This window comes from Lactococcus cremoris subsp. cremoris KW2, from assembly GCF_000468955.1.
Classification (GTDB): domain Bacteria; phylum Bacillota; class Bacilli; order Lactobacillales; family Streptococcaceae; genus Lactococcus; species Lactococcus cremoris.
Genome location: NC_022369.1, coordinates 576,715 through 634,385 on the forward strand (window position 1 = coordinate 576,715; position 57,671 = coordinate 634,385).

Sequence of the window (57,671 nt, forward strand, 5' to 3'; positions counted from 1 at the left end):
AATATTTACACTATCAATTACACTAATATAATTAAGAATAGAGTCATGCATCATAGTTTACTGAGGTTAGAGTTTATTTCATCTTGTTTATAAATGGTATAAGCTAATTCAAAAGGAGCTTACGTTGCATTCATGAAGAGCTTCAAATATTTGTAGTTTCCTTTATTCTTTCAAATATTTTCCGAAGAGAGAAATGACTGCTTTGAAGATGATTTAATTCATGAGAAAGTCCAAAAGGGGGTGCTGAAAGTAGTTTAAAACCCTTCCTGATATAGTTTATTTCCTTACTTATCTTCCAAACGTTTTCCGAGAATAAGCTTCATAGCTATCTTTACATCGTCACTTAGAGGTTTTCCTTCGAATGACACCCATTTATCCCAATCCACTTTGCTGTCATCAACTAATTGTGCTAGATCAATTGGTTCGTTTATAATTTCTAATCCTTCACGTCCTAATAAAAAATCAACAGTAACATGAAAATAATCGGCTACTTTTGCCAAGTCATCAGCTTTAGGTTTTGTTTTCTTCCATCCATAAATTGCGTTTTCACTTAATCCAATATCAAGAGCAACTGTTTTTATATTTTTTCCTTGCTTATCAGCAAGGCCTTTTATTCTATCGAATAGAGTCATGGTGAGCTTTCTAAAAATAATTTCAACTTAAGTATTATGTTGAATACTTAACCCGCAATAAAAAGTATGAATTCTTGTGAAATGTTACTTTTTATGTTAAGTCAAAAAGAGTTAATGTAAATGATTTGAAAATAGTATCCTTTTATTAAAAGGTTTATTCTGTACTAATTAGATTACTTTAATTGTACGAAATCTAATATTTTTTGTCAATGCTCTTGAAGAAAAAGTTATAGGATTATGGAAAAAAACACGATTGAGAATATAAATAGAGAAATCTGAAGTATTTAAGTCTATTATTTCTATAGAAAGAAGGGGAGAGATAAGGCTAAACAAGCTTTTTAAGTAGTTTGAATATTCGTGAGTCAACCAAAGAATTCAAATTTACATGTGGTCAGGCTTTATTTTTTGTTTGAAAATAATAATTTTATTAGTTAGAAATCAGGGGAAAAGGCCTAGTAGACAAGAATTTGAATAAAAAAATAGAAAAATTACAGTTGAGACTAGAAATTTGCGGAAGTCTGTGTTATAATATATTTCGTTGTGAAAATGACGCCTTAAGTATGACTCGTTAGCTCAGTTGGTAGAGCATTTGACTTTTAATCAAAGGGTCGCTGGTTCGAGCCCAGCACGGGTCACTAAATTTATTGAAGAAAAGATTGTGGGGATGGCTCACAATTTTTTCTTATTTTTGAAAAATATTTCTCAAAGTTTAGAGAAAATAATGGTAAAAGCTAATGATTCTAAAGCTTATGTTATGGAGGGTCAATGGAAATCCAATTTTTAGGAACTGGGGCAGGTCAGCCCTCGAAATCAAGAAATACTCAAGCGATTGCTTTAAAAATGCTTGATGAACGTAATGAAATTTGGCTTTTTGATTGTGGTGAAGCTAGTCAACATCAAATTTTAAATACAGCAATTAAACCTCGAAAAATTACAAAGATTTTTATTACTCATTTGCATGGCGACCATATTTTTGGTCTCCCTGGTTTTTTGTCTAGCCGAAGTTTTCAAAGCTCAGATGAGCAGACTGATTTGGACCTCTATGGTCCTGTAGGGATTAAAGAGTTTGTTTTAGCGGGGCTTAGAATTTCAGGTTCACATTTAGGTTATCGGATTAATTTTCATGAGATTGATTCAGCAGGAAAAATCTTTGAAGATGATTCTTTTGAAGTTTATACGGATTTGCTTGACCATACCATTTTCTGCTTGGGTTATCGCGTAGTAGAGAAAAATCGGGTAGGTGAACTTGATGCCAATGCTTTAAAAGAAGCTGGACTTCCTTTTGGACCTCTTTTTGGTAAAATTAAAAAAGGAGAAGTCGTCGACTATGACGGAAAAACCTTTGACCCTAAGGACTATATCGGAGCTGATAAAGTAGGGAAAATCGTGACGATTTTAGGAGACACGCGAAAAACAAACACAGCGGTGCGTTTGGCTTGGCAAGCAGATTTACTGGTGCATGAGGCAACTTATGAGGCCGCTGAGAGTAAAATGGCCAGAGCTCATGGGCATTCAACGACTAAGCAAGCGGCTGATGTTGCTAAGGAAGCAGGCGTCAATCGTTTGTTATTGACCCATATTAGTGCACGTTATGTTGGTCCTTTGGTAGGGCAATTGGTTCGTGAAGCGCAAGATGTTCACGCGAATACCTTTGTGGCCAAAGATTTATACGAGGAAAAAATTGGTTAAAAATATTGTAATTACAGGTGCAACTGGTGATATTGCAAAAGAAATTGTCAGCTTATTATCTAAGACAAATGACCATTTGATTTTGGTATCACGAAGTCGTACGGCTTTAGAGAAATTGTATGGGCAGTTAGCAAATGTCACTTTACTGACCAATGATGAACTTTTAACTGCTGAGCAATCTTATGATGTGGATATTTTAATTAATAATGCTGGCTTTGGTATTTTTAAAGATTTTACTGAACTGACAGACTCTGAGATTACTGAGCAATTTGTTATTAATACATTGATGCCCATTCAGCTGACAAGACAGTTAAAACCAAGACTTCAGCTGATTAACATTGCTTCTATTGCTGGGAAATTACCGACAAGAAAATCAAGTATTTATGCTGCCAGTAAAGCAGCATTAATTACTTTTTCGGATGCCCTACGCATGGAAAATCCACAATTGATTGTGACTACTGTGAATACTGGTCCAGTTCGGACAAAATTTCATAAGGATAATGGAGATTATCTTAATAAAGTGGGGAAAAGTGCTATTTCTGCCGCTAAAGTTGCTGACAAAATTGTGAATAACCTCGGGAAAAGAAAAAGAGAACTAAATTTACCGTGGACTTTATCCACAGCTGCCAAACTTCGCAGTCTTTTTCCCTCACTGGTTGATTTTTTATCAACAAGATTTTTTAATTTTAAATAGTATTCTACTGACAGTTTTTTATAGAAGCGGTTCATTCTTCTGTCAGTAAAAAAATAGCAGTCATTTGCGATAAAGAAGACTAAAACTTATCTTGCTTTGCAGCCATTTTTCTTTTAAGGAATTTGTGCTAAAATAATTGAGTTGAAGACAGAAAAAGATAAAGAGAACGAAAATGATAAAAGCGAAATATGATTGGAAATTGGACGAGACAGTCCTTTCGGAAGATTTTCTAAAAATAAGCAAAAAACATAAATTAGACGAATTAACAAGTCGAGTGCTTTATCAAAGAGGGATTCATGATGAATCTGAAATTGAAAAATTTTTAAAGCCGAATTTGGAAGATTTGCATGACCCATTTTTGCTTCACGACATGGAAAAAGCAACACAAAGAATTTTATCAGCTATTGAACAAGGCGAAAATATTCTGATTTATGGGGATTATGATGCTGATGGGATGACAGCTGCTTCTGTCATGAAATCTGCTCTTGACGAATTAGGCGCCGAAGCTCAGGTTTACTTACCAAATCGATTTACTGACGGTTATGGTCCAAACCTTGATGTTTATCAATATTATATTAACAATGAAAATATCAATCTTATTATCACTGTGGATAATGGGGTAGCAGGGGTGGAGGCAATCGCTTGGGCTCAAGAAAATGGAGTGGATGTCATTATTACTGACCACCATTCAATGCCTGACCAACTGCCTAATGCCTATGCTATTATTCATCCAGAGCATCCAGAAAGTCAATATCCTTTTAAATATTTGGCCGGTGTTGGAGTTGCTTTTAAAGTCGCCTGTGCCCTCTTAGAATATGCACCCCGCGAAATGCTAGATTTGGTGGCCATTGGGACGATTGCTGATATGGTTAGTTTAACTGACGAAAATCGAATTTTAGTCGCTCATGGTCTTAAAGTTCTTGCCCAAACAGAACGTGCGGGTTTGCAAGAATTAATGAAATACGCCGGCGTCGACTTTGACAAGGTCACCGAGGAAACTGTCGGTTTTCAAATCGCGCCACGGTTAAATGCTTTAGGACGGCTTGATGACCCTAATCCAGCAATTGAGTTATTAACAGGTTGGGACGAAGATGAAGCTCATGAAATTGCTAAAATGATTGACCAAAAAAATTCTGAGCGAAAAGATATCGTGGAAAAAATCCACAATGAAGCTCTAGCAATGTTGACAGATGAGCCTGTCCAAATTTTATATCACAAAGATTGGCATAAGGGGGTTTTAGGAATTGTGGCTGGGCGTTTATTGGAACAAATCCATAAACCAGTAATTATGCTCGCCGAAGAAGAGGGGATTTTGCGCGGATCTGCTCGCTCAATTGATAGTTTTGATATTTTTAAAGCACTAAATGCCCACCGCGAACTTTTTATTGCCTTTGGAGGGCATAAACAGGCGGCGGGTATGACTCTAGCTCTGGAAAATGTTGAAGCGGTTAAAAAAGCAATGAGTGATTTTGTTGTGGATAATCATTTAGATCTTTCTAAAAAGAGTCCACTTGAAGTTGCGGATCGCTGTCATTTGGATGAAATTTCACTTGCTACTATTAATAATTTAGCAAAATTAGCCCCTTTTGGTATGGATAATCCCAAACCGCGATTCTTAGTAGAAGATTATAAAGTCATTCAAAGTCGTAGCATGGGCAAAGATAATGCACATCTTAAATTAAAAATTCAAGAAGAAAAGCAACAAATTGATGCCGTTTATTTTCAACATGGCTCAGAAGAGCTAGAATTTGAACAAGCCGAAACTAAACTTGTGGTGACACTTTCAAGTAATAGTTGGAATGGGAACACCAGTCTTCAACTGATGATTGAAGATGCCGATTCAATAGGTGTGGAACTCCTTGATATACGGAGCAGACAAATTTCTATCCCCAAAGAGGCTAATATTTTTTCTCAAAATCAGCTAAAACATGGTATAATGGAAGATGTGCTTGTCATCGAAGAGACACCTGTAGATTTAGCAGGTTTGTCAGTATTAGAAGAAGCTGTCAGTAAAGCAGCATCGGATGATTTTAAAATAATCTATTTTAAAAATAAAATCACTGATAGCTATTATTTAACAGGAAGTGGAACACGTGAACAATTTGCAAAGCTCTATAAGGCGATTTATCAATTTCCAGAATTTGATGTTCGTTATAAGCTTGAGTCTCTTGCAGATTATTTGAATATTCCTCATCTCTTGCTTGTCAAGATGATAAAAATCTTTGAAGAACTTGAATTTGTCAACATTGACAATGGCCTAATGACCGTTAATAAAGCGGCTCAAAAACGTGAAATTTCTGAAAGTACAATTTACCAAGAATTAGAAAAAATTGTAAAAATGCAAGAACTCTTTGCCTTAGCGCCAGTTAAAGAAATTTATCAAAAATTATTAGAAAAATAATTTCGTTTTTATATAAAATTTACTGACAGAAAATGGTTAGACTGTTAATGTTAATTCTGTCAGTAAAAACAACGAACTTATGTTAGAAAAAGGAGCACTGACAATTCTGTCAGTAACAAAAACATGGAATTAAAAGACTATATTGCAACCATCGAAAACTATCCTAAAGAAGGCGTAGTTTTTCGCGACATCAGCCCTTTGATGGCAGATGGGAATGCCTATAACTATGCTGCTACCGAAATTGTTCAGTATGCCAGAGATAAAGAAATTGATATGGTTGTAGGACCTGAAGCACGTGGCTTCATCATTGGTTGCCCAGTCGCATTTGCACTTGGTGTAGGTTTTGCGCCAGTTCGTAAACCTGGAAAATTACCTCGTGAAGTTATTGAAGCAACTTACGAAAAAGAGTATGGTACAGATACACTTACAATGCACTCAGATAGTATCAAACCAGGACAACGCGTCTTGATTGTTGATGATTTGCTTGCAACAGGTGGAACCATTGCTGCAACAATTGAACTTGTTGAAAAAATGGGTGGAGTTGTTGTCGGTTGTGCCTTCCTTATCGAACTTGACGAGCTTAAAGGTCGCGAAAAAATCGGAAATTACGACTATAAAGTTTTAATGCATTATTAATTTCTGTCAGCCAGTCACCCAATAATTTCTGTCAGTATTCTTTTAGTAAAAGCTAAAAGGATACATTCGAGCTAATGGCAAGAGGACAGAGGTTTTTTGGTGTAAAATATTGACAGCAAGCCAATTTTGATATACACTATAAAAAGAAAATCTACAGAGGCGTTCGCTTTCTAGGAAACGAGCCCATATTATATTAGGAAAAGAGAGAGTAAAAACTTGAAAATTACAGCCTTAGAAGGACAAAAAATCTCAGAACTTTCAATGATTGAAGTTGCCCATGCTTTACTAGAGCAAAATGGCAAAGAAATGCAATTTTCTGAAATCATCAGAGCGATTCAAGATTATTTGGAAAAATCAGATGATGAAATTAAAGCTAGTATTTCTCGTTTTTATACAGAAATCAATACAGACGGAAGTTTCATTCCATTAGGAAATAACGTTTGGGCGCTTCGTTCATGGTACGCCATTGATGAAATTGATGAAGAAGTCATCGCTCTTGACGAAATTGAAGACGAAGAAGAAGAAAAACCAGCTAAAAAACGCAAAAAAGTTAACGCTTTTGGTATCGAAGACGAAATCGACCCAGAAGATGAAGAAGGCACAAAAGAAACAACAGAAGAAGATATGTCTTATGATACTCAAGCAGAAGATGAGGATAAAGATGACGTAGCTGCTTATGATGCTGAACTTGCTGAGGTAGAACTTGATAATGTAGATGAAGAAGTTGACATCGAAGTGGAAGACGATGAAGACGATTCAGACGATACTGATGAAGACTAAAACACATAAAAGTGAGGCATCAGCCTCACTTTTATGAATATTTTCTTTTTATTTGTAAAAGTTTAAAAGAACGGTTACAATTATAAAAAGAAAAATTTAATTATTGAGCGAGAGCTAATCATAAGGAGAACAAATTTGGTGGACAAAGAAACAACTGAATTTTCTCGAGGAAGTTTTAAAGAAAAAATACTTCGTCAACTTGAAGAAAATGCAGCGAAACAAGCAGAAACTAAGTTCCCAGACCCTGAAGATTTCGAACGTCCCAAAGGGAGTGAGCCAGTAACTTCTGAGCGAAAAATTGAACCACGGAAAGTTGAACTTGAACCGTTCAAGCTTCCAGTTTTCAAATTTCCAGAAGCAGATGAAGAAGAAGATTTTCAAGCGCAAGTAGATGAAAACACTTCTCAAGAAACGGGTTCACTGCGTCAAAAATTAGAAGAAATAGTTTCTGATGAAAACCAAGAACAAACTTTCCCACCTCCTTTTTCAAGAAGTGAATCAGCAGTTCAAGAAGAACCGATTGAACAGGAAAATATTTCAGAAAAAAGAGAATCAGAAAAAATGGTGAAACACCAACCTTCAAGAAGAACGACTGCGCCATCTAAGAAAAATTCTTCTGGAAAGAAAAACAAAAATAAGAAAAAGAAAAAAGTTACGGCAGGAAAAATTATCACTGTAATTGTTGTTCTTTTAATTTTGGTAGTTGGTGGAACAGGCTGGTATGGTTATAATTTTGTAAAATCAGGAATTCAACCTCTTGATTCTAAAAATACAACAGTTAAATCAATCAGTATTCCAGCGGGGTCAAGTAGTAAACAAATTGGTGAAATTTTGCAAAGACAGTCCATTATTAAAAATGGAATGATATTTCAGTATTACACAAAATTTAAAAATTACTCAGAGTTTAAGAGTGGTTATTATAACCTTTCGCCAAACATGAGTTTATCTACTATTGCTTCCAAACTGGAAGAAGGGGGAACCGAAAAACCTGTTGCCCCTACCTTGGGTAAAATTTTAATTCCTGAAGGCTATACATTGACACAAATAGCGAAGGCAGTTACAGTCAATAGTAACAGTCAAGAAAAAAATGCTAAAACGCCATTCTCAGAAGCTGACTTTATGAAGACTGTTCAAGATCCTACTTTTATTGCAAAAATGGTAAAAGCTTATCCTAAACTTTTTGCAAGTTTACCTACAAAAGATTCAGGGATCAAATATCAGTTAGAAGGCTATTTATTCCCTGCAACCTATGATTATACAAAATCATCAACTGTTGAGTCTGTGATTGAAAATATGATTGAAGCGATGAATGCTCAACTCACGCCTTACTACGACACGATGACGCAAAAAAATCTGACTGTTAATGATGTTTTGAGTTTAGCTGCGCTGGTTGAAAAAGAAGCCAATAATGACGATGATCGTCGAAATGTAGCGGCTACTTTCTATAACCGTATGAATCAAGGAATGACTTTGGGTTCTAATTTATCAATTCTTTATGCTGAAGGTAAGTTAGGTGAAAAAACAAGCTTAGCAGAAGATGCTAATATTGATACTAACCTAGATTCGCCTTATAACTTGTATGCCAATACTGGATTTGGCCCTGGTCCTGTGGATAGTCCTAGTCTGTCATCAATTAAGGCGGTGCTTAATCCTGCGCAAAATGATTATCTTTACTTTGTTGCTGATGTAACAACTGGTAAAGTTTATTTTGCGAAAACCTTAGAAGAACAAAATGCAAATGTTCAAAAATATGTGAATGATAAATTAAGTAAATAGAGTATGATTGATTTTGATTTAACTAAAAAGAAAAGTTTATAATAAAAGGAAAGAAATAAAATGGAAAAAACATTCCCAATGACCAAAGAAGGTCTTGATAAATTAAAAGCAGAACTTGAAAATTTAAAACTCGTTAAACGTCCAGAAGTTATTGACCGTATCAAAGTTGCGCGTAGCTATGGTGACCTTTCAGAAAACTCAGAATATGAAGCAGCTAAAGATGAACAAGCCTTTATTGAAGGACGTATTTCAACTGTTGAAACAATGATTCGTTACGCTGAAATTGTTGACAATGCTAAAATTGCTAAAGATGAAGTGGCACTTGGTAAAAACGTTACTTTTGTGGAAGTCGGAGAAACTGACGAAGAATCATATCAAATCGTTGGTACTGCTGAAGCAGACCCGTTTACAGGTAAAATTTCAAATGAATCACCAATTGCTCGTGTTTTGATTGGTAAAAAAGTTGGAGATATCGTTGATGTCCCATTGCCAGTTGGCGAAATGACAGTAAAAATTGTTAAAGTTGATTAATTGAATGAGAACTTAATAATAAGAAAGCCGTGAGTAACGGTTTTTTTATTTTTTTCTATCAAAAAAACTTCTCTCTAACCAAATGCTAAGTTGCTGAAAAACGCTATTTTTGGTAAAAAAAGTATTTTTTAGGTATAATAGTCAGTAATAGTCAAAGATTATTTAGAAAATGGATAAAAGAAAGGATGGATCGATGGCAGGTCAAAAAAACACATCAGATATTATTGAAGCTTATCTGAGACAACTCCTAGAAGAAGCACAGGTTATTGAAATAAAACGGGCTGATTTAGCTAATCAATTTGACGTAGTTCCAAGTCAGATTAATTATGTTATTAAAACTCGTTTTACAGCCTCTAAAGGTTTTGATGTAGAATCAAAACGTGGTGGCGGTGGTTACATCAAAATTGTAAAATATCAATATTCCGCTCGTCATGAATTTTTAACGGCCCTTTATCAAAAGGTTCCAGCAAATCTCTCAAGTAAGGCTGCTCATGACATCGTTCAACTTCTTTTTGATGAAAAAGTACTGACAGAACGTGAAGGGAATTTACTATTGCTCGTAATCACTGACGGAGCCATCAGTCCCTTTACTCGTGGTATAATGATGAAAAGTATAATAAACAGATTGGATCGTGACGATGAAATTTGAAAATGTAAAATATACACCAACGCTGGACCGAATTTTCGAGAAAGCAGCAGAATATGCCCACCAATATCAATACGGTACGATTGAAAGTGCTCATTTATTGGCAGCAATGGCTACTACTTCAGGCTCAATTGCTTACAGTATTCTTGCTGGAATGAATGTTGATTCTTCAGACTTACTGATTGATTTGGAAGATTTATCTAGCCATGTCAAAGTGAAACGTTCTGAATTGCGTTTCTCTCCTCGCGCAGAAGAAGTGGTTACTGTAGCTAGCTTTTTAGCTGTTCATAATAATGCAGAAGCAGTAGGAACAGAGCATTTGCTTTATGCATTACTTCAAGTCGAAGATGGTTTTGGTCTTCAACTTTTGAAGTTACAAAAAATCAACATTGTTTCTTTGCGAAAAGAAATTGAAAAAAGAACAGGACTTAAAGTTCCAGAAAACAAAAAAGCTGTAACACCAATGTCCAAACGTAAGATGGCAAAAGGGGTAGCAGAGAATTCAAGTACACCAACTTTGGATTCAGTTTCTTCAGATTTAACTGAAGCTGCTCGTTCAGGAAAGCTTGACCCAATGATTGGTCGGGAAGCAGAAGTTGACCGTTTGATTCATATTCTTAGTCGTAGAACAAAAAATAACCCTGTTTTAGTTGGCGAACCTGGTGTTGGTAAATCAGCAATAATCGAGGGATTGGCTCAAAGAATTGTCAACGGCCAAGTACCTATCGGTTTGATGAATAGCCGGATTATGGCCCTAAATATGGCAACTGTTGTTGCTGGTACAAAATTTAGAGGTGAATTTGAAGACCGCTTGACAGCAATTGTTGAAGAAGTAAGTGCTGACCCAGATGTCATCATTTTCATTGATGAATTGCATACAATTATTGGTGCTGGCGGGGGCATGGACTCGGTCAATGATGCAGCAAATATTTTAAAACCAGCCCTTGCACGTGGTGATTTTCAAATGGTTGGGGCAACGACTTATCATGAATACCAAAAATACATTGAAAAAGATGAAGCGTTAGAACGTCGTTTGGCAAGAATCAATGTTGATGAGCCAAGTTCAGATGAAGCCATTGCTATCCTACAAGGGTTACGTGAGAAATTTGAAGATTATCATCAAGTAAAATTTACTGACCAAGCGATTAAAAGCGCTGTGACACTTAGTGTTCGGTACATGACCAGTCGCAAATTGCCTGATAAAGCCATCGACTTGCTTGATGAAGCAGCGGCAGCAGTTAAAATTTCTGTTAAAAACCAAGAAACAAAACGTCTTGAATTAGAGAAAGACTTAGTTAAAGCTCAAGAAGAACTAGCGGAAGCTGTCATTAAACTTGATGTTAAAGCCTCTCGCATCAAAGAAAAAGCTGTTGAAAAAATTTCTGACAAGATTTATAAATTCTCAATAAAAGAGGAAAAACGTCAAGAAGTTACTGACCAAGCTGTTATTGCTGTTGCCTCAACGCTGACAGGTGTTCCAATTACTCAAATGACTAAATCTGAAAGCGACCGTTTGATTAATCTTGAAAAAGAATTGCACAAACGGGTCGTTGGTCAAGAAGAAGCAATTTCTGCGGTTTCAAGAGCCATTCGTCGGGCACGTTCTGGTGTGGCTGATAGTCGCCGTCCAATGGGTTCATTTATGTTTCTTGGACCAACTGGTGTTGGGAAAACTGAGTTAGCTAAGGCCTTGGCCGATAGTGTTTTTGGTAGCGAAGACAACATGATTCGAGTGGACATGAGTGAATTCATGGAAAAACATTCAACTTCACGCTTGATTGGGGCCCCTCCAGGATATGTTGGTTATGATGAAGGTGGTCAATTGACTGAACGCGTTCGTAATAAACCCTATTCTGTGGTTCTTTTAGATGAAGTTGAGAAAGCTCATCCTGACGTTTTCAATATCATGCTCCAAATTTTAGACGATGGATTTGTGACAGATACAAAGGGCCGCAAAGTTGATTTTAGAAACACAATTATTATCATGACTTCAAACTTGGGTGCAACGGCTCTTCGTGATGATAAAACAGTTGGTTTTGGTGCAAAAAATATCACGGCTGACTACTCAGCTATGCAATCAAGAATTTTGGAAGAACTTAAACGTCATTATCGTCCAGAGTTTCTCAATCGTATTGATGAAAACATTGTTTTCCATTCATTGGAAAGTCAAGAAATTGAACAAATTGTTAAGATTATGAGCAAATCTTTGATTAAACGTTTGGCGGAACAAGATATTCATGTGAAACTTACGCCATCAGCAATAAAACTAATCGCTGAAGTAGGATTTGACCCAGAATATGGGGCACGTCCATTGCGTAAAGCACTCCAAAAAGAAGTTGAAGATCTTTTAAGTGAACAATTGCTCTCGGGTGAGATTAAAGCAGGAAATCATATTTCCATTGGTGCTTCTAATAAAAAAATTAAAATCGCTCAAATTGTTTGAGATGAAAGCTGTTTCATGTTATAATTAAATTAGAAATAAAGGAAAGGACAGTTCGAAAAGATTCAGAAGTCCTGAAAATTCCAAAAGTTTAAGGGCTTCATTGAAACAAAAAGAACTGTTGAAGAGGTACTCTTATGATCAAATTTAATATCCGTGGCGAAAACGTCGAAGTGACCGATGCAATCCGCGCTTATGTTGAAGACAAAATCGGAAAACTCGATAAATATTTCAACGATGGTCATGAAGTAACAGCCTATGTTAATCTTAAAGTTTACACTGAAAAACGAGCTAAAGTTGAAGTAACTCTTCCAGCCAAAAATGTAACTCTCCGTGCAGAAGACACTTCACAAGATATGTACTCATCAATTGATTTTGTTGAAGAAAAACTCGAACGTCAAATTCGTAAATACAAGACACGTATGAACCGTAAACCACGTAATGCTGTCCCAACTGGACAAGTTTTTGGTGATGAATTTGCTCCATTAGATACAACTGATGAAGTTGCTGAGGATCACGTAGATATTGTACGGACTAAACATGTTGCTTTAAAACCGATGGATGCTGAAGAAGCAGTACTTCAAATGGACATGTTAGGTCATGATTTCTACGTCTTTACAGATGCTGACAGTAATGGAACACATGTCGTTTACCGTCGTACAGATGGTCGTTATGGCTTAATTGAAACAGAATAAAAATTAAGGATAGATTTTTTCTATCCTTTTTCATTATTACTCAAATGATAAAATTTCAAAATGTAAGCGCAAAACCTTTTGAAGTTTAGGTTTGCGAAGATTTTCACTTGAAAAATCTTTCAAAAAATAGTAAAATCAAAGATGTATTAAGAGTGCAGACGCACTTAAAAATAATAAGGAGACTAAAATGTCAATTATTACTGATATTTATGCTCGCGAAGTCCTTGACTCACGCGGTAACCCAACACTTGAAGTTGAAGTTTACACTGAAGACGGTGCATTCGGTCGCGGTATGGTACCTTCAGGTGCTTCTACTGGTGAACACGAAGCGGTTGAACTTCGTGATGGCGACAAATCTCGCTACAACGGACTTGGTACTCAAAAAGCTGTTGACAACGTAAACAACATCATCGCTGAAGCTATCATCGGTTATGAAGTTACTGACCAACAAGCTATTGACCGTGCAATGATTGCTCTTGACGGTACTGAAAACAAAGGTAAATTGGGAGCTAACGCTATTCTTGGTGTTTCTATCGCTGCTGCTCGTGCTGCTGCTGATGAACTTGGTGTTCCACTTTACAACTACCTTGGCGGATTCAACGCTAAAGTATTGCCAACTCCAATGATGAACATCATCAATGGTGGTTCTCACTCAGACGCTCCAATCGCTTTCCAAGAATTCATGATCGTACCAGTTGGTGCACCTACATTCAAAGAAGCGCTTCGTTGGGGTGCTGAAATCTTCCACGCTCTTAAGAAAATTCTTAAAGCTCGTGGACTTGAAACAGCTGTCGGTGACGAAGGTGGATTCGCTCCTAAATTCGACGGAACTGAAGACGGTGTAGAAACTATCCTTAAAGCAATCGAAGCAGCTGGTTATAAAGCTGGTGAAGATGGCGTTATGATCGGTTTCGACTGTGCATCATCAGAATTCTACGAAAACGGTGTTTACGACTACACTAAATTCGAAGGTGAAGGCGGTAAAAAACTTTCAGCTTCTGAACAAGTTGACTACCTTGAAGAACTCGTTTCTAAATACCCAATCATCACTATTGAAGATGGTATGGACGAAAACGACTGGGATGGATGGAAAATCCTTACTGAACGTCTTGGTAAAAAAGTTCAACTCGTTGGTGACGACTTCTTCGTTACAAACACTAAATACCTTGAACGTGGTATCCGTGAAAATGCTTCAAACGCTATCTTGATCAAAGTTAACCAAATCGGTACTTTGACAGAAACTTTCGAAGCTATTGAAATGGCTAAAGAAGCTGGTTTCACAGCAATCGTATCTCACCGTTCAGGTGAAACTGAAGATTCAACAATCTCAGACATCGCTGTTGCAACTAACGCTGGTCAAATCAAAACTGGTTCACTTTCACGTACTGACCGTATGGCTAAATACAACCAATTGCTTCGTATCGAAGACCAATTGGCTGAAGTTGCTCAATACAAAGGTCTTAAAGCATTCTACAACCTTAAAAAATAAGGTTTATCAATGAATGATTTAACAATAGCTCTTCTCTTTAGTTAGAGAGGAGCTATTTTTATGAAAATAATTAATAAAAAAACTACTAGTTTACTAGTAGTTTTTTATATTTTTGATAAGAGTCCATCTTCAATCTGATAGACGCTGTCACTATTTTTAATCATTCTTTGGTCATGGGTTACCATAATTGTCGCTTTATTCTTTAGATGAGCTTCTTGTCTTAATAATTCAACAACTTGATAAGCGTGTTCAGTATCCAAACTTGCTGTCGGTTCATCAGCTAATATTAGATTTGGTTCATTAAATAATGCACGGGCAATGGCCGCTCTTTGTCGTTCACCGCCAGAAAGGTCACTAGGATACTTATTTTTTAAATCCAAAATATCAAGTGAGTCGAGAAGTTCAAGCCCTTTTTTAGAAGCTAACTTTTCATGATTAATTTTATCAATTAAAAGAAATTGTTCCTCAAGCGTCAAATATGGAATTAAGTTTGAACTTTGTAAGATAAATCCTATTTCTTTAAATCTGAGTTTAGAACGTTTTTTCTCTGAAAGTGGTGTAAAATCTAACCCATTAATCGTTATATTCCCAGAAGTAGGACTCTGTAATCCTCCTGCTATTGTAAGGAAAGTGCTTTTCCCAGAACCAGAAGGACCAATAATTGAAACAAATTCTCCTTGGTTCACTTCTAAGTTGATTCCTTTTAGAGCTTGAATCTTATTATGACCACTCCCAAAGGATTTTGTAATATTATCCATTTTAAGTATTGCTTTCATTTTAACCTCCAATTGCTTTTGTTGGGTCAATCTTGCGAATTGTAATGATTGAAAAAAGTGACCCAATAATTGATACGATGATGAGAATGAGAGAGTAAAGTAACCAGTTTGTTATGCTAACTTCAAAAGGCATCGCTTCGGGTAGGATAAAGCTGGTACCATAGCTCGCAACAAAGGCAACTAAAACACCCAATAAGCTAAGAATGAAAGTTTGACCAAGTAAGGAGTTCATGATTGTAGTATTTGAAATCCCTTGTGCTTTCATGATTCCAAAAATTGGTACTTTTTGTAAGGTAATCACATACATAAATACTCCGATGATTAGTAGAACGATGAGGAATAAGAAATAAATCATAGCGCTTAGCGTCATATTTTGCGCAGAGTATCCAGGAATGTCGTTTATTAATTCAGGAATAGAAATTACTTTATATTGATTTGAAATTGCTGAATTGATATCAATTTTTCCTGATTTGACAACTAGAGCGTTCACAGAAAAAGGAGTCTTACTATTCTTGCCATATTTTATTTGATTGAGAGCAGAGAAAGAGGTGTAAACGGTTGGGCTTGCAGAATAAGAAGATGCTTTAGAAATACCGACAATTTTTAGCTTAATATTGTTATTACCAATGGAAACTTCTTGACCAATCTTATATCCTTGATTAGCCAATTTTTTCGAGATAATAATATCTAAACTATTGTCAGCAAATTTTTTCCCATCAAGGACTTTTGGCATGATATTTGAATCGCTTGGTAAAGCCATCACTGTGATATTGCTTCGTTCACTATTTGTCTTACGCATTGAAGTGGAAAACAATGATAATTCTGAGCCATTTTCCACCTTAATTTTTTCTAAATCACTAGAAGAAATTTGCGAAGCAGAAATAATATTGTTTGAACTGGTTGATAGAATTATTTTCTCGGCATTCCAATCAATAACCGACTGTTTAAATTGATTGGCAAGTCCAACGGAAAGGCCAGACAGTATAAAAACTACATAAGCGATTAAAAAAATAATGGCTCCGATTAAAGTGTAGCGAGCCTTATTATAACGAATTTCTCTAAGTGCTAAAAACATAAAATTCCTTTCTATTTTTTGCTTTCAGTAACATAATTAAGCAAGCCCTCTGTGAGCAATTTGATTTCTTTATCGTAAGTTTCAATAAACTTTTGTTCATCCCAATTTTCACTAAACATGCGATAAACTAGATTGTGAATGACTGATTTTAATACTTGGGAAATAGGATTATCAAGTTCACGAGTGGGAACAGTTACCTCGCCTTTAGGCTTCCAATCTCTTTCTAATTCATAAGTCCAATCTAAAAATCGATATTTATAAAGATTATATTGGGGCGAATTTACTAAATTTTCAAGAAGAAGATACTTGTATTTATTAAGAGAAACTTCTAGAGGATATTCTTTTAGTAAATTAAAAAATAAATCATGAATCTCGACAGTTTCCTGTGACAAGATATAATAATATGAATCCTTCAAATCTTCAAAGTATTGATAAAAACTTCCTCTTGGGATATCAAGTGCTTTTACGATGTGCATGATTTTAGCTTCATGGAAAGAGTGCGTTTGAAATTCTAGTAAACAGGCATCATAAACACGTTTTCGTTTTTCGTCAGAAAGACTAAAATAGGTTGATTTTGGCATTTTTTCTCCAATCATTCAATTTATGACACTGTGTCATTTATTTAATTCTAACAAATAAAATTCTTAACTTCAATAATTTGAATTTATATTGAAAAAAACTACTGACAGACCTGTCAGTAGTTTTACTTTTAAGTTTTTTGATAAATTAATTTACTGACAGATATTAATCAGCAAAATATTTAGGATAATTTATTTGGCTAAGTCTCTTTCAAGAGCTAATCTTTGAACTTTCATTGTTGCAGTACGTGGAATTTCATCATAAGCCATGAGAATAGGTTCATTTAAAAATGGTAAGTCAACAATTGAAGCCCACCAAGCTGACCAATCCATTTCAGCATTGTCAGCCAAGGCCAAGATAGGTTGTGGTTTTCCAGATTTATCGCGAATAATCACAACTTCATCTAAAAAATCATGTTGATCTAAAAGGATGTCTTCAATTGCTAAATTTGATTCAATTTTATCAATTAAATCGACTTGACGGTCATGGAGAAAAAGATTTCCTTCTTCATTCATTAGGCCCCAATCGCCAGTATCCCACCAGTCGCCATAGACTTCTTTGTTGAAACGATCCTCTTCTTTGTAGTAAGTCAAAGCACGTCCTTTAGAAAGGAAATGAATTCTTCCAGGAATGCCTACAGGGCATTCATTTCCATTTTCGTCAGCAATACGTGCCTTAGAAAGACCAGGCATACCAATTCCCATTTCACGAGCATCAGTATCTGCTAGGGTTGATAAACGGTGCTTTTTCCAAATCATTGGACCGCATTCTGACTGACCATAGATTTGTAAAAACACTGGATTGTCGTGTTTAGAGGCTGATAAGAAAGTATGCATTGTTTCTTTATTAATCGCATCAAAAGTTGAATGAAGATAGCGAATCGAAGAAAAAATTTCAGGTTCCTGCTTCGCAAGATTCGCCAAGCGAACAAAGTCATTAGGGTGAGTTTCAAAAGCATAAGGCTGATGTTTAGAAAATAGATTGACAAGATTAATTCTTGATAAATCATTAAGTGGCATTAGGCCAAAACCAAAGGTCATGGCAGATGAAACGCCAATATTGAAACGAGAATGAACGGGCGAAATGTGGAAAGCCAAAATTTCTTCTTTATCAGGCATCCAATCCATGACCGTTCTTTGAAGCACCCAACGCCAGCCCATAGAATTGGCAGAGTGGGCAATCAATTTCGGAACACCAGTTGTTCCAGAAGTATGAGTGAGATAAGCAATCTCGTCATTATCCAGTTGCTGACTATCAACAAGATGACTTGGTTTTTGCGAAGCAAATTTGCTGACAGAAAGTTTTTTAGAATTCTTAAGATTTTTCATCTCTGTCACAGTCTGGTCAGTCACTTGGTCATAAATGAGCCAAGGGTCATCTAAACGACCAGCCAAAATATCCATTGTTTCAGCAGGGAGGTGGTAAGAAATCATCGCTGGAACTGCACCAAGATAAGAAACAGCTACGGCAAGAAGATAGGTATCAAAAGCACTTGATTTAAAAATAATGACTTTGTCAGATTTTTTGATTCCTAGTTCCGATAAAAGACTTGCCTTATCAACAATTGCTTGATGGGTCTTTTGGTAAGTTGTTTCCAGAGCTAATTCAGGGAAGGCACCAACAGTTTGGTCAAAAATAATTGGGCTATCAGGAAATTGTTCCGCTGATTTTTTAAAGTTTAGATACAGGTTTAGGGGTTCATGTTTGAATTTCAAAAATAGTCTCCTCAAGTTAATAAGTTTATTATATCACAAAGTATTATTTAGACCAACTTCCTTCAAAAAACTTTTCGTTAAGGCTTTGAAATAAAATAATGAGAAAAAAATAGGAAAATCTGCTACAATTAGAAGGAGAAGAAGAGGATTTAAATCCTTTTTTATTAGGAAAAGAAGGGATAGATAGGCTGATATGATAAAAAATTATGAACTATCCAATGAAAAAAAATTGATCTCAACTTCTGAGATGAAGAATTTCACTTATGTCCTCAATCCAACACGTGAAGAAATTGGGAATATCTCAGAACACTATGATTTTCCTTTTGACTATCTATCTGGAATTTTAGATGACTATGAAAATGCCCGTTTTGAAACAGATGATAATGACAACAATCTGATTCTTTTGCAATATCCCGCCTTGTCCAACTATGGAGAAGTGGCTACTTTTCCATATTCTTTGGTTTGGACTAAGAATGAATCGGTTATTTTGGCCCTTAACCATGAAATTGATAATGGTCTCATTTTTGAACGAGAATATGATTATAAACGCTATAAACACCAACTGATTTTTCAAGTGATGTACCAAATGACTCATACTTTTCATGATTATTTGAGAGACTTTAGAACAAGGCGCCGCCGGCTTGAAGTTGGTATCAAAAATTCAACAAAAAATGACCAAATTGTTGACTTAATTGCCATTCAAGCAAGTTTGATTTATTTTGAAGATGCGCTGCACAATAATATGCAAGTTCTTCAAAATTTTATTGATTACTTACGAGAAGATGATGAAGATGGTTTTGCCGAAAAAATCTATGATATTTTTGTCGAAACAGACCAAGCTTATACAGAAACCAAGATTCAGCTCAAGTTACTAGAAAATCTCCGAGATTTGTTCTCAAACATTGTCTCTAATAATTTGAATATCGTCATGAAAATTATGACCTCAGCAACATTTGTTCTAGGTATTCCGGCGGTTATTGTCGGCTTTTATGGAATGAATGTTCCGATTCCTGGTCAAAATTTTAATTGGATGGTCTGGCTCATTTTGGTGCTTGGAATTTTATTATGTGTTTGGGTTACTTGGTGGCTACACAAAAAAGATATGTTATGAATGGAGAAAATTTCTCCATTTTTTTCATCTTTGTGAAAAAATTAATTAGTGATAATAAATCATGAAGCTAGCAATGTTTGTCAAAGTTATTTTGTGAATTAATTATGAAAACGTTTTAAAAAAGTATAACAGATATTAAAATAATTGAAACTGTATTAGTAAAGAATCTGTAATTTCTCTTGAATTCTGTTTGCTATTATCAAACTGTATGATATAATGAAGTTGTAATTTGAAACAGAAAGAACAAAGGAGATTTCAAAATGAAAACCGAAGTTACGGAAAATATCTTTGAACAAGCTTGGGATGGTTTTAAAGGAACCAACTGGCGCGATAAAGCAAGCGTTACTCGCTTTGTACAAGAAAACTACAAACCATATGATGGTGACGAAAGCTTTCTTGCTGGGCCAACAGAACGTACACTTAAAGTAAAGAAAATTATTGAAGATACAAAAAATCACTACGAAGAAGTAGGATTTCCCTTTGATACTGACCGCGTAACCTCTATTGATAAAATTCCTGCTGGATATATTGATGCTAATGATAAAGAACTTGAACTCATCTATGGGATGCAAAATAGCGAACTTTTCCGCTTAAACTTCATGCCAAGAGGTGGACTTCGTGTTGCTGAAAAGATTTTGACAGAACACGGTCTTTCAGTTGACCCAGGTTTGCATGATGTTTTGTCACAAACAATGACTTCTGTAAATGATGGAATCTTCCGTGCTTATACTTCAGCAATTCGTAAAGCACGTCACGCTCACACTGTAACAGGTTTGCCTGATGCATACTCTCGTGGTCGTATCATCGGGGTATATGCACGTCTTGCTCTTTATGGAGCTGACTACCTTATGAAGGAAAAAGCAAAAGAATGGGATGCAATCACTGAAATTAATGATGATAACATTCGTCTTAAAGAAGAAATTAACATGCAATACCAAGCTTTGCAAGAAGTTGTAAACTTTGGTGCTTTGTATGGTCTTGACGTTTCTCGTCCAGCGATGAACGTAAAAGAAGCAATCCAATGGGTTAATATTGCATACATGGCAGTTTGTCGTGTTATCAATGGTGCTGCAACTTCACTTGGACGTGTGCCAATCGTTCTTGACATCTTTGCAGAACGTGACCTTGCTCGTGGAACATTTACTGAACAAGAAATCCAAGAATTTGTTGATGATTTCGTTTTGAAACTTCGTACAATGAAATTTGCTCGTGCTGCTGCATATGATGAACTTTATTCTGGTGACCCAACATTCATCACAACATCTATGGCTGGTATGGGTAATGACGGACGCCACCGTGTCACTAAAATGGACTACCGTTTCTTGAACACACTTGATACAATCGGAAATGCTCCAGAACCAAACTTGACAGTTCTTTGGGACTCTAAACTTCCATATTCATTCAAACGTTATTCAATGTCTATGAGTCACAAACACTCATCTATCCAATATGAAGGTGTTGAAACAATGGCTAAAGATGGATATGGCGAAATGTCATGTATCTCTTGTTGTGTCTCACCACTTGACCCAGAAAATGAAGAAGGACGTCATAATCTCCAATACTTTGGTGCGCGTGTAAACGTCTTGAAAGCAATGTTGACTGGTTTGAACGGTGGTTACGATGACGTTCATAAAGATTATAAAGTATTCGATATTGAACCTGTTCGTGATGAAATTCTTGACTATGATACAGTTATGGAAAACTTCGACAAATCACTCAACTGGTTAACTGATACTTATGTTGATGCAATGAATATCATTCACTACATGACTGACAAATATAACTATGAAGCAGTTCAAATGGCCTTCTTGCCTACTAAAGTTCGTGCTAACATGGGATTTGGTATCTGTGGTTTTGCAAATACAGTTGATTCACTTTCAGCAATTAAATATGCTAAAGTTAAAACTTTACGTGATGAAAATGGCTACATCTACGATTATGAAGTAGAAGGTGACTTCCCACGTTATGGTGAAGATGATGACCGTGCTGATGATATCGCTAAACTTGTCATGAAAATGTATCATGAAAAATTAGCTTCACACAAACTTTACAAAAATGCTGAAGCTACTGTTTCACTTTTGACAATCACATCTAACGTTGCTTACTCTAAACAAACTGGTAACTCTCCAGTTCATAAAGGAGTATTCCTCAATGAAGATGGTACAGTAAACAAATCTAAACTTGAATTCTTCTCACCAGGTGCTAACCCATCTAACAAAGCTAAAGGTGGATGGTTGCAAAATCTTCGTTCATTAGCTAAATTGGAATTCAAAGATGCAAATGACGGTATTTCATTAACTACTCAAGTTTCTCCTCGTGCACTTGGTAAAACTCGTGATGAACAAGTAGATAACTTGGTTCAAATTCTTGATGGATACTTCACACCAGGAGCTTTGATTAACGGTACTGAATTTGCAGGTCAACACGTTAACTTGAACGTTATGGACCTTAAAGATGTTTACGATAAAATCATGCGTGGTGAAGATGTTATCGTTCGTATCTCTGGATACTGTGTTAACACTAAATACCTCACACCTGAACAAAAACAAGAATTAACTGAACGTGTCTTCCATGAAGTACTTTCAAATGATGATGAAGAAGTAATGCACACTTCAAATATTTAATTCTTAGTATTAAAAAATATAAAGTCTGTCAGTTCTACTGACAGACTTTTTTTCTATAAATTAATTATAATAGTTAAAAACTATTATTTTTAGTTTAAGAAAAATAAAATTTGTGCTAAAATAGATGAATGATAAAGGTAATCGGATTAACAGGCGGAATTGCGAGTGGGAAATCAACGGTGGTTGATTTTTTGATTTCTGAAGGTTATCAAGTGATTGATGCTGACAAAGTTGTCCGTCAGCTGCAAGAACCTGATGGGAAACTTTTTAATGCAATAATGGAAACTTTCGGTTCAGATTTTACTGACAAAAATGGGAAATTAAACCGAGCAAAATTGAGTGCTTTAGTTTTTTCTGACCCAAATCAACGTCAAAAATTGTCGAATTTACAAGACGAGATTATTCGTAAAGAATTATATGCTAGACGTGACCAGCTGATAAAAGAGCTCAGTGAAAAGTCTGTCAGTAACAGCTTTGATACAGAAGCGCAACCAAAAAATTCGTCAGTAAATCAAATCATATTTATGGATATTCCATTATTATTAGAATATCATTATGAAGGTTTTGATGAAATTTGGTTAGTTGCGATACCTGAAAATTTACAAATTGAAAGATTAATGGCAAGAAATAGCTTTACAGAAGAAGAAGCTAAAAAACGAATTTCTTCACAAATGTCATTGTCAGAAAAGAAAAAATATGCAGATATAATTTTAGATAATTCTGGAACCATTGATGCACTAAAGAAACAAATCCAGCAAGAATTGGCTAGGATAATCAAAGAGAAATAGGGGTGAATCACACGAAAACAGTTAATTGGAAAAGGAATTTATTTATAACATGGATTGGCTGCTTTTTTGTAGGCTCTTCATTTTCATTAGTGATGCCCTTTTTGCCTTTGTACATACAAGGATTGGGCGTAAGTGGTGGGAATGTTGAACTTTACTCAGGGTTAGCTTTTTCTTTGCCAGCATTAGCTTCTGGTCTTGTTGCCCCGATTTGGGGACGTTTAGCTGATGAACATGGTCGTAAAGTGATGATGGTAAGAGCTAGTATCGTCATGACTTTGACCATGGGAGGAATCGCATTTGTTCCCAATGTTTGGTGGTTACTTGGCCTTCGCCTACTGATGGGATTTTTCTCAGGCTATATTCCTAACTCGACTGCCATGATTGCCTCACAAGCTCCAAAAGATAAATCAGGCTATGCACTTGGAACCTTAGCTACTGCAATGGTTTCTGGAACATTGATTGGGCCATCACTTGGTGGATTATTAGCCGAGTGGTTTGGAATGGCAAATGTCTTTTTGATTGTAGGGGCTTTATTAGCACTAGCAACTTTACTGACTATCTTTTTTGTTCATGAAAACTTTGAGCCGATTGCAAAAGGTGAAATGTTGTCTAGCAGGGAAATTATTAATAAAGTAAGTAATAAACAAATTCTTTTTGGTTTATTGGTTACAACATTTATTATTCAAATCACCTCACAATCTATTGAACCATTTGTCACTTTATATATTAAAACGCTGACAACAAGCACTAATAATCTGATGTTTATTTCAGGTCTAATTGTCTCTGCAGTTGGCTTATCAGCAATGATGTCCTCAAGTTTTTTGGGTCGTTTAGGTGATAAATATGGATCACATCGATTGATCTTGATTGGTTTGGTTTTCACATTTGTTATTTACTTGCCAATGGCTTTTGTGCAAAGTCCATTACAACTTGGAATTTTAAGATTCCTTCTTGGTTTTGGTACGGGGGCTTTGATGCCGTCAGTAAATTCTCTACTTTCAAAAATTACGCCAAAAGAAGGAGTTAGTCGAATTTTTGCTTATGCACAAATGTGCTCAAATCTCGGAATGGTCACCGGTCCCTTGGTTGGTTCAGCCATTGCTGGGTACATTAGTTATCGAGCAGCCATTGTCGGGACAAGCCTATTTGTCATTGTCAATATCATCTGGTCATTTATTAACTTCCGAAAATATTTACGGAAACGGAGTATTATGGAATGAGAGTTAAAATTACATTAATTTGTAGTTCTTGTGGAAATAAAAACTATATTAGCAGCAAAAATAAGGCCACACATCCAGAAAAAGTGGAAACTATGAAATTTTGTCCGAAAGAACGAATTGTTACACTTCATCGAGAAGGCTAAAAAGCAAGATATTTCTTGCTTTTTTTGTTTAAAATAAGTTTTAAGTATATACAGTCATTAAGAATTGTGATAATATTATATAATAAACTAAACAATATTTCATTAGAGGTATTTTATGCAAAAAAAGACATCTCTCCTTTTTATTCCTTTTAATAGTAGCTAAAAAGATTACCAGTAAATATATTTATTATAATTTTGTGACACTATCCAACAGAGTCACTGACAGAGCTGTAAATTAATAAATTTCCTCATACAAAAAAATAGAGTAAATGATAATAAAAATTTCTCTTGCTGGTCATTAACTTATGGTCGCTTTGAATATCTTTATAAATTATTCAACTCATGCTATAATAATATGAATGAGGAAAAAAAGATAATGAATTTGAATAAGAATAATTTTTTAAACTACTCTATATTAATTCCATACCTAATTCTTGCAGGAATTGGGATAGTAATGGTATTTTCAACTACGGTTCCTGACCAATTGCAAAAAGGCTTAAATCCTTATAAATTGGTAATTAACCAAACGGCATTTGTACTGTTGAGTATTATTATGATTGCAGTGATTTACCGTCTGAAACTTAGAGCGCTCAAAAATAGAAAAATGATAGGAATAATTATGGTTATTTTAATTCTGTCATTAGTTTTCTGTAGAATAATGCCCTCGAGTTTTGCACTGACAGCTCCCGTTAATGGAGCCAGAGGCTGGATTCATATTCCAGGAATTGGGACGGTACAGCCGGCAGAATTTGCCAAGGTTTTCATTATTTGGTATTTAGCGTCAGTTTTTTCAACAAAGCAAGAAGAAATTGAAAAAAATGATATTAATGAAATTTTTAAAGGAAAAACTCTAACTCAAAAGCTTTTTGGGGGTTGGAGATTACCAGTTGTTGCAATATTGCTAGTCGACCTTATTATGCCTGACCTCGGGAATACTATGATTATTGGTGCGGTTGCATTGATAATGATCGGTGCAAGTGGGATTTCTTGGCGTTGGTATTCTGGCTATTCCAGATTAATTTTATCTCTGATGGTCATTTTCCTAGGTTTTCTTTTTATTGTAGGTGGGGATATTATTCCTAGTTTTTTACCAATTGCCTATATCAATAAACGATTTGAAGCCTTTGTTAATCCCTTTACTGATTTGGCCAATTCAGGTCACCAGTTAGCTAATTCCTACTACGCTGTTGTAAATGGCGGTTGGACAGGACGTGGCCTAGGAAATTCGATTCAAAAAAATGGATTTTTACCAGAAGCTCAAACCGACTTTATTTTTCCAATTGTAGTAGAAGAATTGGGAATTATTGGTGGAATAATTATATTAGCAATTCTATTTTTCTTGATAAGCCGAATGTTAATCGTTGGAATCAAAGCCAAAAGTGCCTTTAATTCACTGATTATGATTGGCGTTTCTGGATTATTGCTAATTCAAGTTTTTGTCAATGTTGGTGGTGCGATTGGGATTATTCCAGAAACAGGGGTAACTTTCCCCTTCTTATCACAGGGAGGCTCCTCCTTCTTGGTCCTCTCGCTTGGGATTGCTTTTGCCTTGAATATCTCAGCTGATGAGAAACGTCGAGAAGTTTCTGAGCTTTCTAATCACTATAGTAGCAGTGTCCCAAATTATGAAAACGATTGACAAATGTCAGTCGTTTAAAAGTGTATAAAAGATTTTTATAATATATGGAAGAGTGAAAGGAATTAATAATTACCTTTCCAAACAAGCCTCATTAAGGAGTCAAAATGAAAAAACTACTCGTCGCCAATCGTGGAGAAATCGCCGTTCGTGTCTTTCGTGCCTGTAATGAACTCGGACTTTCTACAGTAGCCGTCTATGCAAGAGAAGATGAATATTCTGTTCATCGCTTTAAAGCAGATGAATCTTACCTTATCGGTCAAGGTAAAAAACCAATTGATGCTTATTTGGATATTGATGATATTATTCGTGTTGCTCTTGAATCAGGAGCAGATGCCATTCACCCAGGTTATGGTCTCTTATCTGAAAATCTTGAATTTGCCACAAAAGTTCGGGCAGCAGGCTTAGTTTTTGTTGGTCCCGAACTTCATCACTTGGATATATTTGGTGATAAAATCAAAGCAAAAGCCGCGGCTGATGAAGCTCAAGTTCCAGGAATTCCTGGAACAAATGGTGCAGTAGATATTGACGGAGCTCTTGAATTTGCTCAAACTTACGGATATCCAGTCATGATTAAGGCAGCATTGGGCGGCGGCGGTCGTGGAATGCGTGTTGCGCGTAATGACGCTGAAATGCACGACGGATATGCTCGTGCGAAATCAGAAGCTATCGGTGCCTTTGGTTCTGGAGAAATCTATGTTGAAAAATACATTGAAAATCCTAAGCATATTGAAGTTCAAATTCTTGGGGATAGTCATGGAAATATTGTCCATTTGCACGAACGTGATTGCTCTGTCCAACGCCGAAATCAAAAAGTCATTGAAATTGCCCCAGCCGTAGGACTCTCACCAGAGTTCCGTAATGAAATTTGTGAAGCAGCAGTTAAACTTTGTAAAAATGTTGGTTATGTTAATGCTGGGACGGTTGAATTTTTAGTCAAAGATGATAAGTTCTACTTTATCGAAGTCAACCCACGTGTTCAAGTTGAACACACAATTACAGAGCTCATTACAGGTGTAGATATTGTTCAAGCACAAATTTTGATTGCTCAAGGCAAAGATTTACATACAGAAATTGGTCTCCTAGCGCAAGCTGAAATACCACTTTTGGGCTCAGCCATTCAATGTCGAATTACTACAGAAGACCCGCAAAATGGCTTTTTACCAGATACAGGTAAAATCGATACCTACCGTTCACCAGGTGGTTTCGGCATTCGTTTGGACGTTGGAAATGCCTATGCTGGTTATGAAGTGACTCCCTATTTTGACTCGCTTTTAGTAAAAGTTTGTACCTTTGCTAATGAATTTAGCGATAGTGTACGTAAAATGGATCGTGTGCTTCATGAATTCCGTATTCGTGGGGTGAAAACTAATATTCCATTTTTGATTAATGTTATTGCCAATGAAAACTTTACGAGCGGACAAGCAACAACAACCTTTATTGACAATACTCCAAGTCTTTTCAATTTCCCACGCTTACGTGACCGTGGAACAAAGACCTTGCACTACTTATCAATGATTACAGTCAATGGTTTCCCAGGGATTGAAAATACAGAAAAACGCCATTTTGAAGAACCTCGTCAACCTCTACTTAACATTGAAAAGAAAAAGACAGCTAAAAATATCTTAGATGAACAAGGGGCTGATGCGGTAGTTGAATATGTGAAAAATACAAAAGAAGTATTATTGACAGATACAACTTTACGTGATGCTCACCAGTCTCTTCTTGCCACTCGTTTGCGTTTGCAAGATATGAAAGGAATTGCTCAAGCCATTGATCAAGGACTTCCAGAACTTTTCTCAGCTGAAATGTGGGGTGGGGCAACCTTTGATGTCGCTTATCGTTTCTTGAATGAGTCGCCATGGTATCGTCTACGTAAATTACGTAAACTCATGCCAAATACCATGTTCCAAATGCTTTTCCGTGGTTCAAATGCAGTTGGATATCAAAACTATCCTGATAATGTTATTGAAGAATTTATCCGTGTAGCAGCACATGAAGGAATCGATGTCTTCCGTATCTTTGATAGCCTCAACTGGTTACCACAAATGGAAAAATCAATCCAAGCAGTGCGTGACAATGGAAAAATTGCCGAAGCAACCATTTGTTATACAGGAGATATCCTTGACCCAAGTCGACCAAAATATAATATCCAATATTACAAAGATTTGGCAAAAGAGTTAGAAGCTACTGGGGCTCATATACTTGCCGTTAAAGATATGGCGGGCTTGTTGAAACCTCAAGCGGCATATCGCTTGATTTCAGAATTAAAAGATACGGTTGACTTACCAATTCACTTGCATACACATGATACTTCAGGAAATGGTATTATTACCTATTCTGGTGCAACTCAAGCAGGAGTAGATATTATTGATGTGGCAACTGCCAGTCTTGCTGGTGGAACTTCTCAACCTTCAATGCAATCAATTTATTATGCCCTTGAACATGGTCCCCGTCATGCTTCAATTAATGTGAAAAATGCAGAGCAAATTGACCATTATTGGGAAGATGTGCGTAAATATTATGCACCTTTTGAGGCAGGAATTACGAGCCCACAAACTGAAGTTTACATGCATGAAATGCCTGGCGGACAATATACTAACTTGAAATCTCAAGCAGCAGCTGTTGGACTTGGACATCGTTTTGATGAAATCAAACAAATGTATCGTAAAGTAAACATGATGTTTGGCGATATCATTAAAGTAACTCCTTCATCAAAAGTAGTTGGTGATATGGCACTCTTTATGATTCAAAACGAATTGACTGAAGAAGATGTCTATGCGCGAGGAAATGAGCTCAACTTCCCTGAATCAGTAGTTTCATTCTTCCGTGGTGATTTAGGTCAGCCTGTTGGCGGCTTTCCAGAAGAATTACAAAAAATTATTGTAAAAGACAAATCAGTCATTACGGATCGTCCAGGATTACATGCCGAAAAAGTTGATTTTGCAACTGTAAAAGCTGACTTGGAACAAAAAATTGGTTATGAACCAGGTGATCATGAAGTTATCTCTTACATTATGTATCCACAAGTTTTCCTTGATTATCAAAAAATGCAAAGAGAATTTGGAGCTGTCACACTACTTGATACGCCAACTTTCTTACACGGAATGCGTCTCAACGAAAAAATTGAAGTCCAAATTGAAAAAGGTAAAACGCTCAGCATTCGTTTAGATGAAATAGGAGAACCTGACCTCGCTGGAAATCGTGTGCTCTTCTTTAACTTGAACGGTCAGCGTCGTGAAGTTGTGATTAATGACCAATCCGTTCAAACTCAAATTGTAGCTAAACGTAAGGCAGAAACAGGTAATCCAAATCAAATTGGAGCAACTATGCCAGGCTCTGTTCTTGAAATTTTAGTTAAAGCCGGAGAGAAAGTTAAAAAAGGACAAGCTTTGATGGTTACCGAAGCCATGAAGATGGAAACGACCATTGAAGCACCATTTGATGGTGAAATTGTTGCCCTTCATGTTGTCAAAGGTGAAGCAATTCAAACACAAGACTTATTGATTGAAATTGACTAACTTTAAATTAACCCTACCATTATGGTAGGATTTTTTATTTTCTAAAAAAAGTAATTTTAATTTTCAGAAAATATATAATTTTCGGAATAAAAAGTGTATAATAATGAAATAGATGGAGGTATTTATGAATTTAATGAATAAAGAAGAAAAAATGATTAAAAATTCACAAATTCCTAGTGAATTTTACAAAAAGTACAACGTTAAAAAAGGTTTAAGAGATATTAATGGAAAAGGTGTTTTAGCAGGATTAACTAATATATCTGCGATCCATTCTTTTGATAAGGAAGGGAAACAAATTCCTGGTGTCTTAGAATATCGAGCCTATAATATTAAAGATATCGTTAGTGACTTGAGAAGTAAAAATCGTTTTGGCTTTGAAGAGATGACCTACCTTTTATTATTTGGAGAGTTACCTTCGGCAAAGGAACTTCAAGAATTTCAAATTCTGTTAGCTAGCAAAAGAACTTTACCCGAGTTTTTTGTTCGCGAAACAATACTGACCAATCCTTCAAGTGATGTAATGAATTCTATGAGTCGCTGCCTACTTGCACTTGCTAGTTATGATAAAAAAGCTTCGGATATTTCAATTGAGAATGTCTTAGAGCAGTCGTTAGCACTCATTGCAGATTTTCCTCTTCTTGCGATTTATAGTTATCAAGCTTATATTCATTATTTTAAGAAAGAAAGTCTTTATATTCATTTCCCAGACCCTGAATTGACAACGGCCGAAAATATTTTGCGTATGCTACGACCAGATTGTCATTATTCAGATATGGAAGCAAAAGTATTAGACATTGCTCTAATTCTACACATGGAACATGGCGGAGGGAATAATTCGACATTTACGACTCATGTGGTTACTTCCAGTGGAACAGATACTTATGCTACGATAGCTGCTGCTCTTTCGAGTTTAAAAGGGCCAAAACATGGTGGAGCAAACATCAAAGCGGCAAAAATGCTAGAAAATATTAAAGAAAATATCTCTGATTACAATAATGATGAAGAAATAAAAAAATATCTTCATCAAATATTAAATAAAGAAGTTTTTGATAAGCAAGGATTGATTTATGGCATTGGCCATGCGATCTATAGTGTGAGTGATCCACGTTTTGAGGTTTTTAAATCCTATGTTGAAAGTCTGGCAAAAGAAAAAGGATTGGAAGAAGAATTTAAACTTTATGAAAAAGTTGCTTTCCTTGCTCCTAAAGTGATATCCGAAAATAGAAAAATTTATAAAACAATTTGTCCAAATGTTGACTTTTATTCAGGCTTTGTCTATAAAATACTGGAAATCCCACAAGAATTATTTACCCCCTTATTTGCCATCGCTAGAATTGTAGGTTGGTTGGCTCATAGAATGGAAGAATTAATTAATATGAATAAAATCATAAGACCTGCTTATGAGAGTATTTTAGAGTCTAAAGCTTATACAAGATTGGAGGAAAGATGAAAACTTTAAAAATTAATGATAAAGAGTATCACTATTTTGATATTAGTGAGACTGAGAGAATTGAAGACTTTCCATATAGTTTAAGAGTTCTTTTGGAGAGTTTGATTAGGCAGAAAAATGATAAAAATATTGATCAAGCTTATATTCAAGCCATTAAAGATTATTTAAAAAGAGAAGTCGGTCAAGAAACCGTTTTTTTACCAAGTCGTGTGGTTCTTCAAGATTTTACAGGAGTTCCAGCCATTGTTGATTTGGCAGCAATGCGTGATGCGATGCTCAAATTAGGAAAAAATCCTGAGTTAATTAACCCAGAAATTCCAGTAGATTTAGTTATTGACCATTCTGTTCAAGTAGATTTTCAAGGAAATGAACAAGCCTTCTTATTAAATTCAAAAAAAGAGTTTGAACGTAATCGTGAACGCTACGAATTTTTAAAATGGGCAGAGCAATCTTTTGATAATTTTAGAGTGGTTCCTCCAGCAACAGGTATCATTCATCAAGTTAATATTGAATATTTAAGCGAAGTAATTAGCGAAAATGATGGACTTTTATATCCAGATAGTGTTTTTGGTACAGATAGTCATACAACAATGATTAATGCTTTAGGCGTTCTGGGTTGGGGAGTCGGAGGGATTGAAGCTGAGGCTGTAATGTTAGGGGAACCTAGCTCATTAACTGTTCCAGAAGTAGTAGGGGTAAAATTAACAGGAAAACTTGGAGTATTTGCTACCGCGACAGATTTAGCTTTAACAGTCACGAAAATTTTACGAGATGAAAAAGTGGTAGGGAAATTCGTTGAATTTTTTGGGGAAGGATTAAAAAATTTAAGTTTAGCCGATCGAGCAACAATTGCAAATATGGCTCCTGAGTATGGTGCCACCTGTGGATATTTTCCTATTGATAATGAAACATTGAAGTATCTTCGGGCGACAAATCGTTCTGAGGAAATAGTTGCGCGAGTAGAAGCATATGCAAAGGCAAATAAACTATTTTATAATGATAGTTACCAACCACACTATAGCAAAGTCATTGATATTAATTTAGAAAAAGTAGAAACACGACTGTCAGGACCTTCACGTCCGCAAGATATGCTGGAATTAGGAGATTTATCTCATAATTTTGAAAAGTTCGTTGAACAACAAAAAAAATTGAAAGAAGAAGATGGGAAAATTGCTATTGCAGCTATTACGAGCTGTACCAATACGAGTAATCCCCATGTAATGATGATGGCAGGATTACTCGCAAAAAATGCAGTAGAACAAGGTCTTGAAGTTCCTAGCTGGGTCAAAACATCATTAGCTCCAGGTTCAAAGGTCGTTAGCTCTTACCTAGACAAGGCAGGTCTTCTTCCTTATCTTGAAACTTTAGGATTTAATGTAGTTGGATATGGTTGTACAACATGTATTGGTAATTCAGGACCACTTTTAAGAGAAATGGAAAAAGAAATTACTGACAAGGAACTAGTTGCAACCAGTGTTTTAAGTGGAAATAGAAATTTTGAAGGAAGAATTCATCCATTGGTAAAAGCAAATTATCTTGCAAGCCCCCCTTTAGTAGTTGCTTATGCACTAGCTGGTTCCGTTAGAAAAAATCTAACTAAAAATCCATTAGGTACGAATCTTAAAGGTGAAAAAGTATATCTGAAAGACATTTTACCTCCTTCTTATGAGGTGGACGATTTAGTTCAAAAGTATGTGACTAAAGATTTGTATGCCAAAACTTATGCAAAAATTTTTGATGAAAATACAATTTGGAACGATATTCAAACGAAAAAAAGTCAAGTCTACAATTGGGAAACTGACTCTACTTATATTTCTAATCCCCCTTATTTTGATGATATGACATTAGTAGCTACTAATAAAAATATCCTTTCAAATTTGCAGGTTTTAGCAAAATTTGGAGATTCTATCACAACTGATCATATTAGTCCTGCCGGTAATATTCCTTTGAAGTCACCTGCTGGCGATTATTTAAGAAATTCAGGAATAACTTATAAAGACTTTAATAGTTTTGGTTCAAGACGAGGGAACGACAAAGTGATGACTCGAGGAACTTTTGCAAATATTCGTATCAAAAATCAACTTGTTGCACCACTTGAAGGTGGATATTCTAAATTTGCTGATGAAATTTTACCCATATATGAGGTAGCACAAAAATATAAAGAAAAAGGAGCAGGATTGATTGTTCTTGCTGGAAAAGATTATGGAATGGGTTCAAGTCGGGACTGGGCAGCTAAGGGAACAAAATTACTTGGAGTTAAGGCCGTAATTGCTGAAAGTTTTGAACGTATTCACCGGAGTAATCTTGTCATGATGGGGATTCTTCCTTTACAGTTTTTAGATGATCAAAATGCGAAAAGTCTTGGATTGACTGGAGATGAAGTTTTTTCTATCGATTTACCAGGCCATCCTAAAATTCATGAGAAAATCACAGTTCAGGCTGATGAGAAGAAGTTTCAAGTTCTCTTACGCTTTGATTCACAGGTAGATTTGGATTACTACACTAATGATGGAATCATGCCTTATGTGATTCGTAAAAAATAAAAATTAGGTGAAAATTATTATGAAAATTGAAATGAAGAACGGGAAATTAATTGTACCAGATTATCCAACAATTGGTTACATAAGAGGAGATGGTGTTGGTGAGGATATTTTTCCACAAGCTAAGCGTGTTTTTGATGCTGCTGTTCTAAAAATCTTTGGCGAAAAAAAGAAAATAGATTGGCAAAAATTATTGGCAGGCGGAGAAGCTTTCGCAAGTAGAGGTGAATATCTTCCTGATGAAACACTTGAGCAGATTAAAGAAAATTTGATCGCAATTAAGGGACCGTTAATGACTCCAGTTGGTGAGAGTTTTCGTTCTATTAATGTCACTTTGAGACAAAAGCTAGATTTATATGCTTGCGTAAGACCTGTAGAATATTTTTCAGGGATAAACTCTCCTGTAAGAGCACCAAAGAAAGTCAATATGACAATTTTTAGGGAAAATACAGAGGATATTTATGCAGGAATTGAATTTTCTTCTTCGTCAAAAGAATCTAAAAAGTTAATAAATTTTTTGGAAAGAGAGCTGTCTGTCCATTCAATTCGCTTTGCAGAAACTTCTGCGATTGGAATCAAACCCGTTAGCCCTGATGGAAGCAAACGTCTGGTTAGCGCAGCCTTTGATTATGCTATAAAGATGAATAAGAAGCGCGTGACATTTGTTCATAAGGGAAATATCATGAAATTTACAGAAGGAGGATTTAGAAAATGGGGCTATGAGGTAGCTAAAAATTATCCAACTTTTACAAAACTAGAATACGATAAGATAAAAGAAGAAAAAGGCACTGAACAGGCTGAAAAAGAGAAAAATATTGCACTAAAATCAGGTAAAATTTATGTTGATGATGTGATTGCTGATAATTTTCTTCAACAGATTATCCTTAATCCTGATAATTTTGAGGTTGTTGCCACTCTTAATTTAAATGGGGATTATATTTCTGATGCCCTTGCTGCCCAAGTTGGAGGTATTGGAATCGCACCTGGAGCAAATATTAACTATGAAAGTGGCCATGCTATTTTTGAAGCAACTCATGGAACAGCTCCGGATATCGCTGGTTTGAATCTTGCCAATCCCTCTAGCCTTTTATTATCAGGAGTCATGATGTTTGAATATATTGGATGGCAAGATGTGGCAAATATTATTAGAAGAGCTTTAGTTTCTACTTTTAAACTAAAAAAATACACTTCTGATTTAGGTGGGAATCTTTCAACATCTTCTTTTGGAGATCTTCTTATAGCTTATATTGAGAATGATTAAATAAAAAAAGCCCTAGCTTTACTAGGACTTTATTGCTTATTATTTTAATGAATTATTTTCCATAATTTCATCAATGAAACCATATTCTAAAGTTTCTTTGGCATCCATCCAATGGTCACGCTCAGCATCTTTGTGAATTTGTTCAAGTGAGCGATTAGAATTATCAGCAAGGATTTGTTCCAAACGTTTACGTGTTTTCAAAAGTTGTTCGGCGACGATTGCCATATCAGTTTGTTGAGTACCTTGACCTGCACCACCCATTGGTTGGTGAATGAGGTATTCAGCATTTGGTAACATAAATCGTTTACCCTTAGTACCGCTTGAGGCGATGATTGTTCCCATAGAAGCAGCCATTCCCATAACGATAGTTTGGACATCCGATTTGATAAAGTTCATTGTATCCACGATAGCGAGCCCAGCTGATACAGAACCACCAGGTGTGTTTACATAGAGATAAATGTCTTTAGTATTATCTTGTGCATCCAAGAAAAGAAGTTGGGCAATGATAGAATTTGCCATACCATCTTCAACAGGTCCTGTCAGCATGATAATACGGTCTTTTAAAAGTCGTGAATAAATATCATAAGCACGTTCACCACGGCTTGATTGTTCAATAACGGTAGGTACTAAATAACCCATAGAATGAATCTCCTTTATAAATAAGATATGGACTTAATTTAGGAATAAATTAAGTTCAATTGTTTATTTTTCTATATTATAACTCATTGGTCAAAAAAGGTCAAAGAAAATTGTTTTTTTTAGCAACTTTTACTAAAATTATTAAAAAAAGAGTTTAAACTTTCTTAACGCTTTCAAATTTGTTATAATTATGGCATGAATACAGAACTTATTATTGCGATGATTTTTGGCCTGATTATCGGCGCATGGTTGATGATTGCAGGCATCTACATTTATAAAATTTATGACGAAAATCGTTATAAGAAGCGATTAACTATTGAAAAATTACTGCGTGAAATTGAAGTCCGAAACACACTTAATCAAAAAGTGATTGAGATTCTTAATCGTCCAATTACTGGTAATGATAAGGAATTGATTAATCCTCAGAGTGATGTAAAAGTCCCTTTTTATGATTATAATTTTTTGAAGAACTATACCTCAATGTATAATTTATACATTCCAACTTATTTTTTGAATACTTTTTTCAAAAAATTGTCACATCATTTAGCAGTATTTGACGATGAACAAGATTTGAAAAATGGCGGATATATTTTCAAAGAATCACGAACAATTTTTGAAAACTTTTCTGTTGAAATTACAGATGATATTGAAGCCAAAAAACGAGAGTTACAGAAGGCAAAAAATGTTTATCCTTCAATGTTGAAAAAGCAACATTATAATATTTAAGATGATAAAAAAAGCCACTATTTTAGGTGACTTTTTTTACTTTTGCTGTTTGAAAAAATTTGTGAAAAAACTTTGAAAAGGTCTTTTTTTAAGTCTATAAATATGGTATAATTGTACAATCATTGATGTTTAATACTATTAGATAAATAAATATACACGAAGGAGAGACGATGATCACAATCTATACAGCACCCTCTTGTACAAGCTGTAAGAAAGCTAAGACATGGCTTTCATATCACCATATCCCATTTAACGAAAGAAATCTCATCGCGGATCCTTTATCAACCACAGAGATTAGCCAAATTTTACAAAAATGCGATGATGGTGTTGAAGGATTGATTTCAAGCAGAAACCGTTTTGTGAAAACTTTAGGTGTTGATTTTGAAGACATTTCACTTTCACAAGCAATTAAAATCATTTCTGAAAATCCACAAATTATGCGTCGTCCAATAATCATGGACGAAAAACGTCTTCATGTAGGTTATAACGAAGAAGAAATTCGTGCATTTTTACCTCGTACCGTTCGTGTTTTAGAAAATGGTGGAGCTCGATTGCGTTCAGCAATTTAATAAAATATTCATTTTTGGAATTTTTATAGACGCGTTTGCGTCTTTTTTTGTTAAATAATGATAAATAAAAAACTACTGGTAGAGATTACCAGTAGTTTTGAGTAGCCAAAGTTAGAAGTATGTCAATAATAAAAATGAATATTGGAGAGTCTAGTTAGAAGCAACCGCAGACTCATCAAGTTCAAAATCATCAAGAGTCGTTGCTGAAATAAAAATTGTGGGCAAGTATGGATCAACTGCGGAAACCGCAGCAAGTGAAAGGAGCAGTAAGCTTTTAAATTCCATGATGAACCTCCAGCAAAATTATATTTGTAAAAAGATTATAACACAATATTCAGAAAATTCAACCTTTTGATTTGTCCCCTAAAAACTCAGAGCTTATCATTTTTGAAAAAGTCTTACTTTCCATTCACTTTCTTCTTGAACAACTCCTCTGAGCGAGTTGATAAACATAACGAGCCAGGTGAACGATATTGCAAAAGCAATGATTTCAAAGACTGTTAATGAGAGATAATGAATGCTCATAAAAGCGAAGGCAGACACAATTAGAGCGATCAACGCGGTCCATGATAAGGTAAGAAACTCTTTGGAAATAGAAGGAACTAACCATTTTAAAAAGATAATCATGAGAAGTACAACTCCTACTAAACCAAATGCGGAATTGTTATGAATAGGCATTGTCCAAGACTGTGCAGGAAATATCCCTACGAAAGCAATCAAGATTGAGATAATAATATAAAAAATACGAATTATTTTAAATTTATAATTGTAGAGCTTGCTTTTAGAAAATTCCGCAAAGAGAAAATCTGTGATAGTAAGAAGAATAAGAGCAGAGAAAATTAAAGTAATATTGAACTGCCAACGTTGTGTGGCTTCTCCAGTCCCTAAAAAGCTAAAATTATGTTGCCACCAATCTTTTTGATTATTAGTGGCCATTGAAACAAGAATACCTCCGATAAAGGTAGTAAAAAGTAGCAAAATAAGATTTGATAAAGTGACAGAAACAGCTGCTGAAATAAGAAAATAAAGGACTATCCCGACAAATACTAAAACAAGAAATCCAGCTGTGAAAGGGTCAAAAGTCACTCCGCTAAAAGTTTTACCGATAATATACCAGAAAATAATCTGAACGGCAAATGCAATACTGGTGTAGGCTACTGATAATGTTAAGCTTTCTCTAAAGATTTTAAATTTAGATTTTGATAAATCACAGCTTTTCTTTAAGTAAATCCATAAGAAACCAAAAAAACCTAATAATGTCGAGAGGATTATACTTAAACTTGCTACTGACAGGTGCCGACTTCCAGTAAATGCAATTTGAGAATGTTTAGCAAATAAAAAAATAACCATGGCAACTATGCCGGATAAAAGACTAGGGACGATAAAATAATGTAATGCTAGCGTCTGTTTATTAGGATGGGAGGCATCTGGATTTTCTAATAATATTCGCTGATTTTCCAAGCGTATTGATAATTGGTCATTTTGTGCATAATCACTTAATTTATTAAAAAGTTCATCGGGAATTTCCAAGTAATTTTTAGTCATGATATTCTTCCTAGTTTTAATATAGTGAATAAATTAAATTTATACAATAGATACTTTAATCTATTTACTCTGATTATATTTTACCATTTAAGTCCTTCGACTGTATACTAGAACGTAGTTCTTAGCCATAAAGAGTGGGTAAAAGAAATTATTTAAGAATCAAAAAATTATAAAATAGATTGACTTATTGTGAAAATCATGTTAGAATTAAGTTAATAAAATAAACGACTAGGTTGGGCGCAAGCTTCAAGACATTATCTCCAAGGGTGAGGAGATTGTTTTGAAGTTTGCGTCTTTTTTTGTCGTTTTTAATAGAAAGGGATGTTATGAAATTTTATCAGCAATCCAAAGAAAACATATTGAATAACTATAATGTCAAGATAAGCCAAGGTTTATCGGAAACTCAAGTTATTGCCAATCGTGAAAGATATGGTGAAAATAAACTTCCAGAAGAAAAAGAAGATAGCTATCTAAAAGTCTTTTTGAAAAGTTTTAAGGAACCAATAATTATTGTTTTGATGGGAGCAGTCGCTTTATCATTTTTTAGTTCATTTTATTCATTTCAAATCGTTGGTGATAGAAAACATGGTTTGGAATCATTATATGAAGCAAGTGCCATTGCGATTTTGATTATTATAAATGCATTTTTAGGATTTTGGCAGGAAATTAGCGCCCGTAAAAATTTAAATTCATTAAAAGAAATGAATAATCGTTTTGTTTCTGTACTTAGAAATGGGAACTTAGAAAAAATCGCCTCAAATGAGTTAGTAGTTGGTGATATAGTAAAAGTAACAGTTGGTGACTTTGTAGAGGCAGATGTAAGATGGCTTCAACTCGATGAACTCCAATTAATTGAATCACATTTGACCGGGGAAGCTGATGCAGTAATTAAAACATCAGAGATAATTTCTGAGAAAGTTGAAATAGGTGATCAAAGGAATATGGGCTTTTCTGGTTCAGTTGTTTCAAGTGGACAAGGTACTGGAATCGTTGTTGCAACAGGAGAAAATACCGAGCTAGGGAAAATCTCTCAACTGATGAAAGAAGAAGGCGTAAGACAGTCTCCTTTACAAAAAACAGTTCAAAAATTGACTAAAACATTGATGAAAATATCAGCAGGAATTGTGGTCCTGACCTTTGTGTTTGGTCTCATAAGTTCTGGAGAGTTTTCAATCAATTCGATTACCTCAGTTTTCTCTACCTCTATTGCATTAGCGGTAGCTTCTATTCCGGATGCATTGCCAGTTGTTTTATCTATCGTTTTAACAATTGGGGCGGTTAAAATGTCAAAAAATAAAGGACTGATTAAAACGCTAAGTAGTGTAGAAACCTTGGGGAGTACTTCTTATATTTGTTCAGATAAAACTGGAACATTGACTCAAAATGAGATGACTGTTACAAAATTTTATGCTAATGGTCAATTATACACCGTGGAAGGGTTGGGTTATGATGTTAAAGGAGAAGTCTCTTTAATCTCTCAAGAAAATAAAGAGAAGAACTTTGAGCAATTCATGGAAAGCATTGTATTATGTAATGACTCAAGCCTAAAGGAAGTTGATGGTCAAATTAAGACTTTTGGTAATCCAACAGAAATTGCTCTCACAGTTCTTGGAGCCAAAACGGGTTACAAGAAAGATGATTTGTTAGAGAAGGTGAGAGTGGTACGCACGCTTCCCTTTAGCAGTAGCAGGAAAATGATGAGTGTTATTATCGAGAATGACAGAGGATATTTTCTCTACACTAAAGGGGCTCCTGATGTGTTGATAGAAAGATGTTCGGGTTTTCTAATTAATAATCAGATAGATAAATCCGAAAAAGAAAAAGATAATTTTGTCAAGATAGTTGATACTTATGCTGAAGAAGCACTCAGAACTTTGGCAGTAGCATACAAGAAGATTGATGAAAATGAAGCTCTTAATGGAAATACAGAAGAGTTAGAAAAAGATTTTATTTTGACTGGAGTAGCTGGGATTATTGACCCTCCTCGGGAAGAAGTAAAAGAGTCCATTAGACAACTTCATGAAGCGAATATTAATGTTGTTATGATAACGGGAGATCATGAAAAAACGGCCCGAGCAATTGCTTATGATTTAGGGATTGTTAAATCCAAGGATGCTAAGGTACTAAAAGGAATAGACCTTGAAGAAATGTCAGACCAAGAACTTTATGAAGAAGTTAGAAATATAAATGTTTACGCAAGAGTTTCACCAGAACATAAACAACGCATCGTAAAACAACTTCAAAGTCATAAGCAAGTAGTAGCGATGACGGGAGATGGGGTAAATGATGCTCCAGCGTTAAGAGCTGCTGATATTGGGGTAGCAATGGGAATTACGGGTACGGAAGTAACCAAAGATTCGGCAGACCTCATTTTATTAGATGATAAATTTACAACTATTGAGAAGTCTGTTTATAGTGGTCGGACGATTTATGCTAATATAAAAAATTTCATGCGCCATGAGTTGACCACAAATGTTGCAGAGGTTTTAGCACTGATTTTAGGTTTAGTTTTATTCAGAAAAGCAGTGGGTGATGTAGCCGCAATGACTCCAACGTTGACTGCTTTGATGGTATTGTGGGTGAATATGGTAAGTGATGCTATTCCTTCTTTCTCGTTAGGATATGATGTTGCCGAAACAGATCTTATGAAAGAGAAACCACGGGATTCGAATCAATCCATTCTTGCTAATTATACTTGGTCAAGAGTTTTAATTAGAGGAACAATAATGGGAGGAATGGTATATTTAAGCTTTTTACTAGCAGCTCAAAATGGTTTAAGTGCTAGTGAATCTCAAACGGTTGCTTTTCTAACGTTAGTCTATGGACAATTATGGCACGTATTTGATGCAAGAAGTTCACGGACCTTGTTTAGAAGAAATCCATTTGGGAATTTGAGACTTGTTGGAGCAGTCGTTTTTGCAGGAGTTTCTTCATTTTTGGTGACACTAATTCCTTTCTTTAATAGTGTCATGGGAACTGCTCAACTTACACTTCCTATTTATTTGATGGTTATATTTATTCCGGCTCTACCTACGTTAATCTTATCAGGAGTTAAAGAGATATTTAAAGTTAAAATATGGTAAATAAAGTACTGTCTAAAGAAAGTTCTTCAAAAATAAAAGGAGGGACTTTCTAGAATATCTAAAAACAGCAAGAAAACGTATGTTACACATTACAATTTAATGTGTACAAAAAATATCTATAATTTCAAAAAAGAGTGTTACCTACTTTCTTATTTATAGATGAATAACCAACGAAAGCGATAAAGACTATGTTTTATCGCTTTTTATATTTTTTCGTCATATTAAAAAAAGAACTAAAATTACTGTTTTTTATAAAATAAATGAATTTTTGTAAGCTATATATTACATTATTTCTTTTTGTTATGTTATACTGTATAAAATCAGGGTTAAGAAATAAAACTTTAACATAATTTGCTTTATTAAGAGTTTTCAAACATCAGAATAAGGTTAAAGTGATGTTTTTGAAACTTTAAAGTTCCTAAAGAAATTATTTTGTATTATTATGATAAGCCAATTTTTCAAACAAAAGAAAGGATTTATGGTGGATAATATATTTTCCATTATGGATATGAAAAAATGAAACGTAATTCGTCAATAGATTTAATGAAAAGCAGCGCAATATTTTTTGTTGTCTCTGTTCATTTCTTATTAAATTCAGGATTTTATGATATGACAATTCATTCAACTTTAGGAATAATCTGGATTGGAATGAGAACAATCTTAATCACTTGTGTTCCTTTGTTCTTAGTGGCAACTGGATTTTTAATGAACCGTAAACAACTCAGTGCTCAATATGTACTGGGGATAGTGCCTGTGATTGTTTCATATTTAGGAATTTCTTTGTTGGTATGGGGGACTTTATCGGCAGTTGGAAAGGGGAGTGATTTTTCTACTGCAATTAATGGTATTTTTGATTACTCAACCGATTCTTATTCTTGGTATGTTGAAATGTATTTAGGACTGTATCTCTTTATTCCCTTGTTGAATATTATTTGGAATTATAAAAAAGAGATTAAAAATTATCATTTATATATTGTCTTTATTTCTAGCTTACTGACTTTTCTTCCCTCATTATTGAATAGTTTCGGGAAAGTTATTCCTGATTATTGGCAAATTTGCTATCCTGTTAGTTATTATTTTATTGGTGCTTATCTCTATACTTATCAAGAAGAAATAAAGAAAATTTCTAACATTAAAATTATCTCGCTTTTTACATTAGCACTTGCAACTTTCACTCTGACAGATACATTGTCAAGTTGGAATCGAGAATTCCAATGGTTAGATCATAATGATTATTTCGGATATCAGACGGCAATAATGACTGTATTAATAATAATTATTATATGGAAAATTCCTGTTCCTAAGTGGAGTCAGAGACTATTGAAAAGTCTCTCAACGGCTACTTTAAGTATATATTTAATTTCTGATTTAACTGATCAGTTTGTATATGGCTTTTTTAAACTTGAAATTCCTAATTTAAGTCAACGGGTGATGGCTGGGCCAATGATTATACCAGTCGCTTTTAGCAGCGCAGCTTTGGTAGGAATATTAGTCGGGAAAATATTAGGCCTTCCTTTTAAAAAGAAGGAAAATAGAGGAAGTTAAAATTATGATTATTTCAAAAATGGTAGATATTTATGCTGTTTATTATCCAATTGTTTTATCATTTATTTGGGCAAGTGGTGCTTTCTTATCTCGCTGGAAAGATAAAAGTAGAGCTATGGGATTAAGTGATAGAGAGAAAATTAGTATTGTCATTTCTGCATATAATGAAGAAGAAACGATAGAAGAAGTATTATTATCTTTGAGAAATTTAAATTATCCTGCACTTGAAATTTTCGTTATTGATGATAAGAGCAGTGACCGAACATTACAAAAACTTCATGCGTTCAAAAGGCGTTTCAATAATTGGGAAGCTTTAACAATTTTAGAGCAAAAAGAAAATAAAGGGAAAGCGACGGCCCTAAATGTTGCTTTGAATCAGGTTACGAGTAAATATATGCTTGTTATTGATGCAGATTCTTATCTTTCTGCGGATGCTTTAGATTATTTATTAGCAGAATTAGTTTCTGATTCGCGTAATGGTGCGGTTACAGGTCGTCCAATTGTGCGAAATAGAACCACTTTACTTGGTAAACTACAGACCGTAGAATATTTGAGTGTAATTGATGCAATTAAGCGAGCGCAAAGTCTATTTTTAGGTGCTATTATGACTGTATCTGGCGTTATTGTCATGTATCGTGTTGAAGCTTTGAAAGAAATAGGTGGTTTTGATACTGAGGTAATGACAGAGGACATTGATGTAACTTGGCGATTACACAAGCAAAATTGGAAGGTAAAATATGTTCCCAAAGCCTTGAGCTATATCCTTGTGCCAGAAAATTTAAAATCACTTGTGAAACAACGCCGAAGATGGGCAGTTGGAGGAGTAGAAGTTTTGATTTCAAATTTTTCTTGGGTCTTTAAAAGAGGGGATTTTAAACATCGATTTCTTTTATTTGAAATGATTTGTAGTCATATTTGGAGTTGGTTCTTTCTTATAGAGTCTTACCAATACTTTTTACAGATGCTATTAAATCAAGAATTTAAAGTATCAGGACAGATTATAGTAATTTTTGTTTTGATTTCGTTTGCTGTTTTCTTTTTGGGTTTGAACAACGATAGAGGTGAGAGTAAATTGTCTTTATCTGACAAAATGATTTTACCAGTCTATCTTGTTGCTTATTGGATTTTGAATCTTGTCAGCGCAATCTCGGCTGAAATTGTTGTCTTAAGTAATCGGACTAACAAAGGAAAATGGGAAAGTCCAGATAGGGGAATATAAAATGGAATTAGTTATACGTAAGAAAAAGAAAAAAAGACATTTTTTTGAATTTATGGCTGTCTTCATGTGTTGGGTCTTTATTTTAAGTATTTTTATATTCTTAGCACTTTCTATATTAGGAATCTATAGTGATGGAATTATCTCTATTTTCGTAATCATTGGTTTTCCAATAACAAATTGGGAAGATGTGATTTATTCATTATTTTGTATGCTTTCAATACTTACGATTCCATCTCTGTATATCCTAACAAAGGAGGACTAGAAGCAGATGAAATATAAGAAAAAAAATATTATTTTGCTAGTCATGTTTTTAATCATAGGGTTTTTAGTAATCATGTCTACTCGTGAAACAGAAGAATATGTGAAAGAGAGCAAAAAAGAACAACCTGATTTCGCTTATGAGAGTTTACTTCAGGATAATGATGGAATTATTGTCCTTTGTTATCATCGTGTTCTCAAAGATACACCTATCACAAGCTTTGCTTCAACAATTTCTCAAAATTCGCAGTTACATGAATACAATGTTTTTTTAGAGGATTTTGAAAAACAAATGGAATTTTTGAAAGAAAATCACATATCGGTTTTAACGTCTGAACAACTCATCTCTAAAATTAATAAAAAAGAGGTAATAGGCAAAGCGGTTGTCATTACTTTTGATGATATCGATAAATCTCTGCCAGAAAATGCTTATCCAGTAATGAAAGAGTTTGACTTATCTTTTACCCAATTTATTATTACCGGAAAAGTTGGTCAAACGATTGATGGTTCACAAATGTCTTCGTGGAAAGAAATAAAGGAGATGGATGAAAATCCTTTGGTGATATCTGGTTTGCACACAAACGACTTACATTATCAGGAAAATCTTGAACCAGTTTTATCGACAAATATTTCGAAAAAAGTAGTCCAAAAAGATTATTTAAAAAGTCAAAAAACTTTTCAAGAAGAATTAAATAAAAAGGGGAATGTTTTTGCTTATCCTTATGGGGCTCAAAATAAAGATTTAGAAAATTATATGCTCAAAGACGGAATCAGTGGAATATTTACGCTTTCCCCAGGAGTGGTTACTAATGAAACTAAGTATAGTAATATCCCTAGACTGATTGTTACGAAGGAAAATTGGAAAACGATTGAGCATTGGCTTGTAAAGAAATGAAAGATACATCACTAAATATAAAATAACTTCTTAGAAGTGCGGTCTTTAAAAATAAATAAAAGAGCTCCTAAAGATTAGAAGCTCTTTTATTTATTTGTGATTCTTTTTAAAAAGTGGACTAAACAACCGATTATAAATCCAAGGACTGCTGGGAGAATCCAGCCCATTCCAAGAGAGAAGAAGGGGAGAGAGTCTTTGGTAAAATTGAGAATGGCCGCGATAGGCTTAAGTGATTTTAGAGGAGTTGGAAGTGCATTGAGTCCGTCGGCGATAGCAGCCAAAAGTGTGAAGGCGGTGGTTATTTGATAGACAAGTTTAGAATGTTGAAAAACTGGACCTAATAAGGCTAAAAGGATAAGTGTGATTGCTAATGGATATAAAAACATAAGCACTGGAACAGAAAGTTCTATGATTTTTGTTAAACCGATATTTGCAAAAATACAAGGGAGGATACTAACGATCATTAAGTAAAAGCGATATTCTCTTTTTGGAAATAATTCTACGAAGGTTTCAGAGAAGGCAGACATCAACCCAACAGCAGTTTTTAAACAGGCAATGATAACAATCAAAGCCAAGATAATCATTCCAAAAGTTCCAAGATAGTAATTGGAAATTTGGGCAAGGGCAATTCCACCATTTTCACTTATCGCAAATTTTCCTACGCTCATGGCTCCTAAGTAAGAGAGGCAAGTATAAATTATAGCCATAAGTCCTACGCTAATCAAACCGGCTTTAATGGTTTCCTTAGCAATAATTTTGGGATTTTTAACTCCCCGCTGACGAATCGTTGTGATAATAATAATTCCGAAAGCTAAGGCTGCTAATGCGTCAAGTGTATTGTAGCCCTGAGTAAAACCATTCATAAAAGCAGAACTTTGATAAAGTTTACCAACCTCTGCTTGGTGAACGGATCCAAGAGGGTGACTAAAAGCGATGATTAAGATTAATCCTAACAAGACTAGAAAGAGTGGATTTAAAAATTTGCCAATATAATCCAATAGTTTTGTGGGTTTTCTAGATAAAAACCAAGCAGTGCCAAAGAATAGGATACTAAAGAGTGCTAAAAGTGGGGTTTGAAGTTTGTTAGATAAAAATGGAGAAATTCCAATTTCGAACGAAGTTGTTGCTAGACGTGGCAGTGCAAAAAAGGGACCAATGACCAAATAAAGTAAAATCGTAAAGATATAGGCATAAATACGATTGACTCGGGTAGCTAACTCAAAGACGCCATTACTTTGTGATATTCCTAATGCAATAATTCCTAAAAATGGAAATCCAACTGCTGTAACTAAAAAACCAAAATTGGCTTGAGAGATAGCAGCACCTGCTTCTTGACCCATATGGATAGGGAAAATTAAATTTCCAGCACCGAAAAAAAGTCCAAATAACATTGATCCAATAAAAAGATAGTCTTTACCAGCTAGTTTCTCCTTCATAAGCTCTCCCTAATAATTTCATTTTTATTTTGTGAATAAAATAATAAGTCATTATAGCAAAATAATTGTGAACTTACAACACAATTTAAGGATTTTTAATCAAAAATTAGTCTAAAAATAACAAAAAATTTAGAAAAATGGATAGAACTTTTACATAGAAGTAGTAAAAAAAAGACCTTGTTAGAGGCCTTAAGATTCATATTTCATCAATACTTTTATTTTAAAATATCAGCAAGTTCTTCTTTATGTTTTCTAAAATACTCGGCTGCATAGGGGCAAGTTGCACCCAATTTAATATTTTCATGTCGAGCTTTTTCAATTCCGGCAAGAACTAATTTTTTTGCCAAGCCTTGGCCTCGATAATCAAGTGCTACGCCTGTATGAGTGATAATTATTGAATTTTTCATATTCATATAATTCATTTCTCCGATGACTTCCCCATTATCTGAAAGTAGTTCGAATAAATTTTGCTTTTCGATAATTTCCATTTATTATTTCTCCTTGATTAGATATTTTAGGGCACCAGAAGGGCATCTATTGATTACTGTTTGATTAGAAGGGGTATCGCCATTATCTGGAATAATCCAAGGCTTACGTCCAACCTCAAATACTAGCGGATTACCTCGGACACACTCACCTGCATGTTCACAAATTGTTGCATTATAATAAATATCCATGTTTTCACCATGATATTTACGATAATCATTTTTAAGTAGCTCTTCTTCAGTTGCAACGTCGTCAAATAACTTTGAATTGTCCATTTTACTCCTCCTGTTTACAATTGTAAATCTTTAGATGACATTTGTCAAGCAGCTGCTAGGGAGTGTAATTTATGGAAATTAAGAAAGAGATTTTAAGGATATAAGCAATAAAATTTTACTGACAGTGGTTTATAATTTAATTTGATAAAGTTAAAGGTTGCTGACAAGTTTTTTAGAGAATGAAATAAGAAAGCAATTTGAAAAAGTAATGAAAGAGCCTTACAGATATGATATAATATAAATGCCTATGGCTTCTTTTATTTTAAAAATGAGAAGAAGAATGATTTGATTTAAAAATTTACTGACAGAAGATATTTTCTTGTGAAAAGGAATAGGTCAGAACGAGTGCAATTTAAAAATAAGAAAAGTGAAATTGAGAAAATAGAAGATTTTGTAATTTTAACGAATTAATTATTGATTTTTAAATAGTACATACAAGGATAGATAATAAAATGATAGAGATTTTTGATACACATACGCATCTTAATACTATTGAATTTGAAGGACGTGTTAAAGAAGAAATAAGTAAAGCTCAATCCTTTGGCGTCACAAAAATAAACAATGTTGGAAGTAATTATCAGTTAAACGATGCTGCGCTTTTATTGGCTGATAAATTTGAATCAGCTTATGCAACAATTGGTTGGCATCCTGATGATGCTGCTGAATTTGATACTGCTGCTGAGGAATATTTACTGACAAAAGGAAGAAGCAAAAAAGTAATTGCTGTTGGTGAAATTGGTTTGGACTATCATTGGATGGTCTCTCCTAAAGAGGTTCAGGAACGAGTTTTTAGAAGACAAATTCAAATCTCAAAAGAATTAGGAATTCCTTTTCAAGTTCATACGCGGGATGCTCTTTCTGATACTTATGAAATTATTAAATCAGAAGGTGTCGGGACTGCTGGTGCGATTATGCATTCATTCTCAGGAACAGCTGAAGAAGCACTCAAGTTTGTTGAACTTGGCATGAATATTTCATTCTCAGGTGTGGTAACTTTCAAAAAAGCGTTGGATGTTCAAGAAGCGGCTCGTTTACTTCCGTTGGATAAGATTTTAGTTGAAACCGATGCTCCTTATTTGACACCAACTCCTTATCGGGGCAAAGAAAACACACCAGGATATACGAAGTATGTTGTTGAAAAAATAGCTGATTTACGCGGTATTTCAATGGAAGAAGTTGCTGAGGCAACAAACGAAAATGCTTTGAAAATTTTTGACCTGAAAAAGTAGAGTAATTACTTAGTTTTGCTAGGAGCTATTTTTATGAAAATTATTATTATCGGTAGTTCAGGTAGCGGAAAATCGACTTTAGCAAGAGAAATAGCAAAAAAGACGGATTATCCTGTCTTACACTTGGATAAAGTATTCCATAAATATCCAAGTGATCTTGGTAGAATAAAACTGCGTGAAGCCACAAGAGATTTCATTTCTCAAAATGAAAATGGAATTATTGACGGTAATTATGGTTCAAGTTTATCTGAACGACTCCCTTATATAGACGAGATTGTTTGGTTAAAAACTTCAAGATTTAAGACTGTCTTTCGAGTCATAAAACGTTCAATTCTTGTGCGATTATTTCATAAAAATCGATCAGATATGGCTGAAGAGTTCAGAGAAAAATGGGATAAAGACTATCTGGAGTTTTTAAACTTTGTTTGGACTTTTCCAGAAAAAGAATTTCCTCAAATTGAGCAAAAAATAAGTGAATTTGCTGTTTGGGACAAAGTTATTATCCTTAAAAATCGGAAAGATAAAGAGAAGTATTTAATAAAATATGATAGTAAAACCAAAAATTAATGAAGTGATTGTGGTGGAAGGGCGAGATGATACGGCAAATCTTAAACGTTATTTTGACTGCGATACCTATGAAACAGGGGGATCTTCTATTGATGACAGAGATTTAGAACGTTTGAAAGTACTTGAAGAAAAACGGGGGATTATTGTATTTACTGACCCAGATTTTCAAGGAGAACGGATTCGAAAAATTATCATGCAAGCAATCCCGCAAGCAGGTCATGCATTTCTAAATCGTGATGAAGCAAAACCCAAAGGAAAAGGGTCACTTGGTGTTGAACATGCAAATTTTGCGGCACTCAATCAAGCTTTGTCAGAGGTTTTTGGTGAAAAATCATCACTGACAGATTCGTCAGCAGATTTGACCCAAACTGATTTAATGAGATTTGGTTTAATTATGGCTGCTGACAGTAGAAAGCGTCGAGAATTTCTATGTGAACAATTAAGGATTGGCTATGCTAATGGCAAACAAATTAAGAAACGACTTAATATGTTTAAAATTACAATAGAACAGATTGAAAAAGTAATGAAAAATTACTGATGAAAATAACTATTTAAAGAAACAAAATACGATTATTAAGGCTGAACCTTAAATTAGTCAATTATAGATTACTTTCATTTCTAGACAGATTTGTCAGTAAAAAATTAGATATAAATAAAAGAAAGAAAAAATGACAGAAAATAATATAGACCGCATCTCCAATATCATTCGTACTCAAGACATTCTACGTCGCCATGATTTTAATTTTAAGAAAAAATTTGGTCAAAATTTCCTGACCGACCATAATATTTTGACCAAAATTACGGAGACGGCTGACTTGTCCAAAGAAGTGAATGTCATCGAAATTGGACCCGGAATTGGTTCATTAACACAGTATCTTTTAGAAGAAGCCGCTGAGGTTATGGCTTTTGAAATTGACAAATCTTTGATTCCAATTTTAGAAGAAACGATGGCGCCTTACGATAATTTTACTTTGGTATCGGCAGATATTTTGAAAGTTGATTTGCTTTCTGAAATTCAAAAATTTAAAAATCCAAATTTACCAATTAAAGTGGTTGCGAATTTGCCCTACTACATCACTACTCCGATTTTGATGCATTTGATTGAAAGCAAAATTCCTTTTTCTGAATTCGTTGTGATGATGCAAAAAGAAGTGGCAGACCGAATTGCTGCAAGACCTAAAACCAAGGCTTACGGCTCATTATCAATCGCCGTTCAATATTATATGGAAGCAAGTGTCGCCTTTATCGTCCCACGAACAGTCTTTATTCCTGCCCCAAATGTCGATTCGGCTATTTTGAAAATGGTTCGACGTGAAGAACCTTTAGTTGAAGTAGAAGATGAAGAATGGTTCTTTAAAACGATGCACAGCAGCTTTGTTCACCGTCGTAAAACCTTGATGAATAACATGCAAGCAGCATTTGGAAAAGAAAGTAAACCAGAAATAGAAAAATTATTGGCACAAGCAGAAATCTCGCCAACAATACGTGGAGAAGCTTTGTCCATTGAGGAATTCGCTAAATTGGCTGATGCGCTTTTACCTCTTAAAAAGTAAATAAAAATTAAAAGAAAACGTTAACTCATGTTAGCGTTTTTGTGTTATCATGGAAGAAAATGATGAGGTCATTCGATCATTTAATTTTATATTTAAAGGAGAGCAAAATGAGAATTGAAAAATTAAAAGCAAAAATGCTGACAGAAAACATTGATAGTTTATTGATTACTGATATGAAAAATATTTTTTATTTGACAGGATTTTCTGGAACCGCGGGTACAGTTTTTTTGACCCAAAAGCGCAATATTTTTATGACAGACAGTCGTTACAGTGAGATGGCGCGTGGCTTAATCAAAAATTTTGAAATTATTGAGACGAGAGACCCTATCAGTTTACTGACAGAATTATCAGCAAGTGAATCAGTTAAAAATATGGCTTTTGAGGAAACAGTCGATTATTATTTCTTTAAAAGGTTATCCAAAGCGGCTACAAAATTAGACCTTTTTTCTACCAGTAATTTTGTTTTGGAACTTCGCCAAATCAAAGACGAATCAGAAATAAGTTTGATAAAAAAAGCCTGTGAAATTGCTGACGAAGCCTTTATGTCAGCTCTAAGATTTATTGAACCAGGCCGAACTGAAATCGAAGTTGCTAATTTTCTTGATTTTAAAATGCGTGATTTAGAGGCGAGCGGAATTTCTTTTGAAACGATTGTTGCCTCTGGCAAACGAAGCAGTTTACCGCATGGCGTTGCGACGAGTAAAATGATTCAATTTGGCGATCCAGTAACCATTGATTTTGGTTGTTATTATGAGCATTATGCTAGCGATATGACCAGAACAATCTTTGTTGGCTCTGTTGATGAAAAAATGCGAATGATCTATGAGACCGTGCGTAAAGCTAATGAAGCACTCATCAACCAAGTTAAAGCAGGAATGACTTATGCACAATACGATAATATCCCACGAGAAGTTATTGAAAAAGCTGATTTTGGGCAATATTTTACGCATGGAATTGGTCATGGTCTTGGTTTAGATGTTCATGAAATTCCTTATTTTAATCAGTCGATGACCGAAAACCAACTAAAATCCGGAATGGTAATTACTGATGAGCCGGGAATTTATCTTCCTGAATTTGGGGGAGTTAGAATTGAAGATGACTTATTAGTGACAGAAAATGGCTGTGAAGTCCTGACAAAAGCGCCAAAAGAGCTTATCGTTATTTGAAAAAAGCAATAACTTGTGATAAAATAAGATGTTAAATCCTGTCATTTCACTTCTTTTGTGTACAGAAAATTACTGACAAAAAGAAAAAAGGCAGAATATCTAAATTTATAAATACTAGGAGAAACATAAACATGGTTTTAGCAAAAGACCTTAAATCAGGCATGACATTTTTGAATGGGGAAAAACTTCTCCGCGTTATGGAAGCAAGTCATCACAAACCAGGTAAAGGAAATACAATCATGCGTATGAAGCTTAAAGACGTACGCTCAGGTTCAACATTTGATGACACTTACCGTCCTGAAGATAAGTTTGAACAAGCTGTGATTGAAACAGTGACAGCTCAATACCTTTATTCAATGGATGATATTGCTAACTTCATGAACAATGAAACTTACGAACAATATGAAATTCCAGTAGAACAAGTTAAAGATGAACTTCTTTACGTTCTTGAAAATACAGATGTTAAAATCCAATTTTACGGTACAGAAGTAATTGGTATTCAACTTCCAACAACAGTTGTTCTTGAAGTTACTGAAACACAACCATCAATTAAAGGTGCAACAGTAACAGGTTCAGGTAAACCAGCTACTATGGAAACAGGTCTTGTTGTTAACGTTCCTGACTTCGTTGAAGTTGGAACAAAACTTGAAATCAACACACAAACAGGTGAATACTTAAAACGTGCTTAAGTCAGCACGATTACTGAAAAAAGTTACTGACAGAGTTTTGTCAGTAACTTTATGAAGTTTTAAGACTTCGTCAGTAGAGAAAATTCATTTTGTAAGTGAAATTTTTCTAATTAGAAAAATTTGCAAAGACAAAAGGAGAAAGCAAAATGGCAGAAAAAACTGTACATTCTGAAGAACTTGGGGATATTGTCATTGCCCCTGAAGTTCTTGAAGTGATTATCGGTATCACAACAGCCAAAATTGAAGGCGTACATGCTCTTCGTAATAAACGTTTTTCAGACCGTTTAGGGAAGAAAAATGAAGGACGTGGCGTTTATATTGACTCAAAAGATGATAAAGTAGCAGTTGATATCTACGTTTATCTCACTTATGGTGTGAGCCTACCAGCGGTTGCTACAAAAATCCAAAAAGAAGTGAAAGAAGCAGTTGCTCAAGCTACTGAAATTGTTGTTGATGAAGTCAATATCCATGTTGTAGGAATTATGACTGAAAAACAACCAAAACCAGCGCTTGAAGACTTGTTTGATGAGGGATTTTTTGATGCCTAAAACGCTCACGCAACACCAAATTCGTCAACGAGCGGTCCAAGTATTGTTTTCTTACGCTGTACAAAAGGAAATGGCAACCAGTGTCGTAAGTTCTTTTCGTGAAAATGTTGAGAAGATAGAAACAGAACTTTCTCAAACGATTCGTTTTGACGTTGATTTTCGTGATGAACGAATTACTGTTCGTAAGTTTCCTAAGGGACTATCTCAACCTTTAGAGGCAATCTACGAAATTTACGAGATTCTCGGTGTTAAAGATATCGAAAAAACGAATGTCGCTAAAGCACTTGCTTTCATGCGTGATTTCGGTGGCTACGCTAAGAAAATGAATGAATACGAAGCAACAAATTTATTTTCAGGAATTATGGCTAACCTCAAACTTATTCGTTTGTTCCAAATTGAGCTTGATGAAGAGCCAGTTGCACCAAAAGTATTAGAATTTTTCAAAAATCTGCCAGAAAATGCAACAACCGAGCAGACTTTTGAAACTTTCCAAAAAACCTTCTCTTTCCTTCATGAAAATATTCTTGAAAAGTACACAAGCGATTTATTTGTTCCAAATACCTTAAAAGAAGAGCTTGATGAGCAGTTACAGCAGGCTGAAACGACTGCCGAATCTCACTTGTCAGACCTTTTAAAAGAAACAAAACATTTCGTACTTAACTACGACAATGATAGAGCAGAAGATCTGGAAGCTCCAGAATATTTTACTCAACTTGTTGATGGAGTCTTAGAGAAAAAAGAAGATTTAGAAATCAATATTTCTAAATATCTAGCAAAAAATTGGTCGTTTTCACGGTTAACACTTGTTGAACAAGCCATTCTTCAAGTTTCTACATATGAAATATTATTTACAGATACACCAAATGTCGTGGCAGTCAATGAAGCTATCGAGCTTTCAAAAGACTTTAGCGATGAAAAATCTAGTCGATTTATTAATGGTGTTTTGACTAACTTCTTGAAAGAAGATTAATAAATAAAGTTATTGGTAAAGTCTACCAGTAACTTTTTTTTATTACTTTTTACTCTTAAATGTAGTTTAATAGAAACAAAAGTTATCAAGTTCGTTTTTTATTATTAATTTTCTGAAAAATCACACTAAATATTGGTATATTTATTTTAAAAGATATATAATAAAAGAAAACGTTTTCTTTAATTATTCTAAATCAATTTCAAAAATTCTAAGGAGTAAGAAAAGATGGTAACTAACACATTTTCAATTGAACCCTATGGAGAAAAAGCTTACCATACCGGAATAGCAGTCCCAGTTTTTTCTCTTAGAACGGAAAACTCTAGCGGAGTAGGTCAGTTCTCAGACCTTAAGAAATTGGCCGATTTTACCTATCGCTCTGGCATGGATGTCATCCAATTACTACCAATTAATGATACGACGACTTTTATGGATTGGCGAGATTCCTATCCTTATCGGGCAATTTCCGTTTTTGCTTTGCATCCACTCTATTTAGATATTCATGAATTTTGGAAATCTTATACAAAAGAGCAACAAGAAAAACTTTTGATTTTAGAATCAGAATTAAATTCTTTAGAGAAGATAGATTATGAAAGATGTCTGGCACTAAAGTGGGAATATGCGCAAATTATTTATCAAAATTCAGCCGTAAAATATCAAAAAACCAAGGCTTATCAACAATTTTATAAACAAAATGAAGAATGGTTGAAGGCCTATGCCTGTTTTTCCTATTTAAGAGACATTAATAAGAGTGCTAATTTTTTAGCTTGGGGAAAAAATGCGAATTATGATAAAAATTTATTTGATAAATTAAAAAAAGAGACTAGCCAGTTAGATTTATATATTTTTGTGCAATATCTTCTCCATTCTCAACTTACTGAAGCAGTAGATTATTGTCATAAATTAGGAATTGGTTTAAAAGGAGACATAGCGATTGGAATTGCTCACGATTCTGTAGATGCGTGGACCCATCCCGAACTTTTCCATCTTGATAAACAAGCTGGTGCGCCTCCTGATGTTTTTGCCGTAAATGGACAAAACTGGGGATTCCCAACTTATAATTGGGAAAAGATGGCTGAAGATGGCTATGATTGGTGGAAAAAACGTCTAACCGCCATGTCAAATTACTTTGATGCTTATCGCCTCGACCATATTCTTGGATTCTTTAGAATATGGCAAATGCCAGAAAATTCGGTAAGAGGATTGCTAGGTCAATTTTCACCCGCACTGGCTTTGTCAGCAGAAGAAATTGAAAATAATTATGGAATTCCATTCCGACAATGGGGGATTGAGCGCTTCATCATACCTTTCATCAAAGATTGGGTGATAGACGAAGTTTTTGGTCGAGATAATCGTGATTGGATTATTCAAACATTTTTAGACTATATTGGTACTGGTAACTATCGTTTTAAAGCAGAATTCAACAACCAAAAAGCGATAGAGAATACTCAAATGGAGAACTGGGTTCGCGAAGGACTTTATAAATTACAAGAAAATGTAATTTTTTTAAAGGATGATGAAAATAGTGAAAAGTATCATCCACGAATTGGTCTGTTATCCACAATAAGTTTTCGAGAATTTGGTGATGACTACAAAGTACGATTGGATCGGCTTTACAATGACTATTTTTATGGTCGAAATTATGATTTTTGGAAAGAAAAAGCCTATGAAAAATTGCCAGCCTTAAAAAATGCGACCAAGATGTTGGCATGTGGCGAGGACTTAGGGATGGTGCCAAATAATGTTCCAGATGTGATGTATCATCTTGATATCTTACGACTGATTATTGAACGAATGCCTGCTGATGAACGGTTTGTCAGCTCATTAAGTGAAGTTCCATATTTATCAGTAGTAACCACATCTAGCCATGATACCAGCCCTTTAAGAGCTTGGTGGGAAGAAAACCATGATTTAACTCAACGTTATTACAACGAAGTCATGGGTTGGTATGGAGAAGCGCCAAACTATGCGAGTGTGGAAATTATCCAAGAAATAATTAAGAGAAATTTAAATTCTAATGCCATGATGGTTATCTTACCTATTCAAGATTGGTTAGCAATGAGTGACCATTTTAGAAAAGAAAATGCAAAATCTGAACAAATTAATATTCCTGCAAATCCGTATCATTACTGGAATTATCGGCTTCATTGTAATCTTGAAGCATTGATTGAAAATCAAGAATGGACCGATTTTCTAAAGAACTTTATTAAAGAAAGCAAGCGAGCCTATTAAGTTTCAAAGTAAATCATTTTGAATTAGAAAGCATAAATTATAAAATAATAATAAATAAATAAAAAAACAAAAATTTTGTAAAAAAATGGAGGTTCCATTATGGCAATTGAAATGCTTGGTCTTATCCTTGCTGGTGGTCAAGGTACACGTTTAGGAAAACTGACAAAAGATGTCGCTAAACCTGCTGTTCCTTTTGGCGGTCGCTATCGCATCATTGATTTTGCACTCTCTAACTGTGCAAATTCAAATGTAAAAAATGTTGGGGTCATTACACAATATCAACCCTTGACGCTGAATGCTCATATTGGAAACGGAGCGCCGTGGGGATTAAATGGGATAAATAGTGGCGTGACGATTCTTCAACCTTATTCTTCGCAAGAAGGTTCAAAGTGGTTTGAAGGGACTTCTCATGCTGTTTATCAAAACATTTCATACATTGATCAGCAAAATCCAGAGTATGTTTTAATTCTTTCAGGAGATCACATTTATAAAATGGATTATGAGGCAATGTTAGAAAGCCATAAGGAACGTGAAGCCAGTTTAACTGTTTCTGTAATGGAAGTTCCGCTTGAAGAAGCAAGTCGTTTCGGAATCATGAATACTGATGACAATGACCGAATCATTGAATTTGAAGAAAAACCTAAAGAACCAAAATCAAATCTCGCCTCAATGGGAATCTATATTTTCAATTGGAAGAGACTTCGTGAAGTTCTTGTGAATGGTTATTCTAAAGGAAATCCAATGGAAGATTTTGGCGGTGATGTTATTCCAGCTTATATTGAAGCTGGTGAAAATGTTTTTGCTTATCGTTTCAAAGGTTATTGGAAAGATGTTGGAACCATTGATTCCCTCCATCAATCTAGTATGGAATTTCTTGACTTAAATAATGAATTAAATATTACTGATAAGTCATGGCGAATTTATTCACATAATGATATTTCAGCTCCTCAATTTATTACCGAAAAATCAAAGGTGAAAAATGCTCTTGTTGGTGATGGTTGTTATGTTGATGGAACAGTCATTCACTCTATTTTGTCACAAAATGTTCATGTTCAGGAAGGAACAACTATCGAAGACAGTTTTATCATGTCGGGAACTTTTATCGGTGAAAATGTCACGATAAAAAATGCAATCATTGGTGAGAATGCGAAGATTGGTGATAATGTTGAAATTATCGGTGAAGATGAAGTCGCAGT

General features: G+C 34.8%; 49 protein-coding genes, 1 tRNA gene and 1 other annotated feature (1 of these 51 running past the window's edge). Of the genes, 39 read left to right on the forward strand and 11 right to left on the reverse strand.

Features of this window, described 5'->3' with window-relative positions:
- Positions 1–284: 284 nt before the first annotated feature.
- On the reverse strand, positions 285–632 hold the full coding sequence (locus KW2_RS02925; protein ID WP_011834619.1) for an XRE family transcriptional regulator: 348 nt from the start codon (positions 630–632) through the stop codon (positions 285–287).
- Positions 633–1,194: 562 nt separating this feature from the next.
- Here KW2_RS02925 and KW2_RS02930 point away from each other — a divergent pair.
- The 12 genes from KW2_RS02930 (at position 1,195) to eno (ending at position 14,409) form a co-directional block, all read left to right on the forward strand.
- Positions 1,195–1,267 (forward strand) — tRNA-Lys (locus KW2_RS02930).
- 130 nt (positions 1,268–1,397) lie between these two features.
- Positions 1,398–2,321, forward strand: a complete 924-nt coding sequence (rnz, locus tag KW2_RS02935) for a ribonuclease Z (RefSeq protein ID WP_011834620.1) — start codon at positions 1,398–1,400, stop codon at positions 2,319–2,321.
- Complete coding sequence (locus KW2_RS02940) at positions 2,314–3,015, forward strand: SDR family NAD(P)-dependent oxidoreductase (protein WP_021036839.1); 702 nt, start codon at positions 2,314–2,316, stop codon at positions 3,013–3,015. Before rnz ends, KW2_RS02940 begins: the two co-directional genes overlap by 8 nt.
- A gap of 172 nt (positions 3,016–3,187) precedes the next feature.
- Positions 3,188–5,416, forward strand: coding sequence for a single-stranded-DNA-specific exonuclease RecJ (gene recJ / locus KW2_RS02945; RefSeq protein WP_021036840.1), 2,229 nt, complete (start codon positions 3,188–3,190; stop codon positions 5,414–5,416).
- A gap of 123 nt (positions 5,417–5,539) precedes the next feature.
- Positions 5,540–6,052, forward strand: coding sequence for an adenine phosphoribosyltransferase (locus KW2_RS02950; protein WP_011834623.1), 513 nt, complete (start codon positions 5,540–5,542; stop codon positions 6,050–6,052).
- A 216-nt stretch (positions 6,053–6,268) separates the two neighbouring features.
- Positions 6,269–6,832 (forward strand): DNA-directed RNA polymerase subunit delta, encoded by a 564-nt coding sequence (rpoE, locus tag KW2_RS02955; RefSeq protein WP_015082149.1) that lies wholly within the window; start codon positions 6,269–6,271, stop codon positions 6,830–6,832.
- Between the two features lie 135 nt (positions 6,833–6,967).
- Positions 6,968–8,608, forward strand: a complete 1,641-nt coding sequence (mltG, locus tag KW2_RS02960) for an endolytic transglycosylase MltG (RefSeq protein WP_041168579.1) — start codon at positions 6,968–6,970, stop codon at positions 8,606–8,608.
- A gap of 60 nt (positions 8,609–8,668) precedes the next feature.
- Positions 8,669–9,139: a transcription elongation factor GreA gene (gene greA / locus KW2_RS02965; RefSeq protein WP_011834626.1), complete on the forward strand. Its 471-nt coding sequence runs from the start codon at positions 8,669–8,671 to the stop codon at positions 9,137–9,139.
- A 193-nt stretch (positions 9,140–9,332) separates the two neighbouring features.
- Positions 9,333–9,788: a CtsR family transcriptional regulator gene (locus KW2_RS02970; protein ID WP_011834627.1), complete on the forward strand. Its 456-nt coding sequence runs from the start codon at positions 9,333–9,335 to the stop codon at positions 9,786–9,788.
- Positions 9,778–12,228: an ATP-dependent Clp protease ATP-binding subunit gene (locus KW2_RS02975; RefSeq protein WP_021036842.1), complete on the forward strand. Its 2,451-nt coding sequence runs from the start codon at positions 9,778–9,780 to the stop codon at positions 12,226–12,228. Before KW2_RS02970 ends, KW2_RS02975 begins: the two co-directional genes overlap by 11 nt.
- 134 nt (positions 12,229–12,362) lie before the next feature.
- Positions 12,363–12,920, forward strand: a complete 558-nt coding sequence (gene hpf, locus KW2_RS02980; RefSeq protein ID WP_011834629.1) for a ribosome hibernation-promoting factor, HPF/YfiA family — start codon at positions 12,363–12,365, stop codon at positions 12,918–12,920.
- Positions 12,921–13,107: 187 nt separating this feature from the next.
- Positions 13,108–14,409, forward strand: coding sequence for a surface-displayed alpha-enolase (gene eno / locus KW2_RS02985; protein ID WP_010905473.1), 1,302 nt, complete (start codon positions 13,108–13,110; stop codon positions 14,407–14,409).
- A 104-nt stretch (positions 14,410–14,513) separates the two neighbouring features.
- Here eno and KW2_RS02990 read toward each other — a convergent pair whose 3' ends face one another.
- The 4 genes from KW2_RS02990 to KW2_RS03005 form a co-directional block, all read right to left on the reverse strand.
- The gene (locus KW2_RS02990; protein ID WP_011834634.1) at positions 14,514–15,185 is read right to left on the reverse strand and encodes an ABC transporter ATP-binding protein; all 672 of its coding nucleotides are present in this window, start codon (positions 15,183–15,185) and stop codon (positions 14,514–14,516) included.
- Between the two features lies 1 nt (position 15,186).
- Entirely contained in the window at positions 15,187–16,260 is a 1,074-nt protein-coding gene (locus KW2_RS02995; RefSeq protein ID WP_021036843.1) for an ABC transporter permease, read from the reverse strand.
- A gap of 11 nt (positions 16,261–16,271) precedes the next feature.
- Positions 16,272–16,841, reverse strand: a complete 570-nt coding sequence (locus tag KW2_RS03000) for a TetR/AcrR family transcriptional regulator (protein WP_021036844.1) — start codon at positions 16,839–16,841, stop codon at positions 16,272–16,274.
- A 189-nt stretch (positions 16,842–17,030) separates the two neighbouring features.
- A complete protein-coding gene (locus tag KW2_RS03005; protein ID WP_021036845.1) occupies positions 17,031–18,554 on the reverse strand; it encodes a class I adenylate-forming enzyme family protein in 1,524 nt (507 codons plus the stop codon).
- Positions 18,555–18,747: 193 nt separating this feature from the next.
- Between KW2_RS03005 and KW2_RS03010 the strand changes: the two genes are divergently transcribed.
- The 10 genes from KW2_RS03010 (at position 18,748) to icd (ending at position 34,848) form a co-directional block, all read left to right on the forward strand.
- The gene (locus tag KW2_RS03010) at positions 18,748–19,665 is read left to right on the forward strand and encodes a magnesium transporter CorA family protein (protein ID WP_021036846.1); all 918 of its coding nucleotides are present in this window, start codon (positions 18,748–18,750) and stop codon (positions 19,663–19,665) included.
- 260 nt (positions 19,666–19,925) lie between these two features.
- Entirely contained in the window at positions 19,926–22,289 is a 2,364-nt protein-coding gene (gene pflB / locus KW2_RS03015; RefSeq protein ID WP_021036847.1) for a formate C-acetyltransferase, read from the forward strand.
- A gap of 128 nt (positions 22,290–22,417) precedes the next feature.
- Positions 22,418–23,077, forward strand: coding sequence for a dephospho-CoA kinase (gene coaE / locus KW2_RS03020; RefSeq protein WP_021036848.1), 660 nt, complete (start codon positions 22,418–22,420; stop codon positions 23,075–23,077).
- 2 nt (positions 23,078–23,079) lie between these two features.
- Positions 23,080–24,297: a multidrug efflux MFS transporter gene (locus KW2_RS03025; RefSeq protein ID WP_021036849.1), complete on the forward strand. Its 1,218-nt coding sequence runs from the start codon at positions 23,080–23,082 to the stop codon at positions 24,295–24,297.
- Positions 24,294–24,440 (forward strand): 50S ribosomal protein L33, encoded by a 147-nt coding sequence (gene rpmG / locus KW2_RS03030; RefSeq protein WP_003129585.1) that lies wholly within the window; start codon positions 24,294–24,296, stop codon positions 24,438–24,440. The genes KW2_RS03025 and rpmG overlap by 4 nt, the downstream gene beginning before the upstream one ends.
- Before the next feature lie 376 nt (positions 24,441–24,816).
- On the forward strand, positions 24,817–26,079 hold the full coding sequence (locus KW2_RS03035; RefSeq protein ID WP_021036850.1) for an FtsW/RodA/SpoVE family cell cycle protein: 1,263 nt from the start codon (positions 24,817–24,819) through the stop codon (positions 26,077–26,079).
- A 104-nt stretch (positions 26,080–26,183) separates the two neighbouring features.
- Positions 26,184–29,597: a pyruvate carboxylase gene (locus tag KW2_RS03040; protein ID WP_021036851.1), complete on the forward strand. Its 3,414-nt coding sequence runs from the start codon at positions 26,184–26,186 to the stop codon at positions 29,595–29,597.
- A gap of 124 nt (positions 29,598–29,721) precedes the next feature.
- The gene (locus KW2_RS03045) at positions 29,722–31,047 is read left to right on the forward strand and encodes a citrate/2-methylcitrate synthase (RefSeq protein ID WP_021036852.1); all 1,326 of its coding nucleotides are present in this window, start codon (positions 29,722–29,724) and stop codon (positions 31,045–31,047) included.
- Positions 31,044–33,590, forward strand: a complete 2,547-nt coding sequence (acnA, locus tag KW2_RS03050) for an aconitate hydratase AcnA (protein ID WP_021036853.1) — start codon at positions 31,044–31,046, stop codon at positions 33,588–33,590. Before KW2_RS03045 ends, acnA begins: the two co-directional genes overlap by 4 nt.
- Positions 33,591–33,609: 19 nt before the next feature.
- Complete coding sequence (icd, locus tag KW2_RS03055) at positions 33,610–34,848, forward strand: NADP-dependent isocitrate dehydrogenase (protein WP_021036854.1); 1,239 nt, start codon at positions 33,610–33,612, stop codon at positions 34,846–34,848.
- Between the two features lie 39 nt (positions 34,849–34,887).
- On the opposite strand, the gene KW2_RS03060 is transcribed toward icd, so the two are convergent.
- Positions 34,888–35,487: an ATP-dependent Clp protease proteolytic subunit gene (locus KW2_RS03060; protein ID WP_011834647.1), complete on the reverse strand. Its 600-nt coding sequence runs from the start codon at positions 35,485–35,487 to the stop codon at positions 34,888–34,890.
- Positions 35,488–35,682: 195 nt separating this feature from the next.
- On the opposite strand from KW2_RS03060, the gene KW2_RS03065 reads away from it, so the two are divergent.
- Positions 35,683–36,213, forward strand: coding sequence for a hypothetical protein (locus KW2_RS03065; RefSeq protein WP_011675638.1), 531 nt, complete (start codon positions 35,683–35,685; stop codon positions 36,211–36,213).
- A gap of 170 nt (positions 36,214–36,383) precedes the next feature.
- A complete protein-coding gene (spx, locus tag KW2_RS03070; RefSeq protein WP_003129597.1) occupies positions 36,384–36,782 on the forward strand; it encodes a transcriptional regulator Spx in 399 nt (132 codons plus the stop codon).
- 150 nt (positions 36,783–36,932) lie between these two features.
- On the opposite strand, the gene KW2_RS12310 is transcribed toward spx, so the two are convergent.
- Positions 36,933–37,067, reverse strand: a complete 135-nt coding sequence (locus tag KW2_RS12310) for a hypothetical protein (protein ID WP_014572996.1) — start codon at positions 37,065–37,067, stop codon at positions 36,933–36,935.
- Between the two features lie 96 nt (positions 37,068–37,163).
- Entirely contained in the window at positions 37,164–38,327 is a 1,164-nt protein-coding gene (locus tag KW2_RS03075) for a hypothetical protein (protein WP_021036855.1), read from the reverse strand.
- 231 nt (positions 38,328–38,558) lie between these two features.
- Positions 38,559–38,603, forward strand: a sequence feature (sodium ion sensor (DUF1646 type); this cis-regulatory element may regulate processes involved in with the transportation of sodium ions).
- A gap of 50 nt (positions 38,604–38,653) precedes the next feature.
- Here KW2_RS03075 and KW2_RS03080 point away from each other — a divergent pair.
- From KW2_RS03080 to KW2_RS03100, 5 genes are all read left to right on the forward strand, one after another.
- Positions 38,654–41,410, forward strand: coding sequence for a cation-translocating P-type ATPase (locus KW2_RS03080; RefSeq protein ID WP_021036856.1), 2,757 nt, complete (start codon positions 38,654–38,656; stop codon positions 41,408–41,410).
- Between the two features lie 516 nt (positions 41,411–41,926).
- On the forward strand, positions 41,927–42,955 hold the full coding sequence (locus KW2_RS03085) for an acyltransferase (protein WP_021036857.1): 1,029 nt from the start codon (positions 41,927–41,929) through the stop codon (positions 42,953–42,955).
- Between the two features lie 4 nt (positions 42,956–42,959).
- Positions 42,960–44,174 (forward strand): glycosyltransferase family 2 protein, encoded by a 1,215-nt coding sequence (locus KW2_RS03090; protein ID WP_021036858.1) that lies wholly within the window; start codon positions 42,960–42,962, stop codon positions 44,172–44,174.
- Between the two features lies 1 nt (position 44,175).
- A complete protein-coding gene (locus KW2_RS03095; protein WP_014734952.1) occupies positions 44,176–44,436 on the forward strand; it encodes a hypothetical protein in 261 nt (86 codons plus the stop codon).
- Positions 44,437–44,442: 6 nt separating this feature from the next.
- Complete coding sequence (locus KW2_RS03100) at positions 44,443–45,327, forward strand: polysaccharide deacetylase family protein (RefSeq protein ID WP_021036859.1); 885 nt, start codon at positions 44,443–44,445, stop codon at positions 45,325–45,327.
- Between the two features lie 86 nt (positions 45,328–45,413).
- Here KW2_RS03100 and brnQ read toward each other — a convergent pair whose 3' ends face one another.
- The 3 genes from brnQ to KW2_RS03115 all read right to left on the reverse strand — a co-directional run bounded on the left by brnQ (position 45,414) and on the right by KW2_RS03115 (position 47,524).
- Positions 45,414–46,763 (reverse strand): branched-chain amino acid transport system II carrier protein, encoded by a 1,350-nt coding sequence (gene brnQ / locus KW2_RS03105; protein ID WP_021036860.1) that lies wholly within the window; start codon positions 46,761–46,763, stop codon positions 45,414–45,416.
- 215 nt (positions 46,764–46,978) lie between these two features.
- Positions 46,979–47,251 (reverse strand): GNAT family N-acetyltransferase, encoded by a 273-nt coding sequence (locus KW2_RS03110; protein WP_021036861.1) that lies wholly within the window; start codon positions 47,249–47,251, stop codon positions 46,979–46,981.
- Between the two features lie 3 nt (positions 47,252–47,254).
- On the reverse strand, positions 47,255–47,524 hold the full coding sequence (locus KW2_RS03115) for a (4Fe-4S)-binding protein (protein WP_011675646.1): 270 nt from the start codon (positions 47,522–47,524) through the stop codon (positions 47,255–47,257).
- 455 nt (positions 47,525–47,979) lie between these two features.
- On the opposite strand from KW2_RS03115, the gene KW2_RS03120 reads away from it, so the two are divergent.
- From KW2_RS03120 to KW2_RS03165, 10 genes are all read left to right on the forward strand, one after another.
- A complete protein-coding gene (locus tag KW2_RS03120) occupies positions 47,980–48,753 on the forward strand; it encodes a TatD family hydrolase (protein WP_041168684.1) in 774 nt (257 codons plus the stop codon).
- A gap of 33 nt (positions 48,754–48,786) precedes the next feature.
- Positions 48,787–49,320 carry an AAA family ATPase gene (locus KW2_RS03125; protein WP_021036863.1) on the forward strand — a complete coding sequence of 178 codons (534 nt, stop codon included), beginning with the start codon at positions 48,787–48,789 and terminating at the stop codon, positions 49,318–49,320.
- Complete coding sequence (rnmV, locus tag KW2_RS03130) at positions 49,298–49,858, forward strand: ribonuclease M5 (protein WP_021036864.1); 561 nt, start codon at positions 49,298–49,300, stop codon at positions 49,856–49,858. The genes KW2_RS03125 and rnmV overlap by 23 nt, the downstream gene beginning before the upstream one ends.
- A 130-nt stretch (positions 49,859–49,988) precedes the next feature.
- On the forward strand, positions 49,989–50,873 hold the full coding sequence (gene rsmA, locus KW2_RS03135) for a 16S rRNA (adenine(1518)-N(6)/adenine(1519)-N(6))-dimethyltransferase RsmA (RefSeq protein ID WP_021036865.1): 885 nt from the start codon (positions 49,989–49,991) through the stop codon (positions 50,871–50,873).
- Between the two features lie 107 nt (positions 50,874–50,980).
- Complete coding sequence (locus KW2_RS03140; RefSeq protein WP_021036866.1) at positions 50,981–52,039, forward strand: M24 family metallopeptidase; 1,059 nt, start codon at positions 50,981–50,983, stop codon at positions 52,037–52,039.
- 131 nt (positions 52,040–52,170) lie between these two features.
- Entirely contained in the window at positions 52,171–52,728 is a 558-nt protein-coding gene (gene efp, locus KW2_RS03145; RefSeq protein ID WP_011675652.1) for an elongation factor P, read from the forward strand.
- Between the two features lie 146 nt (positions 52,729–52,874).
- On the forward strand, positions 52,875–53,276 hold the full coding sequence (locus tag KW2_RS03150; RefSeq protein WP_011675653.1) for an Asp23/Gls24 family envelope stress response protein: 402 nt from the start codon (positions 52,875–52,877) through the stop codon (positions 53,274–53,276).
- Positions 53,269–54,246 carry a transcription antitermination factor NusB gene (gene nusB / locus KW2_RS03155; RefSeq protein WP_021036867.1) on the forward strand — a complete coding sequence of 326 codons (978 nt, stop codon included), beginning with the start codon at positions 53,269–53,271 and terminating at the stop codon, positions 54,244–54,246. Before KW2_RS03150 ends, nusB begins: the two co-directional genes overlap by 8 nt.
- A gap of 225 nt (positions 54,247–54,471) precedes the next feature.
- The gene (locus KW2_RS03160) at positions 54,472–56,475 is read left to right on the forward strand and encodes a 4-alpha-glucanotransferase (RefSeq protein ID WP_021036868.1); all 2,004 of its coding nucleotides are present in this window, start codon (positions 54,472–54,474) and stop codon (positions 56,473–56,475) included.
- 99 nt (positions 56,476–56,574) lie between these two features.
- Positions 56,575–57,671, forward strand: partial view of a glucose-1-phosphate adenylyltransferase gene (locus KW2_RS03165; protein WP_021036869.1) — the 5' portion only. The gene runs 46 nt beyond the window's last position; the window shows 1,097 of its 1,143 coding nt (coding positions 1–1,097); it begins with the start codon at positions 56,575–56,577; its stop codon lies beyond the right edge, outside the window.

What these genes read in the sequence shown, in the direction of transcription:
- greA (WP_011834626.1), top strand. Translation starts at nt 8,669, where the DNA reads ATGGAAAAAACATTCCCAATGACCAAAGAAGGTCTTGATAAATTAAAA.
- rnz (WP_011834620.1), top strand. Translation starts at nt 1,398, where the DNA reads ATGGAAATCCAATTTTTAGGAACTGGGGCAGGTCAGCCCTCGAAATCA.
- KW2_RS02975 (WP_021036842.1), top strand. Translation starts at nt 9,778, where the DNA reads ATGAAATTTGAAAATGTAAAATATACACCAACGCTGGACCGAATTTTC.
- efp (WP_011675652.1), top strand. Translation starts at nt 52,171, where the DNA reads ATGGTTTTAGCAAAAGACCTTAAATCAGGCATGACATTTTTGAATGGG.
- KW2_RS03060 (WP_011834647.1), bottom strand. Translation starts at nt 35,487, where the DNA reads ATGGGTTATTTAGTACCTACCGTTATTGAACAATCAAGCCGTGGTGAA.
- pflB (WP_021036847.1), top strand. Translation starts at nt 19,926, where the DNA reads ATGAAAACCGAAGTTACGGAAAATATCTTTGAACAAGCTTGGGATGGT.
- KW2_RS03085 (WP_021036857.1), top strand. Translation starts at nt 41,927, where the DNA reads ATGAAACGTAATTCGTCAATAGATTTAATGAAAAGCAGCGCAATATTT.
- KW2_RS03115 (WP_011675646.1), bottom strand. Translation starts at nt 47,524, where the DNA reads ATGGACAATTCAAAGTTATTTGACGACGTTGCAACTGAAGAAGAGCTA.
- KW2_RS03040 (WP_021036851.1), top strand. Translation starts at nt 26,184, where the DNA reads ATGAAAAAACTACTCGTCGCCAATCGTGGAGAAATCGCCGTTCGTGTC.
- KW2_RS02990 (WP_011834634.1), bottom strand. Translation starts at nt 15,185, where the DNA reads ATGAAAGCAATACTTAAAATGGATAATATTACAAAATCCTTTGGGAGT.
- coaE (WP_021036848.1), top strand. Translation starts at nt 22,418, where the DNA reads ATGATAAAGGTAATCGGATTAACAGGCGGAATTGCGAGTGGGAAATCA.
- KW2_RS03100 (WP_021036859.1), top strand. Translation starts at nt 44,443, where the DNA reads ATGAAATATAAGAAAAAAAATATTATTTTGCTAGTCATGTTTTTAATC.
- rnmV (WP_021036864.1), top strand. Translation starts at nt 49,298, where the DNA reads ATGATAGTAAAACCAAAAATTAATGAAGTGATTGTGGTGGAAGGGCGA.
- KW2_RS02950 (WP_011834623.1), top strand. Translation starts at nt 5,540, where the DNA reads ATGGAATTAAAAGACTATATTGCAACCATCGAAAACTATCCTAAAGAA.
- acnA (WP_021036853.1), top strand. Translation starts at nt 31,044, where the DNA reads ATGAAAACTTTAAAAATTAATGATAAAGAGTATCACTATTTTGATATT.
- KW2_RS03090 (WP_021036858.1), top strand. Translation starts at nt 42,960, where the DNA reads ATGATTATTTCAAAAATGGTAGATATTTATGCTGTTTATTATCCAATT.
- KW2_RS02995 (WP_021036843.1), bottom strand. Translation starts at nt 16,260, where the DNA reads ATGTTTTTAGCACTTAGAGAAATTCGTTATAATAAGGCTCGCTACACT.
- KW2_RS03065 (WP_011675638.1), top strand. Translation starts at nt 35,683, where the DNA reads ATGAATACAGAACTTATTATTGCGATGATTTTTGGCCTGATTATCGGC.
- KW2_RS03000 (WP_021036844.1), bottom strand. Translation starts at nt 16,841, where the DNA reads ATGCCAAAATCAACCTATTTTAGTCTTTCTGACGAAAAACGAAAACGT.
- KW2_RS03010 (WP_021036846.1), top strand. Translation starts at nt 18,748, where the DNA reads ATGATAAAAAATTATGAACTATCCAATGAAAAAAAATTGATCTCAACT.
- KW2_RS03080 (WP_021036856.1), top strand. Translation starts at nt 38,654, where the DNA reads ATGAAATTTTATCAGCAATCCAAAGAAAACATATTGAATAACTATAAT.
- KW2_RS03035 (WP_021036850.1), top strand. Translation starts at nt 24,817, where the DNA reads ATGAATTTGAATAAGAATAATTTTTTAAACTACTCTATATTAATTCCA.
- KW2_RS02970 (WP_011834627.1), top strand. Translation starts at nt 9,333, where the DNA reads ATGGCAGGTCAAAAAAACACATCAGATATTATTGAAGCTTATCTGAGA.
- hpf (WP_011834629.1), top strand. Translation starts at nt 12,363, where the DNA reads ATGATCAAATTTAATATCCGTGGCGAAAACGTCGAAGTGACCGATGCA.
- nusB (WP_021036867.1), top strand. Translation starts at nt 53,269, where the DNA reads ATGCCTAAAACGCTCACGCAACACCAAATTCGTCAACGAGCGGTCCAA.
- KW2_RS03140 (WP_021036866.1), top strand. Translation starts at nt 50,981, where the DNA reads ATGAGAATTGAAAAATTAAAAGCAAAAATGCTGACAGAAAACATTGAT.
- brnQ (WP_021036860.1), bottom strand. Translation starts at nt 46,763, where the DNA reads ATGAAGGAGAAACTAGCTGGTAAAGACTATCTTTTTATTGGATCAATG.
- rpmG (WP_003129585.1), top strand. Translation starts at nt 24,294, where the DNA reads ATGAGAGTTAAAATTACATTAATTTGTAGTTCTTGTGGAAATAAAAAC.
- KW2_RS03110 (WP_021036861.1), bottom strand. Translation starts at nt 47,251, where the DNA reads ATGGAAATTATCGAAAAGCAAAATTTATTCGAACTACTTTCAGATAAT.
- KW2_RS02925 (WP_011834619.1), bottom strand. Translation starts at nt 632, where the DNA reads ATGACTCTATTCGATAGAATAAAAGGCCTTGCTGATAAGCAAGGAAAA.
- KW2_RS03125 (WP_021036863.1), top strand. Translation starts at nt 48,787, where the DNA reads ATGAAAATTATTATTATCGGTAGTTCAGGTAGCGGAAAATCGACTTTA.
- KW2_RS03045 (WP_021036852.1), top strand. Translation starts at nt 29,722, where the DNA reads ATGAATTTAATGAATAAAGAAGAAAAAATGATTAAAAATTCACAAATT.
- KW2_RS03160 (WP_021036868.1), top strand. Translation starts at nt 54,472, where the DNA reads ATGGTAACTAACACATTTTCAATTGAACCCTATGGAGAAAAAGCTTAC.
- icd (WP_021036854.1), top strand. Translation starts at nt 33,610, where the DNA reads ATGAAAATTGAAATGAAGAACGGGAAATTAATTGTACCAGATTATCCA.
- KW2_RS03150 (WP_011675653.1), top strand. Translation starts at nt 52,875, where the DNA reads ATGGCAGAAAAAACTGTACATTCTGAAGAACTTGGGGATATTGTCATT.
- rsmA (WP_021036865.1), top strand. Translation starts at nt 49,989, where the DNA reads ATGACAGAAAATAATATAGACCGCATCTCCAATATCATTCGTACTCAA.
- KW2_RS03075 (WP_021036855.1), bottom strand. Translation starts at nt 38,327, where the DNA reads ATGACTAAAAATTACTTGGAAATTCCCGATGAACTTTTTAATAAATTA.
- recJ (WP_021036840.1), top strand. Translation starts at nt 3,188, where the DNA reads ATGATAAAAGCGAAATATGATTGGAAATTGGACGAGACAGTCCTTTCG.
- spx (WP_003129597.1), top strand. Translation starts at nt 36,384, where the DNA reads ATGATCACAATCTATACAGCACCCTCTTGTACAAGCTGTAAGAAAGCT.
- KW2_RS12310 (WP_014572996.1), bottom strand. Translation starts at nt 37,067, where the DNA reads ATGGAATTTAAAAGCTTACTGCTCCTTTCACTTGCTGCGGTTTCCGCA.
- KW2_RS03095 (WP_014734952.1), top strand. Translation starts at nt 44,176, where the DNA reads ATGGAATTAGTTATACGTAAGAAAAAGAAAAAAAGACATTTTTTTGAA.
- eno (WP_010905473.1), top strand. Translation starts at nt 13,108, where the DNA reads ATGTCAATTATTACTGATATTTATGCTCGCGAAGTCCTTGACTCACGC.